Annotated in this window: 52 protein-coding genes, 2 tRNA genes, 1 other RNA gene and 1 pseudogene (2 of these 56 cut by a window edge); 31 read left to right on the top strand and 25 right to left on the bottom strand. The window is 69.6% G+C overall.

The window, feature by feature from the left end:
* The 3 genes in view from AFR_RS42210 to AFR_RS42200 are tightly spaced (at most 32 nt apart) and all read right to left on the bottom strand, a layout consistent with a single transcriptional unit that may run on beyond the window.
* Positions 1 to 210, bottom strand: the start of a protein-coding gene (locus tag AFR_RS42210; RefSeq protein ID WP_023562984.1) for a DUF2334 domain-containing protein. The gene continues 1,428 nt to the left of window position 1, outside the view; the window shows 210 of its 1,638 coding nt (coding positions 1-210); its start codon is at positions 208 to 210; the stop codon falls past the left edge of the window.
* A complete protein-coding gene (wecB, locus tag AFR_RS42205) occupies positions 210 to 1,406 on the bottom strand; it encodes a non-hydrolyzing UDP-N-acetylglucosamine 2-epimerase (protein ID WP_023562983.1) in 1,197 nt (398 codons plus the stop codon). Before wecB ends, AFR_RS42210 begins: the two co-directional genes overlap by 1 nt.
* 32 nt (positions 1,407 to 1,438) lie before the next feature.
* Positions 1,439 to 2,785, bottom strand: a complete 1,347-nt coding sequence (locus AFR_RS42200; protein WP_023562982.1) for a glycosyltransferase — start codon at positions 2,783 to 2,785, stop codon at positions 1,439 to 1,441.
* 435 nt (positions 2,786 to 3,220) lie between these two features.
* Between AFR_RS42200 and AFR_RS42195 the strand changes: the two genes are divergently transcribed.
* Genes AFR_RS42195 through AFR_RS42185 form a run of 3 tightly spaced genes read left to right on the top strand, consistent with a single transcriptional unit; the run spans position 3,221 to position 10,760 of the window.
* A complete protein-coding gene (locus AFR_RS42195) occupies positions 3,221 to 3,832 on the top strand; it encodes an OB-fold-containig protein (RefSeq protein ID WP_238547209.1) in 612 nt (203 codons plus the stop codon).
* A gap of 20 nt (positions 3,833 to 3,852) precedes the next feature.
* Positions 3,853 to 5,892: a flotillin family protein gene (locus tag AFR_RS42190; protein ID WP_023562980.1), complete on the top strand. Its 2,040-nt coding sequence runs from the start codon at positions 3,853 to 3,855 to the stop codon at positions 5,890 to 5,892.
* Positions 5,889 to 10,760 carry a DNA repair ATPase gene (locus tag AFR_RS42185; protein ID WP_023562979.1) on the top strand — a complete coding sequence of 1,624 codons (4,872 nt, stop codon included), beginning with the start codon at positions 5,889 to 5,891 and terminating at the stop codon, positions 10,758 to 10,760. Before AFR_RS42190 ends, AFR_RS42185 begins: the two co-directional genes overlap by 4 nt.
* A gap of 605 nt (positions 10,761 to 11,365) precedes the next feature.
* Here the strand turns inward: AFR_RS42185 and AFR_RS42180 are convergent.
* From AFR_RS42180 to AFR_RS42145, 8 genes are all read right to left on the bottom strand, one after another.
* Complete coding sequence (locus AFR_RS42180; protein WP_023562978.1) at positions 11,366 to 12,094, bottom strand: hypothetical protein; 729 nt, start codon at positions 12,092 to 12,094, stop codon at positions 11,366 to 11,368.
* Positions 12,095 to 12,189: 95 nt separating this feature from the next.
* Positions 12,190 to 12,822, bottom strand: coding sequence for a GTP-binding protein (locus tag AFR_RS42175; protein WP_041841577.1), 633 nt, complete (start codon positions 12,820 to 12,822; stop codon positions 12,190 to 12,192).
* Positions 12,800 to 13,267 (bottom strand): DUF742 domain-containing protein, encoded by a 468-nt coding sequence (locus AFR_RS42170; RefSeq protein ID WP_023562976.1) that lies wholly within the window; start codon positions 13,265 to 13,267, stop codon positions 12,800 to 12,802. Before AFR_RS42170 ends, AFR_RS42175 begins: the two co-directional genes overlap by 23 nt.
* Entirely contained in the window at positions 13,264 to 13,734 is a 471-nt protein-coding gene (locus AFR_RS42165) for a roadblock/LC7 domain-containing protein (RefSeq protein WP_023562975.1), read from the bottom strand. The genes AFR_RS42170 and AFR_RS42165 overlap by 4 nt, the downstream gene beginning before the upstream one ends.
* Positions 13,731 to 16,508 (bottom strand): sensor histidine kinase, encoded by a 2,778-nt coding sequence (locus tag AFR_RS42160; protein ID WP_023562974.1) that lies wholly within the window; start codon positions 16,506 to 16,508, stop codon positions 13,731 to 13,733. The genes AFR_RS42165 and AFR_RS42160 overlap by 4 nt, the downstream gene beginning before the upstream one ends.
* On the bottom strand, positions 16,495 to 17,571 hold the full coding sequence (locus AFR_RS42155) for a hypothetical protein (protein WP_238547208.1): 1,077 nt from the start codon (positions 17,569 to 17,571) through the stop codon (positions 16,495 to 16,497). The genes AFR_RS42160 and AFR_RS42155 overlap by 14 nt, the downstream gene beginning before the upstream one ends.
* Before the next feature lie 561 nt (positions 17,572 to 18,132).
* The gene (locus tag AFR_RS42150) at positions 18,133 to 19,803 is read right to left on the bottom strand and encodes a DUF885 domain-containing protein (protein WP_023562972.1); all 1,671 of its coding nucleotides are present in this window, start codon (positions 19,801 to 19,803) and stop codon (positions 18,133 to 18,135) included.
* A 9-nt stretch (positions 19,804 to 19,812) separates the two neighbouring features.
* On the bottom strand, positions 19,813 to 20,889 hold the full coding sequence (locus tag AFR_RS42145) for a PHP domain-containing protein (RefSeq protein WP_023562971.1): 1,077 nt from the start codon (positions 20,887 to 20,889) through the stop codon (positions 19,813 to 19,815).
* A 72-nt stretch (positions 20,890 to 20,961) separates the two neighbouring features.
* Between AFR_RS42145 and mtnA the strand changes: the two genes are divergently transcribed.
* Positions 20,962 to 21,924 (top strand): S-methyl-5-thioribose-1-phosphate isomerase, encoded by a 963-nt coding sequence (gene mtnA, locus AFR_RS42140; RefSeq protein ID WP_023562970.1) that lies wholly within the window; start codon positions 20,962 to 20,964, stop codon positions 21,922 to 21,924.
* Here mtnA and AFR_RS42135 read toward each other — a convergent pair.
* Together AFR_RS42135 and AFR_RS42130 are read right to left on the bottom strand one after the other, a co-directional pair.
* Positions 21,921 to 22,493 carry a DinB family protein gene (locus tag AFR_RS42135; protein WP_023562969.1) on the bottom strand — a complete coding sequence of 191 codons (573 nt, stop codon included), beginning with the start codon at positions 22,491 to 22,493 and terminating at the stop codon, positions 21,921 to 21,923. The genes mtnA and AFR_RS42135 overlap by 4 nt on opposite strands.
* A 58-nt stretch (positions 22,494 to 22,551) precedes the next feature.
* Entirely contained in the window at positions 22,552 to 23,544 is a 993-nt protein-coding gene (locus AFR_RS42130) for a prephenate dehydrogenase/arogenate dehydrogenase family protein (protein WP_023562968.1), read from the bottom strand.
* 104 nt (positions 23,545 to 23,648) lie between these two features.
* Between AFR_RS42130 and AFR_RS42125 the strand changes: the two genes are divergently transcribed.
* The gene (locus AFR_RS42125) at positions 23,649 to 24,791 is read left to right on the top strand and encodes an NHL repeat-containing protein (RefSeq protein ID WP_023562967.1); all 1,143 of its coding nucleotides are present in this window, start codon (positions 23,649 to 23,651) and stop codon (positions 24,789 to 24,791) included.
* A gap of 61 nt (positions 24,792 to 24,852) precedes the next feature.
* Here AFR_RS42125 and AFR_RS42120 read toward each other — a convergent pair whose 3' ends face one another.
* Entirely contained in the window at positions 24,853 to 25,629 is a 777-nt protein-coding gene (locus tag AFR_RS42120) for a M23 family metallopeptidase (protein ID WP_023562966.1), read from the bottom strand.
* A 66-nt stretch (positions 25,630 to 25,695) separates the two neighbouring features.
* On the opposite strand from AFR_RS42120, the gene AFR_RS42115 reads away from it, so the two are divergent.
* The 4 genes from AFR_RS42115 (at position 25,696) to tadA (ending at position 27,439) form a co-directional block, all read left to right on the top strand.
* Positions 25,696 to 26,094 carry a hypothetical protein gene (locus AFR_RS42115; RefSeq protein ID WP_052359926.1) on the top strand — a complete coding sequence of 133 codons (399 nt, stop codon included), beginning with the start codon at positions 25,696 to 25,698 and terminating at the stop codon, positions 26,092 to 26,094.
* A gap of 103 nt (positions 26,095 to 26,197) precedes the next feature.
* Positions 26,198 to 26,365, top strand: a complete 168-nt coding sequence (locus tag AFR_RS47215; protein ID WP_169739465.1) for a hypothetical protein — start codon at positions 26,198 to 26,200, stop codon at positions 26,363 to 26,365.
* Positions 26,366 to 26,465: 100 nt separating this feature from the next.
* Positions 26,466 to 26,990 carry a tRNA adenosine deaminase-associated protein gene (locus AFR_RS42110; protein WP_023562963.1) on the top strand — a complete coding sequence of 175 codons (525 nt, stop codon included), beginning with the start codon at positions 26,466 to 26,468 and terminating at the stop codon, positions 26,988 to 26,990.
* Positions 26,990 to 27,439: a tRNA adenosine(34) deaminase TadA gene (gene tadA / locus AFR_RS42105; protein ID WP_023562962.1), complete on the top strand. Its 450-nt coding sequence runs from the start codon at positions 26,990 to 26,992 to the stop codon at positions 27,437 to 27,439. The genes AFR_RS42110 and tadA overlap by 1 nt, the downstream gene beginning before the upstream one ends.
* On the opposite strand, the gene deoD is transcribed toward tadA, so the two are convergent.
* Positions 27,432 to 28,139 (bottom strand): purine-nucleoside phosphorylase, encoded by a 708-nt coding sequence (gene deoD, locus AFR_RS42100; protein ID WP_023562961.1) that lies wholly within the window; start codon positions 28,137 to 28,139, stop codon positions 27,432 to 27,434. The genes tadA and deoD overlap by 8 nt on opposite strands.
* 108 nt (positions 28,140 to 28,247) lie before the next feature.
* Here deoD and AFR_RS42095 point away from each other — a divergent pair.
* Positions 28,248 to 28,337, top strand: a tRNA-Ser gene (locus AFR_RS42095).
* A gap of 117 nt (positions 28,338 to 28,454) precedes the next feature.
* Here AFR_RS42095 and AFR_RS42090 read toward each other — a convergent pair.
* On the bottom strand, positions 28,455 to 28,775 hold the full coding sequence (locus tag AFR_RS42090; RefSeq protein WP_023562960.1) for a hypothetical protein: 321 nt from the start codon (positions 28,773 to 28,775) through the stop codon (positions 28,455 to 28,457).
* Positions 28,776 to 28,819: 44 nt separating this feature from the next.
* Between AFR_RS42090 and AFR_RS45695 the strand changes: the two genes are divergently transcribed.
* Positions 28,820 to 29,245, top strand: a complete 426-nt coding sequence (locus AFR_RS45695; protein WP_084298300.1) for a ribosomal maturation YjgA family protein — start codon at positions 28,820 to 28,822, stop codon at positions 29,243 to 29,245.
* Here AFR_RS45695 and AFR_RS42080 read toward each other — a convergent pair.
* The gene (locus AFR_RS42080) at positions 29,175 to 29,567 is read right to left on the bottom strand and encodes a glutaredoxin domain-containing protein (RefSeq protein ID WP_052359593.1); all 393 of its coding nucleotides are present in this window, start codon (positions 29,565 to 29,567) and stop codon (positions 29,175 to 29,177) included. The two genes, AFR_RS45695 and AFR_RS42080, sit on opposite strands and share 71 nt — an antisense overlap.
* A 57-nt stretch (positions 29,568 to 29,624) precedes the next feature.
* On the opposite strand from AFR_RS42080, the gene AFR_RS42075 reads away from it, so the two are divergent.
* The 8 genes from AFR_RS42075 (at position 29,625) to AFR_RS48300 (ending at position 35,186) form a co-directional block, all read left to right on the top strand.
* Positions 29,625 to 30,851, top strand: a complete 1,227-nt coding sequence (locus AFR_RS42075) for an ArsB/NhaD family transporter (protein WP_023562957.1) — start codon at positions 29,625 to 29,627, stop codon at positions 30,849 to 30,851.
* Complete coding sequence (locus AFR_RS42070) at positions 30,848 to 31,321, top strand: universal stress protein (RefSeq protein ID WP_023562956.1); 474 nt, start codon at positions 30,848 to 30,850, stop codon at positions 31,319 to 31,321. Before AFR_RS42075 ends, AFR_RS42070 begins: the two co-directional genes overlap by 4 nt.
* Before the next feature lie 228 nt (positions 31,322 to 31,549).
* Complete coding sequence (locus tag AFR_RS42065; protein ID WP_023562955.1) at positions 31,550 to 31,759, top strand: hypothetical protein; 210 nt, start codon at positions 31,550 to 31,552, stop codon at positions 31,757 to 31,759.
* Between the two features lie 109 nt (positions 31,760 to 31,868).
* On the top strand, positions 31,869 to 32,393 hold the full coding sequence (locus tag AFR_RS42060) for a DUF6886 family protein (RefSeq protein ID WP_023562954.1): 525 nt from the start codon (positions 31,869 to 31,871) through the stop codon (positions 32,391 to 32,393).
* A 96-nt stretch (positions 32,394 to 32,489) separates the two neighbouring features.
* A complete protein-coding gene (locus tag AFR_RS42055; protein WP_238547207.1) occupies positions 32,490 to 32,819 on the top strand; it encodes an STAS domain-containing protein in 330 nt (109 codons plus the stop codon).
* A 44-nt stretch (positions 32,820 to 32,863) separates the two neighbouring features.
* A complete protein-coding gene (locus tag AFR_RS42050) occupies positions 32,864 to 33,466 on the top strand; it encodes an ArsR/SmtB family transcription factor (protein WP_023562952.1) in 603 nt (200 codons plus the stop codon).
* Positions 33,463 to 34,665 carry an MFS transporter gene (locus AFR_RS42045; protein ID WP_023562951.1) on the top strand — a complete coding sequence of 401 codons (1,203 nt, stop codon included), beginning with the start codon at positions 33,463 to 33,465 and terminating at the stop codon, positions 34,663 to 34,665. Before AFR_RS42050 ends, AFR_RS42045 begins: the two co-directional genes overlap by 4 nt.
* Entirely contained in the window at positions 34,662 to 35,186 is a 525-nt protein-coding gene (locus tag AFR_RS48300; protein WP_023562950.1) for a hypothetical protein, read from the top strand. Before AFR_RS42045 ends, AFR_RS48300 begins: the two co-directional genes overlap by 4 nt.
* A 7-nt stretch (positions 35,187 to 35,193) precedes the next feature.
* Here AFR_RS48300 and AFR_RS42035 read toward each other — a convergent pair whose 3' ends face one another.
* A complete protein-coding gene (locus tag AFR_RS42035; RefSeq protein WP_023562949.1) occupies positions 35,194 to 35,424 on the bottom strand; it encodes a hypothetical protein in 231 nt (76 codons plus the stop codon).
* 83 nt (positions 35,425 to 35,507) lie between these two features.
* Here AFR_RS42035 and AFR_RS42030 point away from each other — a divergent pair, with 83 nt between their 5' ends.
* Entirely contained in the window at positions 35,508 to 36,353 is an 846-nt protein-coding gene (locus AFR_RS42030) for a hypothetical protein (protein WP_023562948.1), read from the top strand.
* Positions 36,354 to 36,411: 58 nt separating this feature from the next.
* On the opposite strand, the gene AFR_RS42025 is transcribed toward AFR_RS42030, so the two are convergent.
* Positions 36,412 to 36,499 (bottom strand) — tRNA-Ser (locus tag AFR_RS42025).
* Positions 36,500 to 36,579: 80 nt separating this feature from the next.
* Here AFR_RS42025 and ffs point away from each other — a divergent pair.
* The 9 genes and pseudogenes from ffs to AFR_RS41985 all read left to right on the top strand — a co-directional run bounded on the left by ffs (position 36,580) and on the right by AFR_RS41985 (position 47,790).
* An RNA gene (ffs, locus tag AFR_RS44685) (signal recognition particle sRNA small type) lies at positions 36,580 to 36,675 on the top strand.
* Positions 36,676 to 36,762: 87 nt separating this feature from the next.
* Positions 36,763 to 39,339: pseudogene (locus AFR_RS42020) on the top strand (DNA polymerase III subunit gamma and tau); the annotation flags it as partial.
* Between the two features lie 1,067 nt (positions 39,340 to 40,406).
* Positions 40,407 to 40,715 (top strand): YbaB/EbfC family nucleoid-associated protein, encoded by a 309-nt coding sequence (locus AFR_RS42015; RefSeq protein WP_041841576.1) that lies wholly within the window; start codon positions 40,407 to 40,409, stop codon positions 40,713 to 40,715.
* Positions 40,716 to 40,719: 4 nt separating this feature from the next.
* On the top strand, positions 40,720 to 41,313 hold the full coding sequence (gene recR, locus AFR_RS42010; RefSeq protein WP_023562945.1) for a recombination mediator RecR: 594 nt from the start codon (positions 40,720 to 40,722) through the stop codon (positions 41,311 to 41,313).
* A 359-nt stretch (positions 41,314 to 41,672) separates the two neighbouring features.
* Positions 41,673 to 42,680 carry an ABC transporter permease gene (locus AFR_RS42005; RefSeq protein ID WP_023562944.1) on the top strand — a complete coding sequence of 336 codons (1,008 nt, stop codon included), beginning with the start codon at positions 41,673 to 41,675 and terminating at the stop codon, positions 42,678 to 42,680.
* A gap of 81 nt (positions 42,681 to 42,761) precedes the next feature.
* Entirely contained in the window at positions 42,762 to 44,537 is a 1,776-nt protein-coding gene (locus AFR_RS42000) for an ABC transporter substrate-binding protein (protein ID WP_023562943.1), read from the top strand.
* 119 nt (positions 44,538 to 44,656) lie between these two features.
* Positions 44,657 to 45,658 carry an ABC transporter permease gene (locus AFR_RS41995; RefSeq protein ID WP_041841575.1) on the top strand — a complete coding sequence of 334 codons (1,002 nt, stop codon included), beginning with the start codon at positions 44,657 to 44,659 and terminating at the stop codon, positions 45,656 to 45,658.
* A gap of 12 nt (positions 45,659 to 45,670) precedes the next feature.
* Positions 45,671 to 46,735 (top strand): ABC transporter ATP-binding protein, encoded by a 1,065-nt coding sequence (locus AFR_RS41990; protein WP_023562941.1) that lies wholly within the window; start codon positions 45,671 to 45,673, stop codon positions 46,733 to 46,735.
* Positions 46,736 to 46,752: 17 nt separating this feature from the next.
* Entirely contained in the window at positions 46,753 to 47,790 is a 1,038-nt protein-coding gene (locus AFR_RS41985) for an ABC transporter ATP-binding protein (protein WP_023562940.1), read from the top strand.
* A gap of 692 nt (positions 47,791 to 48,482) precedes the next feature.
* On the opposite strand, the gene AFR_RS41980 is transcribed toward AFR_RS41985, so the two are convergent.
* From AFR_RS41980 to AFR_RS41960, 5 genes are all read right to left on the bottom strand, one after another.
* Entirely contained in the window at positions 48,483 to 50,072 is a 1,590-nt protein-coding gene (locus tag AFR_RS41980) for a beta-N-acetylhexosaminidase (protein ID WP_238547206.1), read from the bottom strand.
* A 58-nt stretch (positions 50,073 to 50,130) separates the two neighbouring features.
* Positions 50,131 to 50,583: a hypothetical protein gene (locus AFR_RS44440; RefSeq protein ID WP_052359925.1), complete on the bottom strand. Its 453-nt coding sequence runs from the start codon at positions 50,581 to 50,583 to the stop codon at positions 50,131 to 50,133.
* Entirely contained in the window at positions 50,583 to 51,245 is a 663-nt protein-coding gene (locus tag AFR_RS41970) for an HNH endonuclease family protein (protein WP_023562937.1), read from the bottom strand. The genes AFR_RS44440 and AFR_RS41970 overlap by 1 nt, the downstream gene beginning before the upstream one ends.
* A gap of 106 nt (positions 51,246 to 51,351) precedes the next feature.
* Positions 51,352 to 53,091: a 2-isopropylmalate synthase gene (gene leuA, locus AFR_RS41965; protein WP_041841573.1), complete on the bottom strand. Its 1,740-nt coding sequence runs from the start codon at positions 53,089 to 53,091 to the stop codon at positions 51,352 to 51,354.
* Between the two features lie 204 nt (positions 53,092 to 53,295).
* On the bottom strand, positions 53,296 to 54,105 hold the full coding sequence (locus AFR_RS41960) for a hypothetical protein (protein WP_023562935.1): 810 nt from the start codon (positions 54,103 to 54,105) through the stop codon (positions 53,296 to 53,298).
* A gap of 223 nt (positions 54,106 to 54,328) precedes the next feature.
* On the opposite strand from AFR_RS41960, the gene AFR_RS41955 reads away from it, so the two are divergent.
* Positions 54,329 to 55,594 carry an aspartate kinase gene (locus tag AFR_RS41955; RefSeq protein WP_023562934.1) on the top strand — a complete coding sequence of 422 codons (1,266 nt, stop codon included), beginning with the start codon at positions 54,329 to 54,331 and terminating at the stop codon, positions 55,592 to 55,594.
* 7 nt (positions 55,595 to 55,601) lie between these two features.
* Positions 55,602 to 56,672 (top strand): aspartate-semialdehyde dehydrogenase, encoded by a 1,071-nt coding sequence (locus AFR_RS41950; protein WP_023562933.1) that lies wholly within the window; start codon positions 55,602 to 55,604, stop codon positions 56,670 to 56,672.
* 105 nt (positions 56,673 to 56,777) lie between these two features.
* Here AFR_RS41950 and AFR_RS41945 read toward each other — a convergent pair whose 3' ends face one another.
* Positions 56,778 to 57,223, bottom strand: the 3' portion of a protein-coding gene (locus AFR_RS41945) for a DUF4352 domain-containing protein (protein ID WP_023562932.1). The gene runs 292 nt beyond the window's last position; 446 of the gene's 738 nt are visible here — the last part of the coding sequence; its start codon lies off the right edge, out of view; it ends in the stop codon at positions 56,778 to 56,780.

Below are 57,223 nucleotides of genomic sequence, written 5' to 3'. Positions count from 1 at the left end.
GCCGTAGTCGCTGGTGGTGTCGTACAGGACGAGGGTCTTGGCCGTGCCACCGCCGGGAGCGGCCTTGCCGGACTTCGCCGCGATCGTCGAGGCGGCCGTGGTCTTGACGGCGGCATCGGCGTTCACGACGCCGAGGCCGAGGGCGGCCGTGGCGGTGACGGCGACGCCGGCACCGAGGAGGGCGCGGCGGGTCAGCTTGGAGGTACGCATCAGAAGGACGCTCCGAACGTGGCGGTGGGGGCGGAGGACTCGAGGGTGGGCATCGGGGCGGGCTGGTCGGCCAGGCCCAGCAGGGCGGCGGTGGCCTGGGCGGTACGCCGGGCGGCAAGGCCGTCGCCGTAGGGGTTTCCCCCCGCGGTCATCGCGTCACGGCGGACCTGGCTGTCGAGCAGCACGGCCGCCTCCTTGACGATCAGGTCGGTGTTGGAACCGACCAGCCGGGCGCAGCCGGCGTGCAGCGACTCGACGCGCTCGGTGACGTCCCGCAGCACCAGGGCCGGTACGCCGAACGACGGCGCCTCCTCCTGGATGCCACCGGAGTCGGTGAGGACGAGGTAGGCCTCGGACAGCAGGCGGGACAGGTCGGGGTACGGCAGCGGGTCGGTGACCGTGACCCGCTCGAGCCCGCCGAGACCCGCCTCGACCTGGGCGCGGACGGCCGGGTTGGGGTGGCTCGGGAGGATCACGTCGATGTCGGGGTACCGCTCGACGAGCTCCCGGACCGCGGCCAGGATGCGGTCCAGCGGCGCGCCCCACGACTCGCGGCGGTGTGCGGTGACGACCACCAGCCGGCGACCGGCCGCGGCGGCGCGGGCCGCGGCAACCTGCGGGTTCTCGAACGGCAGGCGGCGACCGGCGACGGCGAGGGTGGCGTCGACGACGGTGTTGCCGGTGATCAGCACGTCGCCGGTGGCGATGTTCTCGTCGAGCAGGTTCATCGCGGCCAGCGGGGTCGGCGCCAGGTGCAGCGCGGCGACCTGCGCGACCAGGCGGCGGTTGGCCTCCTCGGGGAACGGCGAGTCGAGGTCACCCGAGCGCAGCCCGGCCTCGAGGTGCACGACCGGGATCCGGCGCCAGAACGCGGCGAGCGCGCCGGCCAGGCTGGTCGTGGTGTCGCCCTGCACGATGACGGCGGCGGGGGTCCGCTCGGTCCACAGCGCGTCCAGCTGCCGGATCATCGCCGTCAGCAGCTCGGCCTGGCTGCCGCTGCCCCGCTCGACCTGCAGCGTGACGTCCGGGGTGAGGTCGAAGGCGGCGAGCGCCTGGGTGACCATCGTCGGGTGCTGGCCGCTGGCGACCAGGACCGGCGCGACGAGCCCGGCGTCGCGCATCGCCAGGGCGACGGGAGCGAGCTTGACGGCCTCGGGGCGGGTACCGCCGATCAGGTGGATCTCGGGGAGCGACATGGGGGAGCCTTCTTGTTCGGAGGGGGAAACCTTCAGGCGGCGAGTGCGACTTGCAGGTGCTGCGGCAGCGGCTCTTCGGCGAGCCGTTCGGTCTTGGCCCAGGCCTGGCGGCCGCTGGCCTGCCGTCCGATGGCGCGGTAGGTCGCGACCAGACCGAGGAGCAGGAAGATCGGGTACGCGGCCGCGGCGGTGAGCAGCCGGCCGAGGGACTCGTCGTGGAGCCGGTACCGGTGCACCAGCGCCCAGACGAAGCCGGGGAAGAACGTGACGGCGAACCAGGTACCGCCGCTGACGCCCAGCGCACCCCAGGTGTGCAGGTAGGGCACCGGGTGGCCGATCAGCAGACCCGCCGTCGCGACGGTGACCGCGACCAGGAGGACAACCGTGACCACGGCGTTGATCCAGGGGGAGATCAGGTAGTGCATGACCTCGAGCAGCGAGGTGGTGCTGATCCGCTTGGAGGCCATCAGCTGCCGCAGGTACCGGACACACTGGATGTTGCCCTGGGCCCAGCGGGTGCGCTGCCGGGTGAGCCGGCGCAGGTCGACGACGGCCTGCTGGGTCACGGAGGCGCGTGAGGTGTACCGGATGCCGACGCCGTCGAGGTGCATCCGCAGCCCGAGCTCGAGGTCTTCGACGAGGCAGGCGGACCAGGGTGCGTCACCGAGGGCGAGCAGCGCGGAGAGCCGGGTGAACTGCCCGTTGCCACCGAGGCCGACGGTGTCGATCGTGTCCCGCAGGGTCTGGCAGGCGTTGACGATCGCGCCGAACTCCAGGTCCTGCACCGCGCCGAGGAGCTTGTTGCGGTTGCGGATCCGGACCTGCACCTGAACCGCGCCGATCTTGGTGTCACGCATCATCCGGGACACCTCGAGCAGGATGTTGTGGCTGCCCTGCCCGTCGCCGTCGATGATGCCGATGACCACCTTGTCCGGGCTGATGCCGGCCTCGGCGGTGCGCTCGGCGATGTAGCGGTAGGCGGCGTTGAGCGCCTCACCCTTGCCCTTGCGGGCGTTCGGCAGCTCGCGGCGCAGGACCTGGAGCCGGGGGTGGTCGATCGCGGCGAGCACCTCGGGTGTGCGGTCGTCCGAGCCGTCGTCCACGACGAGCACCCGGGCGAGTGTGCCGCCGGGGCCGCTGAGGCGCAGCGCGGCGTTGACCGTGTTGCCGACGACCACTTCCTCGTTCAGGGCCGGCACGATGATCCAGAAGTGCTGCGGTGTGCCGTCGCCGTGCTCGAGGGCCTTGCCGACAACAACGCTGCGGTGTGACGCGACGTAGCGGACGGCAAAACTCACCAGGGCCAGCGTCGAGACAGGCCAGGCCAGCATGATCGCGTATCCGACGACCACCAGGTACCAGCTGTGGGCTGCCGTCATCACTCGCCTCCCTTCGTCACTGCTCGTGTTGTCGACCGCGGTTACAGCGCCGCGCTCTTGGACGTAATAGGACATTAAGACGTCACCCAGCGTGATTCAAGACCGCCGACCGGACTGCCGAGCCGAACTGACCATTCGGCCTAACCCAGACATCTCAGGCATCGCATACCCGGCGCAATCCGGCAAAACACGCGGTCACCGGGCGTCAGGACACCGACCCCAGGCCGGGACATCTCGTACGCGCAAGCGAGGATTTGATGACGCTCGGTAGCGACGACCGTTTGAGCCGTCAGTCGTCGCCCTGGGTCATCTGCAGTGACGCAGCGTCACAAATTGGGCTGTCCCCGCTGTGAACAAGCTGAAGAGGGGACGCCGCGAATTGACGCGGGCTGTCATCATCGACGTCACCGCAAGGGAACAGACGGTTGCGGTGACATGGGGAAACGGGGCGGATACATGGGCGGGTTCTTCGAGGCTGCACTCAGCTTCCCCGCCGTCATCTTCACCCCGCTCCTCGTGGTCGTCATCGGGTACTGGCTCGTGGTCATCGTCGGCGGCGCCGATCCGGACGGCGACGGTGACGGTGGCGACGCAGGCGGTTTCCTCGGCTTCCTCGGACTCGGCGGCGTGCCCGCCTCGGTGGTTCTCTCCCTGCTGATCGCGGTCGCCTGGTTCGCCGCGCTGGCCGGCGGGGAGCTGCTCGGGGCGATCCCGGCCGCGCTCGTCCTGGCCGGCGCCCTGGTCGCCGCCTGGGTGATCACCCGGCTCGGCGTGATGCTGCTCCGGCGGCTCATGCCTCAGGGCTCCGAGCCTTCCCGCGCCGACTTCGTCGGCCTCACCGGCATCATCCGCACCGGCCGGGTCACCGCGACCTTCGGCCAGGCGGAGGTGCACTCGCGCGACGGTTCCTCCGCCATCGTCCAGGTCCGTCAGGCCGGCACCGACGACCTGCGCGCCGGCAGCATCGCCCTGCTCTACGACGTGGATCCCGACGGCGAATTCTTCTGGGTCGTCCCGGCCGACATCGCCACGAGCCCTGACCAGTAACGACATCAAAGGACTCACCCATGGACGTGATCTCCACCGGATTCGGTGTGCTCATCGCCGTCGTGCTTCTCATCCTGCTCGGCGTCGTCTTCTTCCTCAGCCGCATGTTCCGCAAGGTGGAGCAGGGCAAGGCGCTCATCGTGTCGAAGGTGCGCCGGGTCGACGTCACCTTCACCGGTGCCGTCGTGCTGCCCGTGCTGCACAAGGCCGAGATCATGGACATCTCGGTGAAGACCATCGAGATCGCGCGGACCGGCCGTGAGGGCCTGATCTGCCGCGACAACATCCGCGCCGACATCCGGATCACGTTCTTCGTGCGGGTCAACAAGACCACCGAGGACGTCATCAAGGTCGCGCAGGCGATCGGCACCACCCGGGCCAGCAGCGAGACCACGCTGCAGGAGCTGTTCAGTGCGAAGTTCTCCGAGGCGCTCAAGACGGTCGGCAAGCAGCTCGACTTCGTCGACCTCTACACCAAGCGCAACGAGTTCCGGGACCAGATCATCGAGGTCATCGGCACCGACCTCAACGGCTACAGCCTCGAGGACGCGGCCATCGACTTCCTCGAGCAGACGCCGATGATCTCGCTCGACCCCAAGAACATCCTGGACGCCCAGGGCATCCGGAAGATCACCGAGCTGACCGCGATCGAGGCGGTCCGCACCAACGACTTCCGCCGCAACGAGGAGAAGGAGCTGACCCGGCAAAACGTCGACGCCCGGGAAGCCATCCTCGAGCTGGAACGCCGGCAGGCCGACGCGGAGATCAAGCAGCGCCGCGAGATCGAGACCATCCGCGCCCGCGAGGAGGCCGAGATCGCCCTGGCCCACGCCGAGGAGCGCCTCCGCTCCGAGGGTGCAAACCTGCGGACGGCCCAGCAGCTGGGTGTGCAGCAGGAGAACAAGAACAGGGAGATCGCGGTCGCGGAGAAGAACCGCGAGCGGGTCATCGCGATCGAGACCGAGCGCATCGAGAAGGACCGCATGCTCGAGGTCATCGGCCGCGAGCGCGAGACCGAGCTCTCCACGATCGCCAAGAACAAGGAGGTCGAGGGTGAGAAGCGCGCGATCGCCGAGGTGATCCGCGAGCGCATCGCCGTCGAGAAGACCGTCGCCGAGCAGGAGGAGAACATCAAGCGCCTCCGCGTCGTCGAGGAGGCCGAGCGCACCCGCCAGGCCATCATCATCGCGGCCGAGGCCGAGGCCCAGGAGCACCTGGTCAAGGACATCAAGGCCGCCGAGGCCGCGGAGACCGCCGCGAAGTTCAAGGCCCGCGAGGAACTGCTGCTGGCCGAGGCCCGTCAGCAGACCGCCGAGCTGGACGCCCGCGCCAAGATCCGTCTGGCCGAGGGCACGCAGGCCGAGGCGGCCGCCGCCGGCCTGGCCGACGTGCAGGTCCGGGAGCGCAACGCCGAGGTGGTCGAGAAGACCGGCCGCGCCGAGGCCGCCGTCGAGCGCGAGCGCGCCCTGGTTGCCGCCGAGGCGATCCGCGAGAAGCTGAAGGGCGAGGCCGAGGGTCTCACCGAGAAGGCCGCCGCGATGGGCGCCCTGGACGACGCGACCCGCGAGCACGAGGAGTACCGCCTCCGGCTCGAGATGGAGAAGGAGATCCGGCTCGCCGGCATCAACGTCCACAAGGAGATCGCCGAGTCGCAGGCCATGGTGGTCGCGGCCGGTCTCGAAAAGGCGAACATCGACATTGTCGGCGGGGACTCTGTCTTCTTCGACAAGCTGCTCGGCTCGATCACCATGGGCAAGAGCCTCGACGGCTTCGTCGAGCACTCGACCGTCGCCCAGGGTCTCGGCTCGCGCTACCTGGACGGCTCGGCGAACATCGCCGACGACCTGGGCCGCCTGCTCGGCTCGGTGTCGACCGGCGACGTCGCCAACCTGACGCTTGCCGCGTTCCTCACCCAGCAGATCAAGGCCGGTGGCGCCGACTCGGGCAAGCTGCGTGAGCTCCTCGCCGCGGCGAAGAAGCTCGGCGTCGCCGACACCAAGGTCTCGGCCCTGACCGGTACGCCGGTACCGGCCAACGGCACGGTGGTGGCCCAGCAGTGACGGCCGTCCTCGACACCGGCGCCCTGGACGCCGGCACCTACGAGGTGCTGCGCGGCCGGCTGGGCACCCAGGCCAAGGAGCTGGCCGAACGCGCGGAGACGCTGAACGCCCGCCGGGTGGAGACCTTCGGCGGGCAGCAGATGCGGCTGCTCGGCACCGAGCGCATCCGCACCGAGAACAACTGCGTGCCCCGGGACATCGTGCAGGTCGGCGGCACGATGCTGTTCGGGTACAACGTTTTCATCGGGCTGAAGACGGAGACGGCGATCTCGGACGTCTTCTCCGTGCACGGGTTCGGCCGTGACGGTGAGGCGTTCCGCTTCGACTCCGGCGCGGCGCTGCCCGGGCTGCTCGACGACCCGGTCTTCGAACGCGACTTCGCGGAGCTGTACCGCTACTACCGCGAGACGCACCTGCTGCAGCTGCGCCGGCTGGAAGGGCTGCTCCTGGCCGTCTTCCAGACCGGCGCCCGCCCGGACGACCTCAAGGTGCTGCGTTGGAAGGTCGGCACCGACGGCTCGGTGTCCTACGTCGACAACCGCGGCGAGCGTGACCACGTGTTCCCGCCGTCGCACGACTTCGAGTGGCGGCTGACGACCCGCGAGCAGCACGTCCTGGGCCGGCACCCGCACGTGTCCATCGAGGACGAGGTCTTCGTGGAGACGGTCGGCGGCACGCTCACCATCAAGGTCGAGAACAACACCGAGGACGGCGAGGGCGTCTTCTCCGAGCCCGTCGACGAGCCGCTGCAGAGCCTGGCCGACGCGGAGATCTCGTACGCCCGGATCGGCCCGCTGATCCTGCTGCGTGTCCTGCCGTACAAGGAAACTCAGCACCGCTATCTGGTCTTCAACACGCGGACCCGGGACGTGCAGCGCCTCGACGGGATCGGTCAGGCCTGTCAGCGGCTGCCCGAGGACCAGGGTGTCATCTTCCCCGGCGGCTACTACCTGGCCACGGGTCTGGCCAAGACGTTCGACGCGGATGTCGACGAGCTCGAGTTCGAGCGGGTGGTGCGGTCGGTCAACGGCGAGGACGTGCTCTACGTCTTCCACGCCCGCGCGGCCGGGCGTTACCTGCTGCTTCCGTACAACGTCATCCGTAAGGAGGTCGCGACGCCGATCACCTGCCACGGCTACTCGTTCTTCGACGACGGCACGCTGATCGCCTTCCGGCACCTGTCGGACGAGCCGTCGCGGGTGCACCCGATGCAGGTGTGGCAGACGCCCTACGTCTCGGACACGTACGCCGCGGCGCAGCCCGTCGGCACCGGGCCGCTCGACCGAGTCGGCAACGCCGACCTGGTCCGGGGCATCGCCGACGCGTTGTCCGTGGCCCGGATGGTCGACGAGATGACCCCGTCCACGGCGGTCTTCGAGGCGATCATCGCCGCCTGCACCCGGCTCTTCGACCACTACCACTGGCTCGGCGAACGCGAGCTGGGCGATCTGCGCACCCCGCTCTCCGAGGTACGCGCCACCGCCGAGCAGGTGCTGGACGAGTACGAGTCCGTGCAGGCCCTCACCGCGCAGGCCGCGGCGGCCGTCGACGAGGCCGACGCCGCGACGACGTCTCTCATCCGCCGGGCCCGCGGTGAGGTGCCGACCACCACCGACGCCTGGATCCGGCAGCTCGCCACACTGCGCCAGGCCCAGGGCCGCGTCGTGACCCTGCGCGAGGTGCGGTACGTCGACCTGTCCCGCCTCGACGGCCTGGAGCACGAGCTCGCCGCCGAGGTGGACTCCACCGCACGGCGGGCCGTCGAGTTCCTGCAGCGTGAGGACGCGTTCGCGGGTTACCAACAGTCGGTGGAGCAGCTCGTCGCCGACGCGGCCGGGATCGCCACGGTGGCCGAGGCGGCGCCGGTCGGCGAGCGGCTGACCGAGCAGGCCGATGGTCTCCAGGTGGTCACCGACGTGGTGGGCGGCCTCGACATCGCCGACGCCACCGTGCGGATCGCGATCCTGGAACGGATCGGCGAGGTGCTCGGCGGGGTCAACCGCGCCCGGGCCACCCTCGACTCGCGCCGGCGCGAGCTCGCCGCGGTCGAGGGACGGGCCGCGTTCGCCGCCGAGTTCGCCCTGCTCGGCCAGTCGGTGACCGCCGGACTGTCCGCCGCGGACACCCCGGAACACAGCGACGAGCAGGTCGCCAAGCTGATGCTGCAGGTCGAGGCGCTGGAGTCGCGGTTCGGCGACTTCGACGACTTCGTGGACCAGCTCAGCGCGAAGCGGTCCGAGGTCTACGAGGCCTTCGCCGCCCGTCGCCAGGCCCTGCTGGACGACCGTGCCCGGCGTGCGGACCGGCTGGTCGACTCGGCGCAGCGCACCCTGGCCAGCGTGCAGCGCCGGGTGGCCGGGCTGGCCACGCTCGACGAGGTCAACACCTACTTCGCCACCGATCCGATGGTCGGCAAGCTGCGGTCGGTCGCGGGCGAGCTGCGTACCCTCGGGGACACCGTCCGGGCCGAAGAGCTGGACGGGCGGGTCAAGGCGGCCCGGCAGGAGGCCGGCCGGTCCCTGCGCGACCGGCTCGACCTGTACGGCGAGGGTGGCAACACCATCCGCCTGGGCCGTCACACGTTCGCGGTGAACACCCAGGCCATCGACCTGACGCTGGTGCCGGACGGGCCCGACCTGGCGTTCGCCATCACCGGCACCGACTACCGGTCGCCGGTCCGCGACGAGTCGTTCCTGGCCACCAGGCCGTTCTGGAACCAGACCGTCGTCTCCGAGACTTCGGCGGTCTACCGCGGTGAACACCTCGCCGCGGCGCTGCTGGCCGACGACCCGGCCGGGGTCACGACGGCCGCCGCTGACGGCACCCTGCTCACCGTCGTCCGCCGCGCCGCCGAGGCCCGGTACGACGAGGGTTACGAGCGGGGTGTGCACGACGCCGACGCCGCCCTGATCCTCGATGCGCTGGTGCGGCTGAGCGTCGCGGCCGGTCTGCTGCGTTATCCCGGTGCGGTCCGGGCCGAGGCGCAGCTGTTCTGGGCGTTCGGTGAGGGCGACAAGCAGGCGTGGGCGCGTCGCGCGGCGTCGCTGATCCGCGCGCGGGAGATGTTCGGCTCGGCCGGCGCAGCCCTGCCCGAGCTGTGTGCCGAGCTGAGCGCGGCCGCCGGTGCAGACGCGCTGGTCGGCGAATATCTCGTCGAGGAGTTGGCGAGCACACCGGCCGGATTTGTGACCAGCGCCGGCGCCCGCACGCTGGTCGAGCGGTTCCACCGGGCGCTGGGCAGCGGTCCGGCCGCGGCCGCCCGGGACTACGCGGACGACCTGCGGGCGCTAGCCGACGACCTCGGCTCGCGGCGCCAGCTCGTGACCGCGTGGCTGACGGCGTTCCTGGCCGCACAGCCGGACGCCGGAGCCACCGACGACCTCGCCGAGGCCGTCGCCCTCGAACTCACCGGGACGGCGCTGACCAGGCACGACTCGGCTGCCGCGCTGGCCACGACCGTCGAGGGCCTCCTCGGTACGCATCCCCGCATCGCCGACCGCAAACTCGAGGTGCGGCTCGACGAGGTGCTCACCCGCACACGGGAGTTCCGGGCCACGGCGGTTCCGGCGTACCGGGCGTACCAGAAGCAGCGGACCGCGCTGGCCGCAGCCGAACGTGAGCGGCTGCGGCTGGACGAGTTCAAGCCGGGCGTGATGAGCGCCTTCGTCCGCAACCGGCTGCTGGACGAGGTCTACCTGCCGCTGATCGGCGACAACCTCGCCCGCCAGCTCGGTGCGGCCGGCGACGCCAAGCGCACCGACCAGTCCGGCCTGCTCCTGCTGATCTCCCCGCCCGGCTACGGCAAGACGACGCTGATGGAATACGTCGCCAACCGCCTCGGCCTGGTCCTCGTCAAGGTCAACGGCCCGGCACTCGGTCACGACGTGACCTCGCTGGACCCCGCCGAAGCCCCCAACGCGACGGCACGGCAGGAGATCGAGAAGATCTCGTTCGCGCTCGAGATGGGCAACAACGTCCTGCTCTACCTGGACGACATCCAGCACACGTCACCGGAGCTGCTGCAGAAGTTCATCTCGCTCTGTGACGCCCAGCGCCGCATGGAAGGCGTCTGGGAAGGCCGCACCCGCACGTACGACATGCGGGGCAAACGGTTCGCCGTGTGCATGGCCGGTAACCCGTACACCGAGAGCGGTCAGCGTTTCCGTATCCCCGACATGCTGGCGAACCGTGCCGACGTGTGGAACCTCGGTGACGTGCTCTCCGGCCGTGACGACATCTTCGAAATGTCGTACCTGGAGAACGCCCTCACGTCGAACACCGTGCTGGCGCCGCTCTCGTCCCGGGACCGCGCGGACCTGCCGCTGCTCGTCCGGCTCGCCGAAGGTGACGAGTCGGTGCGGCCGGACCGGCTCAGTCACGCGTACTCCGCCACCGAGCTGGAACAGATCCTGTCGGTGCTGCGCAAGATGCGCCGCGTCCAGCGGGTCGTGCTGCGCAACAACCAGGCGTACATCGCGTCGGCCGGGCAGTCGGACTCCGGGCGCGTCGAGCCGCCGTTCAAGCTCCAGGGCTCGTACCGCAACATGAACAAACTGGCCGAACGCATCGTCTCGGTGATGAACGACGCCGAGCTCGAAACGGTCATCGACGACCACTACCGCGGCGAGGCGCAGACCCTGACGACGGGCGCCGAGGCCAACCTGCTGAAACTGGCGGAGCTGCGGGGCCGGCTGACGCCCGAGCAGGCCGAACGCTGGGCCGACGTCAAGGCCGCCTTCCTGCGCGACCAGGCCCTGGGTGGCGCCGCCGACGACCCTATGGCCCGCGCAGTGGGCGCGGTCGGTCTCCTCGCCGACCGCGTAGGCGACGTCGAGAAGGCCATCACCAAGTTCTCCGACAAGGGCTGAGAGGTTCCTGGAGGTGGTCGTGAGGACCTTCAACTACACCCAGACCCGGGGGTCTGCAGAACACCGCGGAGAGGCCCCCACACCACTGAAATCGGGCCCGCAAAACATCGCGTAGCCCCAACTTCCTTTGCAGCTGGCCCACAACGCACCGTAAAGCCCCAACATCCTTGAAGTCGGGCCTACAGAACACCGGGAAGGCCCAACTTCGAGGAAGTCGGGCCTACAGAACACCGCGGTGGCCCAACTTCGAGGAAGTTGGTCCCACAAAGCGCCGCGGAGGCCCAACTTCGAGGAAGTCGGGCCTACAGAACACCGCGAAGGCCCAACTTCGAGGAAGTTGGGCCTGCAGAGCGCCGCGGTGGCCCAACTTCGAGGAAGTTGGGCCTGCAGAGCGCCGCGGTGGCCCAACTTCGAGGAAGTTGGGCCTGCAGAGCGCTGCGAAGGCCCAACTTCAAGGAAGTTGCGTGCCCCCGTTAACGCCCGCGACGCACGGCAGGCAGTGCGGAGGGAGCCGCGCGGAGTGCGCATGCGTGAAGTGCAGATCGCGAGATGGTCGAGCGAATCAGCGCCTGCCGTTATCACTACGGCAGTTGAGGCGTAGGCGCTCAGTCCTGGGAGCGGAGCAGGGACGGGTTGTCGCGGAGGAGGGCGGCGAGGCGCTTGGCGGCCATCTCCGTCTCCTCGGTGTCGACCCGCAGGGGGATCGGCTCCGGCAGGGGCGCGGGCATGCCCCGCTGCTCCGGGTAGGCCTGCTCGGCGGCGCGCTGGGCGGCGCTCGGCTCCTCCGGGGCGCGGTGCTGCTCGGCGTGGATGCGGCGGGTCGTCTGCGGCGGGACCTCCGGCGGCGGGGTCGCGGCGAACGGGTGCGGCGCGAAGGTCTCCTCGGCGCGGGGTGCCGGTGGCTCGTCGTAGCGGTCGTAACCGCCGTCCGGCGAGGGGTAGTGGAGCCGGCGGGTCTCCTGGCCCGACTCCTGCGGCTGCTCGAAGCTGTAACCCGGCGGCGGAGCGTACGGTTCCGGCTCGTCCAGGTCGATGTCGAAGTCCGCGTGGCGCGGTGACGTCGGTGACGCCTCGGCCACCCGGTCGGCGACGGCGTTGTCCGCGCTGACCTGCACGATGCCGTCCTCGACGACAAAGTGCAGCAGCATCGGGTCGCCGGCGCCCTCGACGCCGACGGTCACGCCGAGCTCAGGGTTGCGGCCGACGACAGCCGCGATCGCCTCGACGAGCTCCGTCACGGCCGGCGGGGTGCCATTGGCCTCCCCCGCGGCGCGGCGGCGCAGCTCGTCGCGGCGCGCAAGCTTGTCCAGCGCGTCGTCCAGTCCGCCTCGCACGTCACCGTCCTCCCGTCACAAGCAGTCGCCCGGTATTACTGTGCCCGTTCGGAGGCCGATTTGGGAACCGGGTACGGAGCGACTCGGCGCACACCTTACGACGATCTCATTTTCATGGCCTTGTCGAGGGCCTGGTCCAGCACGACGAGCAGCGCATCGCGGACCGAGCCCCGGAAGCGGGCGTCGAACTGCAGGATCGGCACGTCCTCGCGGACGGCCAGAGCCCAGCGCACCTCGTCCAGGTTGTAACCGAGCTGTCCGTTGAAGGTGTTGACACCGACGACGAACGGAAGCCCGGCACGCTCAAAGTAGTCCACCGCGGGATAACAGTCATCGATCCGGGTCGTATCGACCACCACGAGTGCCCCGAGGGCGCCCCGGACCAGGTCGTCCCACATGAACGCAAAACGGCTCTGACCGGGCGTCCCGAAGAGGTAGAGCTTCAGCGTCTGGTCGATCGTGACGCAGCCGAAGTCCATGGCGATGGTGGTCGTCGTCTTGCTGGACGCCTGGCCGGGGTCGTCCACGCCGACGCCCTCCATCGTCATCTCCGCCTCGGTGGTCAGCGGGGCGATCTCCGAGATGGCGCCGACGGTCGTCGTCTTGCCGACGCCGAAGCCCCCGGCCACGATGATCTTGACCGGCACCGGAGGTGCGGTCTTCTGCGGCGCGCTGGGTACGCGCGCTGTGCCGACGACTCGCCGGTCATGAAATGGATCGAAGTCCACGGATCACTCGCATGATGGTCTCGGGGTCGGGGAAGTCGTTCTCCAACACGTGAACGTCAAGATGTCCGGCGGCCCTCAGGTCGCCGACGAGAATCCGGGTGACGCCGAGGTGCATCCGGAGCCGGGCGGAGATCTCCGCGACCGACAGCGGGTCACCGCAGAGGTGCACGATCGCCCGCTGCTCGGGCGACAGGCGCGCGGACAACGCGCCGGGATGCGAGCTGACCTGTGTCTCGAGCCCGATGTTCTGGTCGAGACCGGAGACGCGGCCGGACGTGATGACAAACGGCCGCAGTGACGTGGTCTGCTCGCCGGGCGGCCCCGGGGGCGGCGCAGCCGGTGGTGGCGGCTGATATCGCCCTCCGGGGCTGGTGTTGCGCAGAAACGGCCGGACACCTGGCGCCGCCGGGTGTTCCGGGTCGTCGGGGTCGGCCGGATGTCTCACTGCTGGACGGCGTTCTTCAATTCAGCGATGAGGCGCGGACTGAGGGCGCCACCGGCGCGCGTGGCGAAGAGCGTCATCTCGTACGCCAGGGTGCCGAGGTTGGCCGTCCGGTCGGCGATGACACCGAGCACGGAGCCGGCGCTGATCGCGGTCACCAGCAGGTACCCGTCGGCCATGTCGATGATGACGCGGTTGAGGCTGCCCAGGTTGTACCAGCTGGCGGCGCCGCCGGAGAGGCTGGTCAGACCCGAGACGACCGCCGCGAGGCGCTCGGCGTTGGGCCGGTCCTTGATCGCGGACATGGCCATCAGCAGACCGTCGGAGGAGACGGCGATCGCTTCGACAACTCCCGCGGTGCCGGACGTGAACGAGTCCAGCAGCCAGTTGAAGGTCTTCGCCTCCGCGCTCAGCTGAGACTGCGCGTAGTCGCGACCGTTGCCGGTGTCGGTGGAGTAGGGGGAAGTCATCGCGGTTGTCCCTCTGGTAGTGGCTGCGTTTCACTCAAGGCGCGGGCGACGCCGAACTCGAACTGCTCCATCGAGGCCCGGGCGGCTTCCGGGTCGAGGGGCTGGGCCGGCGAGGCCACCGGTACCGGGTTCATCGGGGGATCGGTGACCGGCAGGGTGGCACCCGGAACCCGGCGCGTCAGCGGCGGATGTCCGGCGGCGGGCGGCGAGGACATGTCCTGCTCGATGACGTCCCACTGGGCGCGGGACACCCCCGCCTCGAAGGCGTCGAACGCCTCCCGTGCGGCCAGCGCGTCGTCCGAGGTGGGCGGCGTCGCGGGCAGCTTGGGTCCGGTCTCGACCGGAAGCTGGTTGCCCGGCACGCGGCGGCGCAGCGGGCCGGAAGGAGAGCCGTTGCGCGTCTCCGGGCTCGTACGCTGCTGCGGCACCGGATTGGGCGGCACAGGCGCCTCGAACCGCTGCGGCTGCGGCGGACGCTGGTACGCCTCCGGCGCGGTCCGCTGGTGCGGGATCTGGATGGCGTCCGGGGGCGCCGACATGACGATGGGTCCTTCGACGACCATCGGCGGCTCGGGTTCGGTGTACCGGCCGGCCGACGGCAGCTCGGGGGCCGCCGGGAAGCGCCCGGCCACCGGCGTACCGGTGTCGTAAGCAGCTGGGACCTCGTAGGCCGGCTGCTGCTCGTGGTAGCTGCTCGGGCCCGCTTCCAGTGCCGGCGTTCCGGCGCGGACGGGTGCGAACGCGTTCCAGGACCGGCCGGCCTCGAGGGTCTTCGTGGCCCGGTGCAGGACGTTCGCGTCGAACGGCTGGGCGCTGCCCGGCACCGACCGGCCGGACGTGCCGGCGATCAGCGGCGTGAACTCGGTGTGGTGGCTGGGCACGGTCGCGTGGATCGGACCGGCGGGCATGCCCGGCAGCGGCTCGCGGGGTGCCACCAGGTGGGCCGGGCCCAGGTCGATCCAGGCCGTGACACCACCTTCGGGAGTGTCCGTGAGGGTGACCTCGATGCCGTGCCGCCGGGCGAGGCGGCCGACCACGAAGAGGCCGAGCACCTCACTGGGCGCGAGGTCGAGGCGCTCGCGGCGGGTCAGCCGGGCGTTCTCCTCGGCGAGGCGCTCGGGCGCCAGTCCGAGGCCCTGGTCGATGATCGCGAGGCGGGCGCCGCCACGCAGCTCCGCGGCGGTGACCGTGACGCGGGTATGCGGCGGGGAGAACGACGTCGCGTTCTCCATCAGCTCGGCGAGCAGCAGGGTCAGGTCGGCCAGGACGGCCGGCACGACCACGATCTCCTCGGGCACGTCGACGTCGACGCGGGTGTAGTCCTCGATCTCACCGAGGGCGAGGCGGACGACGTCGGACAGCGCCAGCGGCGCCATGTGGTCGTTCGCACCGACGGCACCGGAGAGCACGACCAGGCTGGACGCGTTCCGGCGGAGACGGCTGGACATGTGGTCGAGGCGGTACAGCTCCCGCAGGCGGTCACTGTCGGTCTCGCGGCGTTCCAGGTTGTCGATCAGGGCCAGCTGGCGGCCGACGAGGTTCTGGGTGCGCCGGCCGACGTGACCGAACATCTGGGCGACGTTGCGGCGGCCGAGGACCTGGCGTTCCACCAGCCGGGCCGCGGTGGTCTGCACCCGGTCGAAGGCGCGGGCGAGGTCACCGATCTCGTCGCGGGCCTGCACGTCGACGGGGTCGAGGCGGATCGGCCGGGCGTGTTCGGCGTCGTCGTCGGCCACTCTTTCGAGCTCGGCCTCGGCGGCACGGGCGATGCGGTCGGCGGAGAACGTCAGGCGGCGCAGCGGGCGGGCGACCGCCCGGGCCATCAGCAGCGACAACGCGATCACCAGCAGCAGCAGGACCAGCGCGCCACCACCGACGTAACCGGCGGTGCGCAGGGCGCTGTCGCGGTTCCGGGTCACGGCGACGTCCACGTCCGCGGCGACCCGCTTCTCCACGAAGCCACCGAGCACGATGACGGACCGCAGGGACGGGAACAGCGTCTGGATGTTGAGCAGCTTGACGGCCGATTCCGGGTTGGTCGCCGCCTCGGTCAGGAAGCGGTTGCCGACGCGGGACGCGAACGCCTCCTGGGCACCCAGGTAGAGCTTGTACTGGGTGTCCGTGAAGTACGGCTGCGCGTTGATGATGATCAGCTGGAGCTGCACCAGCGTGGAGTAGAAGAGACCGACCAGGCCGGCGTTCTTGGTGACCACGGCGCTGGTCAGGTAACCCGACGCCTGGCTGATCATGTCGTCACTGCGTAGGGCCTGCTCGAGGGCGTAGATCTGCCGGCCCGACGAGGTGGTCAGGTCGGCGTTCTGGGCCAGCGCGAGAGCGTTGATGATCGGCGTGATCACCGCGGTGAACTCGGTGACGATCAGGTCGGGCCGGATGGTCCGGTTGATGACGCCGGCCCGGGTGCTGTCGAGCTTCTTGAGGTCGTCGACCGCGGCGCGGAGACCAGCAGAGATCGGCTGGTCGAGGTGCTTCAGGCCGGTGATGCGGTCGGTCGCCCGGGCGCTCTGCACGACGAGCTCCGGCGCCTGGACCAGGCCGAAGAGGTAGCCGACGGAGAGCAGACGCTCCTCCTGGAGCTCCTGCACCGCCGAACCGACCTGCGTAGCCAGCTCGACCGCGTCGGACGTCTTCTGGGCGTCGCGGGCGGCGTCGACGCGGTTGACGACGATCGGCACCGCGAGGGCGATGACACCGATCAGGGGCACGAGGACCAGCAGCGTGAGCTTGCCGAGGATGCGGAACCTACCGAAGAGCACCGGATCGCTCCCGCCGTGTCGGGTTGGCCTCGCCGTACGCCGGCGCCGGGGCGCCGAGGTCACGCCGGCCGGGGTCGGAGCCGGTGGGGCCCACGGTCATGTCCCGGGTGCTCTCGCCCGGCCGGGTGCCGGTGCTGCGGCGCCGGCGGCCGGTCAGCGGCACGATCACCGCGGCGATCGTGAGCAGGACCGCAGCGCCGGCCGCGGCCAGCGCCACCAGCGTCTGGGTGTCGAGGTCGTCGAGCCGGTCGTCGAGCAGGGCCGTCATCTCGCGGGAGACGATGCCGGACAGGTTCGACAGCGAGACCTGCAGCTGGCTCTGCGCCGTGGCCATGGTCGCGGTGTTCGGCACGCCACCGAGGTTGGCGCCACGGGTCAGCGACTCGACCCCGCGGCGGAACGAGTCCAGGCCGCTCACGAGGTTGCCACTGAGCGTCGTGCTGTTGGTGTCGTCGACCGCGGACTGGAGGTTGTCGGTGAGGCTGTTGACCGCGAGGTTGACCGACTGCACGGCGGCGCCGAACTGCGGGCCGAGCACCGACTGCAGCTGCGCGTTGCCCTTGGCGACCAGCTGGCTGAGGTCGCCCATGCGGCTGACCTGCACGACCGCGGCCGGCAGGTCGATCGCGACGGCCTGCTGGAGGTGCGAGATGTCGTTGTCGGGGTCGCGCACGAGCTCGGAGTTGTTGCGCACGGCGCTGTAGAGGGCGAGCGAGAGGTCGGTGACCTCGACGTGCGCCTGGAAGACGATCAGTGGGCTGCCCGTCACCTTCGGCAGCTGTTCGATCTTCTGCCGCAGACCGGTCCAGCGTTCGCGCGTGCTCAGGTCCTCACCGAGGCGCTGGTCGACGGCGGCGACGCCGTTGACCGCGGCCGTCAGCGAGCCCGGCGCGGCCGAGACACCCGCCAGCGCCGAGGACTGCGCCTCGGCCAGCGCGCTGACCAGGGGGGCCAGGGCGGAGATGTACTCCACGCCCTGCTTCTCGCGCTTCGCGCTGTCCCGCTCGTCGGAGATGGTGCCCCAGACGCGGGCGAAAAGGATCGCCGCCGGGACGAGTATCAAGACCGTCAAAACAGCCGTGAGCGCAGGACGCGTACGGGTTCGCCGGTTGTCCACCGAGACTGACATTGCCAATTCCTCCGCCATGCATCCGCGATAGACCGTTTTGGCGGCTACCCTCCGTAGCCGAGCGGGCGCACCGATCCGGGTCAATCTATCCGAGAAATAATCATGCGACCCCTTTCCAAGGGTCAGAGTTGTCTCGGCTGATCGGGGGATACGCCTAGCGGCCGGAGTGGTTGTACGAGGTCGGCGAGACCGGCCCCCAGCAGCGCCGGAACGCAAAGTTTCGTATTACTCACGAGTATTGGGCGGCAAGCGCGGCCAGCGCTTCTCCGAGCCGAATTGGCGGCCTTCGGTGTCACTGAGAGCGTTCCACAATGGAATAGTGCGGCGCCGTCCCGCATCATCACCGTTTGGTAACGAACACATTACGTAGCGCTAAAATGACACGCAGAGTAATGAGACGGACACGCTGTCCGTCTCGCGATGCGGACGAATTCATGAGACAGCCCGCCCGGCGGAGGGCCGGGCGGGCTGTTCTGACCAGGGCGGATCGAGCGCTCAGAGGCGGTCGAGGGCCTTACGGAGCGGATCGAGACCCAGGGCTCCAAGATCGAGCGCGGTGCGGTGGAACGTCTTGAGGTCAAAATCGGCACCCTGACGGGCCCGGGCGTCGTCCCGGGCCTGCAACCAGATGCGCTCGCCGATCTTGTAGGACGGTGCCTGCCCCGGCCAGCCGAGGTACCGCTTCCACTCGAAGCGCAGCACCTCCTCGTCCATCCGGGTGTGCGCCCGCAGGAACTCCCAGCCCAGCTCGGGCGTCCAGCGCTCACCGGGGTGGAAGCCGAACGGGTTGTCGCGGGGAATCTCCAGCTCCAGGTGCATGCCGATGTCCACGATCACCCGGCTGGCCCGCAGCGCCTGACCGTCGAGCATCCCGAGCCGGTCGCCCGGGTCGGCGAGATAACCGAGGTCGTCCATCAGGCGCTCGGCGTACAGGGCCCAGCCCTCGCTGTGGCCCGAGCAGAAGCAGAGCAGCCGCTGCCAGCGGTTGAGCAGCTCGGCGCGGTAGATCGTCTGCCCGATCTGCAGGTGATGGCCGGGCACACCCTCGTGATAGACGGTGGTCACCTCACGCCAGGTGGAGAACTCCGTCTGCCCCTCGGGAACAGCCCACCACATCCGGCCCGGGCGGCTGAAGTCCTCGCTCGGTGCGGTGTAGTAGATGGCGCCGTCGCTGGTCGGCGAGAGGCAGCACTCGATGGCGCGGACGGGGTCCGGGATGTCGAAGTGGGTGCCGTTGAGCTCGGACACCGCCTTGTCGGCCAGCGCCTGCATCCAGTCGCGAAATGCCTCTTTACCCGGGATGCGCCGGGCGGGGTCGGCGTCGAGCACCGCCACCGCCTGGTCGACGCTCGCGCCCGGGCCGGCGATCTCCGCGGCGACGATGCGCATCTCCCGCTCGAGCCGGGCCAGCTCCTCGAAACCCCACGCGTACGTCTCGGCCTGGTCGACGCGGGCACCGAGGAAGTACTGCGAGGCGCGGGAGTACAGCTCCTCACCCGCGGCCTGCTTCTCGCGGCCGAGCGGGGCCAGCTCCGTACGCAGGAAGTCACCGAAGCCCGCGGTCGCGGCGGTCGCGGCAGCGGCATTGCGCTGCAGCTCCGTCGCGAGGGCTCCGTCGGCGGTGAGCCCGTCGGCGAGGCGGTGGAAGAAGTTGTCACGGTTCGGATCGGTCCAGGCCGCGCACTGCTCGGCGACCTCGACCATCTGCACGCTCGCGCTGACGTTGCCCTTGGCGGCCTGGTCGAGCAGCGTCCGCCGGTATTGGTCGAGAGCGTGCGGGAAGGCCGCGAGGCGGGCCGAGATGTTGGCGACCGCCTGCTCGCCCTGCGTCGGCATGAGGTCGAAGACCATGCGCAGCTCGTGCACCGGGCTGGAGATCACGTTGAGACCGCTGGCCACGTCACCGGCGTCGAGCCGGGCGAGCTCGAGGCCGAGGCGTTCCATCATCGCGTCCTTGGCGACGTTCTCGCGCTCGGTCTCCGGCTCGACCGGATCCAGCTCCGCCAGGGTGCGCCGGGTCAGCTCGGCGTGCGCCTCGAAACCCTCCGGCGACAGGTCGTCGAGTTTGTCGTCGTGGTCGGGCACCCCGATGAAGGTGGCGCCGGCCGGATTGAGCGGCGTCCACTCGTCGACGTACCGGTTCGCGAGGTCATCAATCTGTCCCACGGGCCGACACTACTGCTCCTGATTCCCCGGCGCGTGCCCAGCGGTCCACTCCAGCAGGCGGTCGGCCGGCCAGGCATTCACCACCCGATCCACCGGTACGCCGCAGAGCGCCGCCCGCTCGCACCCGAAGCGCTGCCAGTCGAGCTGGCCCGGGGCGTGCGCGTCGGTGTCGATGCTGAAGAGGCAGCCGGCCTCGACGGCCACGGTGAGCATCCGTTTCGGCGGGTCGAGACGGTCCGGCCGAGAGTTGATCTCCACTGCCTTGCCGTGCTCGGCACACGCGGCCAGCACCTTCTTCACGTCGAAGTCGCTCGGCGGCCGGGTGCGGCCGGCGCGGTGTCCCTTGTCGCCGGCGCCGCTCGCGGAGACCTTCCGCCCGGTGAGGTGCCCGAGGATGTCGAGGTGCGGGTTGGCGATCGCGGCCAGCATCCGCCGGGTCATCTTGGCCGAGTCGTCGCGCAGGTTGCTGTGCACCGAGCCGACCACCACGTCCAGCCGGGCCAGCAGCTCGTCCTCCTGGTCGAGCGAGCCGTCCGCGAGGATGTCGACCTCGATGCCGGTGAGGATGCGGAAGCCCTCGGGCAGGGCGTCGTTCACTTTGGCCACATGGTCGAGTTGCTTGCGCAGGCGTGCGGCAGTCAGGCCGTTGGCGACCGTCAGCCGGGGTGAGTGGTCGGTGAGCACCAGATATTCGTGGCCCAGCTCGACGGCGGCGAGGGCCATCTCCTCGATCGGCGAACCACCGTCCGACCAGTCCGAATGCGCGTGGCAGTCACCGCGCAGGGCCTCGCGCAGAGCGGCCGCCGCACCCTGGAGGTCGGTGCCTTCCGTGGACTCGACGCGACGCAGGTAGGCCGGCTCCTCGCCGTTCAGCGACTCGGTCACGCAGCGCGCGGTGACGTCGCCGACACCCTGGAGCTTGGCCAGGGTGCCCGCCTCCACACGCTCCCGCAACTCCGCCGCGGGCAGGGCGGCGACGGTCGCGGCCGCGGACCGGAACGCCTTCACGCGGTACGTCGCCTCGTTTGCGCGTTCCAGCAGGAAGGCGATGCGCCGCAGGTCAGCGACCGGATCACGGGATGCCATGCCGTCAGACTAGATCGATTCCGGCACCGCGGGGAACGAGGTTGCCGGGCCGTGCCGGATTAAGGTCGGCGCATGCGGACGATCGACTGGGCTGACGGTGCCATCGAGATCATCGACCAGACGGCGTTGCCGGGTGAGCTGAGGATTCTGAAGCTCACCGAGGTGGCCGACCTGGTCGCGGCGATCCGGTCCCTGGCTGTCCGGGGTGCACCCGCGCTCGGTGTGGCCGGCGCGTTCGGTGTGGCGCTGGCCGCCCGGCAGTTCACCGGCGACGAGCGAGGGCTGGCCGACGCGGTGCACGCCGTGGAACACGCCCGTCCCACGGCCGTGAACCTCGCCCGCGGAGCTCGCCGGGTCGCGGCCCTGATCCCGGCCGGTCCGGAGGCGGTGCTGGCCGAGGCGTGCGCCGTGCGCGACGAGGAGATCGCGGCCTCGGCCGCGATGGCCATCCTCGGCGCCGACCTGATGGTCGAGCTGTGCGGCGAACGCCCCCGGCTGCTGACCCACTGCAACACCGGCGGGCTTGCGGCCGTGACCGGGGGTACGGCGCTCGGCGTGGTCACCGAGCTGCACCGCCGGGGCGCGCTCGCGGGTGTGATCGCCAGTGAGACCCGGCCGCTGCTGCAGGGTGCGCGGCTGACCGCCTGGGAGCTCGGCGAGGCGGGGATCGACTTCCGCGTGGCGGTCGACTCGGCCGGGCCGTTCCTGCTGGCCCGGGGTGAGGCCGACGCCGTGATCCTGGGCGCCGACCGGATCTGCGCGAACGGCGACGTGATCAACAAGATCGGCAGTTACGCCCACGCCCTCGGCGCGCGCCGGGCCGGACTGCCGTTTGTCGTGGTCGCCCCCGAGTCGACAGTGGACCTGGAGACACCGGACGGCGACGCGGTCGAGATCGAGGACCGGGGCGCGGCCGAGATCACCGGCTATTCGCACGCGGTGAACCCGGCCTTCGACGTGACACCGCACGACCTGGTCACCGCGATCGTGACGGACCAGCGGGTGATCCGCCTCGACCGCGGCGAGAAGCTCTAGACGGCGGGCTTCCAGGGCTTCATCCACGGCGACTCGGGCCAGCCCTCGGCCGCGGCCATCAGCGGGTACGCCGTACCGCCGTCGACGGCCTCGCGGATGATGTCGGCGTGCCCGGCGTGCCGGGCCGTCTCCTGGATCAGGTGCAGCAGTACCCAGCGCACCGACCAGTTGTCCAGGTCCTTCGGGTTCCACGGCATCGAGTGGTCGACCGGCACGTCCTGGCCGAGGTCGGCGATCTCCGCGATGGTCTTCTCCGTCCGGGCGGCCACCCGGTCGTAGTCGGCGAAGACGTCGTCGATCGTCTCGCCGTCCTCGAGCACGAAGTTCTTGGCGTAGGCGTTGTAGTCCACCTCGCGGGGCTCGCGGCGGACCGTGTCGATCCAGCCCTCCTCGGTCGACGAGCAGTGCTTGATCAGTCCGCCGACCGTGAGCTCGCTGGCCGTCGGCGCCGCGCGGAGCTGCTCCGGACTGAGCCCGTACGCCGTGAGCCTGAGCACGTACCGCATCTGGGTGAGGTACGCGAGCAGACCGTCCCGCTCGTTGGCGATGGCACCGACCTGACCAGGCATGACCTGTCTCCTGTCCCTGTTTGCTGAAGCTGTACGCCCAGCCTAGGGAAGATTGCGGTCAGTTCCCGGCCGTAATTCCGCTGATGCTGTCCCCATCGACCGCCGTGACCCAGCCGCCAGCCCGGCCCAGCGCCAGCAGCGCCCCAGCGTCCACCGGCAGCTCGACCGGTGAGCCGGGTACGGGCGGCCAGGCCTGCCGCAGCTCGGTGGCGGGCCGGAGCCGTTCGGTGAGCGTGGTGATCGCCTCCGCCCCGTGCAGGTCCTTGTCGTAGCGCTCCAGATCGCCGATGACCCCGGCCAGCACCTCGCGCACGGCATCGGCGTTGCCGCCGCACATCGCCGCGATCAACTCGGGCCGGGTGCCCGCCACGCGGGTGCCGTCGCGGAACGAGCCGGCCCCGAGCGTGGCCGCCAGCGGGTTGCCCTCCAGCAGGGCGGCCAGCGCGGCCGCGAGCAGGTGCGGCACGTGGCTGATCTGGGCCACCGCACGGTCGTGCTCGGCGGCGGTGACCGGCACGATGCGAACCCCGAGCGGCAGGAACAGTGCGGCCAGGCTGAGCCAGTCGGCCACGTCGGTGGTCCCGGGTTCCAGGCACAGGACCCACGCGCAGCCGTCGAAGAGGGACGGGTCGGAGGCGCGGAAACTCGACGACTCCTTGCCCGCCATCGGGTGCCCGCCGACAAACCGGTGGCCCTTCAGCAGGTCGCGGACCGGGCCCTTGACCGAGGTGACGTCGGTGATCAGTCCTGGGTGGCCCTCCAGCTCCGCCAGCACGTCCGGAAGGGCCGGCAACGGCACGGCCAGCACCACCACCTCGGCACCCGCGGCGGCCTCGGCCACGGAGTCGGCCACGTGCCAGGCGCCCTTGACCGCGATGGTCCGCGTCTCCGGATCGGCCACCCGCGGTGCATCCGCGGCCTTGGCCAGCGCCCGCGCCGCCTCACGCGTCTCCGCCTCGAGGTCGTACCCGGTGACGGTGTGCCCATGAGCGGCCAGCGCCCGGAGCAGGGAGCCGCCGATGAGACCGAGACCGATGACTGCGACCTTCACGCCGGAGACTCTTGCACACCCGACCGGGATCAGCCGTACGGACGTGTCGCTTTTGGTCCGTTTCGCCACTAGGTCGTCATGATCACGGCGTTTACGTTGATCACATGACGTACGGGGGCAAATTCGGCACGGTCATCGGGATCGTGGCCACGATGGTTGCGGTCCTCGCGACCCCGGCACAGGCGGCGCCCTCCGAGACGCCGGACGCGGTGCCGGGATTCAACGGAACGGTGCTGACGGTCGCCTACTCCGGCACGACGGTCTACATCGGCGGCGACTTCACCTCCGCGATCGTCAAGGGCAAACTCGTGAAGCGAACCCGCCTCGCCGCCGTCAACGCCGTGACCGGTGAACTGCTGCCCTGGGCGCCCACCGCGGACGGCCGGGTCAAGGCGCTGGCGGTCAGCGGCTCGTCCGTCTACATCGGCGGCGACTTCGGCAGCGTCAGCGGGCAGAAACGCGACAGCCTGGCCCGGCTCGACGCCCGCAGCGGCGCGCTGTCCAGCACCTTCAAGCACACGATCGACGGCCGCCCCTACGCCCTGACCGCGGGCAATGGCCGGCTCTACCTGGGTGGATCGATCACCAGGGTCAACGGCTCCACGCGTACGCGGCTGGCCGCATTTGACCTGGCCACCGGCATGCTGGACAGCAAGTGGAAGCCCACGGCCGACGATCAGGTCGAAGCAGTGACCTTCGGCGGCGGACGGGTCTACGCCGGCGGAAAGTTCCACAAGGTCAACGGCACCAGCGGTTACGACCGTCTGGTGGCGCTCGACCCCACCGCCGCGAAGATCGTCACGGGCTTCAAGCCCAGACCGCCGGTCATCACCTTCGCCATCGCGGTCACCAGCGGCGGCGTCTACACCGCGAGCGGCGGCCAGGGCGGCACGGCCAACGCCTACAGCCTCGCCGGGGTCAAACGCTGGTCGTCGGCCTTCGACGGGGACGCGCAGGCGATCGGCGTGCTGGGAGACACCGTTTACGTCGGAGGGCACTTCGACGAGGCCTGCCGCACGGCCCGGACGGGCGCGCAGGGCAGTTGCCTCGACGGCGCCGACGACCGCGTGAAACTCGCGGCGCTGGCAGTCAACGACGGCCACCTGCGCGACTGGACCGCCGACGGCAACGGTGTCGAAGGTGTGCTCGCGCTGGCGGTCAGCACCAGCCTCGGCGCGATCGCCGCCGGTGGCGCTTTCACCACGATCGACGGGCAGGCACAGAAGCGGTTCGCGCAGTTCAGCTGAGACTTTCCTCGCACCGCGGGGCCGCATTCCTTTGGGCGGGGGATGCGGCCCCGTCCCGTCGTCAGGCCTTGCAGTTGTGGGCCTTTTTCCAGGACGCGACCTTGGCGGCCGGGCTCTTGTTGCCGTTCTTGCGCCACGAGGTCAGGTAGGTGGCCGGCCAGACCACGCCGCGGCGGACCTTCCAGTCGCCGGTCTTGGCGCACGGCGGGGAGATGCCGTAGTGCAGGTGGCAGACGTTGTTGGCATTGCCGGTGCGGCCGACCTTGCCGACCTGCTGGCCCGCCTTGACCCGGACACCCGCCTTGATCCCGGACTGGATCTTGCTCAGGTGCGAGCCGTAGTAACGCACACCGTCGTCGCCGAGGATCGAGACAGAGAGGCCGCCGTTCTTCGGGCCGTCCGGCGCACCCTTGACGTACTCGTCCTTGCGGCTCACCTCGAGCACCACGCCGCTGGTCGTCGCGACCGCGGGCTTACCGCAGTCGGCGAAGATGTCGGTCGCCGGATATTTCGAGTGCGTCGGGTGGAACGCCACGTTCGACGCCTTCACCGGGAACACGTACTTCACGCTCACCGGGGCGGACTTGGGCTTCTGGGCCGGCGTCGACTTCTTCGGTGTCGCCGACGCGGTCACCGTGCCCGCCGGAGCCTTCTCCGGGGAGGTGGTGCTGGGCACCGGCTCGGCCGCCGTCTGCGACGGCACCACGAACTCCGGTGTCGCAGCCGCGGTCGGCGAGTCGCCGGGCGTGCCGCAAGCGGCGAGGGAGAACGCCGCGACGGTCAGGACCGAGAGGGTACGCAGGGAAAGCACCGAGCCATCCTGGCAGAAGTCATCCATCGGCGCTGACCCGCCGAGGCTGGATAGGCTGAGGTGGCTCGGGTCGCGTACCGGATGGAGAGCGAGATGGCGGAACAGCACGGGTCCTGGCCCGGCACGGCGCAACCGCCCGCCGGCTGGCTGCCGGGGCGGTCGCAACTGCCCGCTGGTCTGCCACCGGGGCCGCCGCCGCGGCCGGTCTACCGCGAGCCGAACCCGATCACCGTCGCCCCGCTGCTCTCGGGCCTGGGCGCGACCCTGGTGTGGTTCGCCCTCTTCGGGGCCATCGGCCGGGACCTCCTCACCTATGCCTGGTGGACGGTCGCCGCCGCGATCTCCGCCTGGATCGTGGCGACAGTGCTCGCGGTGCTCGGCGACCGCGGTGTGGCCACCGGCGTCGCCCTCGCGAGTGGCATCGGACTGTCGATCGCGACCGGGTTTGTGGCTGTGCGGTGGATCACGACAAGCGACTGGCCGCTGTGGTGAATGTCCAGCTCTGAGCCGTGTTGTCATCGACGAAGTGTGCCCCTGTGGTGGCGGAGAGCACTTGGCCTTGACGAACGCCGAACGGCAAAGCACGCTCGGATTCATGGCCCACGTACCGCAGCGGCTCGACCCCGATCGTCGCCGTCGCCGACTTGAGCTCCTGGCCGCCCTGGCCGATGCGAAGTCCGCCCGCGAGCACAGCCAGCCCCAGCGTCTGCGCGGCGCCCGGCTCCGCGAGCTCATCGCGAACCGCCGCCGCCTGGAGAACTGAGTTCTTGCGGCTTTGACCTCCTTCGGGGCGTGGCGCTGCACTTGCGCCGCGTCAACGGATACCGTCAGGCGCTGAGAACAGAAGTTCCGTGGGGGGATTCGTGTCGACTTTCGCTGCCGCCGTCGCCCGGGGCAAGAACGGCTGGACGGCGTCCGAGCTGGAGCTCACCGGCGCCGCCGATCTCGACGAGGTGGTGGACCGCCTCCGCGACGCCGAGCCGGACGCCGACCTGTCGCTGCTCTTCGTCGAGGCCGACGACCAGTACCTGGTCATCCTGCGCCTCGACGAGGGTGAGGATCTGCGGGTGTTCGGTTCCGACTCGGCGTTCGCCGACGAGTCACGGTTCGGCGCGCTGCTGCTCGCCGACATCGAGACACCGGCACTCGAGATCGACGACCTGGCCGCGCCCCGGCCGGCCGCGGACGACGACGAGGACGACCGGCCCGCCGCCGACCCCGACGCCGACCCGATCGGTGACGTCGAGATCCTGACCGACCTCGGCGTGAGCTCGCACCGCCTGCTCACCCTGTGCGGTCTCGAGGGCATGCTCCCGGCCGACGTGACCGCGGAGATCTGCCAGAAACTCGGCTGCGGCGACGAGCTGGAAGAGCTGCGCGAGATCTGATGCTCCGCCCCCTGCACGAGCAGTGGATGCGGCGGGCCCTGTCCGTCGCGTCCGCCTCGCCGGAGGACGTGCCGGTCGGTGCGGTCGTCTACGCCGCGGACGGCACCGAGCTCGCCGCCGCGGGCAACGAACGTGAACTCACCGGCGACCCGACCGCCCACGCCGAAGTCATCGCCCTGCGCCGCGCCGCCGCCCGCACCGGCAGCTGGCGCCTCGACGGCTGCACCCTCGTGGTGACCCTGGAGCCGTGCACGATGTGCGCCGGCGCCCTGGTGCTCGCCCGGGTGTCCCGGCTCGTCTTCGGCGCCTGGGAGCCCAAGACGGGTGCCGTGGGCTCCCTCTGGGACGTGGTCCGGGACCGCCGCCTGAACCACCGCCCCGAGGTCTACGCGGGCATCCTGGAGACCGAATGCGCCGCGCTGTTGCGGGACTTCTTCCGCCCTAGCTGATCGCCGTGTCCAGGCCGATCTGCACCATGTCCGAGAAACCCTGCTCCCGCTGGGCGGAATCCATCTTGTCGCCCCGCTTGATGTGGTCGCTGACGGTCAGGATCGTCAGCGCCTTGGCCCGGAACCGCGCCGCGATCGTGTAGATGGCCGCGGACTCCATCTCGACCGCGAGCACGCCGTAATCGGCGAGCGTGTCGAAGAGATCCGGCCGGTCCGTGTAGAACGCGTCAGCGGCCAGCACCGACCCCACCCGCATCGCAACACCCCGCCGCTCCGCGACATCCACCGCGGTCCGCAGCAGCGAGAAGTCAGCAACGGGCGCGTAGTCGATGAGCCCGTCGAACCGCGCCCGGTTCATGTTCGAATCCGTCGCCGACCCGATCGCCGCAATGACATCCCCGAGCTGAAGCTCCTCGGCGATCGCCCCGCACGACCCGATCCGGATCACGGACTTCACGCCGTACTCGTTGATCAGCTCATGCGTGTAGATCGACGCCGACGGCATCCCCATGCCCGACCCCTGCACCGAGACGCGCACACCCTGCCAGGTGCCGGTGAACCCCAGCATCCCCCGGACCTGCGTGTAACAGACCGGATCGGTCAGGAACGTCTCGGCGATCCACTTCGCCCGCATGGGATCCCCAGGAAGCAGAACCCGCTCGGCGATGTCGCCCGGCTGCGCGCCGATGTGCACACTCATGCCCAGGATCCTGCCATTCGGACCGCACCCAGGCCCCACGACCTCCACCTTTGCCCGGTACGCCGACCCGCCCGCAAGCCCCGCCAGGCGTCCGGTAATCTACTTCGCGGTGGTGTGTCCGAGCGGCCTAAGGAGCACGCCTCGAAAGCGTGTGAGGGTGCAAGCCCTCCAAGGGTTCAAATCCCTTCACCACCGCCAGCACGAAACAGAACGCCCGATCAGCCCGCGAGGGCCGGCCGGGCGTTCTGTCGTCGAGGCCTGAGAAAGGCGAGAAGGGTCATCCTGGTCCGATCCCGCCGCACGAGCTGGCCGGCATCAGGTGCGACGGCCCCGCAGGACGTCGGTGACGATGGTGCGGAGCAGGGGCAGGCTGTCGTTGATCTGGTGACCGCCTCGGGCGTGGGCCTCGGTGGCGTTGATGCGGGACACCCTCGCGAAGAGTGGCAGCGCGGACAGCAGAGCGATGCAGAAGACGATGATCAGCGTGGCTGCGAGCACGCCGAGGAGCTGGACCTGCACGTCGAGGGACATCAGCGCGAGAGTCGCCGACGCGAGCAGGAACGCGCCGATCGTGATGCGCAGGGATCGGATCTTGGCGGGGTAGTGGTCCCAGCCGCGGAGGTCCTCCGGTGACATATCGATGATGGTATTGGTGGCGGCGGATCCTTAACATCGGCGGCATGGTGAGGGCGCGGGCCGCAGCGCTCGGGTTTGTTGTTCTGATTCTTGCGGTGGCGCTGGGGATCCGGGCTGTCAGTGACGGGTGGGTGGAGCAGCGGTCCGGGACCGTGCTCTACGCCTCGATGATCTACGCCGGGGCTTTTGTGATCTGGCCGCGGCTCAAGCCGGTGGCCGCCGGTGCCGTGGCTGTCGGGTTTTGCTGGGCGGTGGAGTTCTTTCAGCTCACCGGCGTTCCCGCAGCCCTGTCCGAGCGCAGCCTGGCCGCGCGGCTGGTGCTCGGTATGCAGTTCGACTGGGCCGACATCGCCTGGTACCCGGTCGGCGTCGTGCCTCTCGTCCTGCTGCATCTGTGGGTCAGGCGGCGGCGAGCTCGCGGCGGAGCCAGAGCGGATCCGGGTTCACGTGCGGCACTCCCGCGAGGATGACTGTCGGGACCGTCTCGTTGCCGTTCGCGACTGCCCGGACGGCCGCTGCGGCGTCCGGGTCGCTCCAGATGTCGATCCAGTGGGCTTTGCGGCCGGTGCGGCCGAGGGTGGCTCGCAGGCGCATGCAGAAGGGGCAGCCCGGGCGCCAGTAGATGATCGCGGGGGCGTCGGCGGGGGCCGGGGTCGAGCGGGGGAAGACCAGTGGTGACGCGAGTGCGGCCAGGGCCACGAAGATCACAAAAGTGGGTAGTGAGCGGCTGACGATTGCGGCTGCCGCGCCGGCGAGGAGGAAGGCGCCGGCGAGGGTCCATCGACGAAGCATGATGGCGACGCTACGCGACTCTGCGGGGGGCTTCGACAGGCCGTAGGGTGCGGTTTCGTGTCTACCGCCGTCTCGTTGCTGCTGCTCGTCGCGGTGCTGGGCTTTGCCGTTGTGCGGCCCCGTGGTTTGCCCGAGGCGGTCGGTGCTGTGCCCGCCGCGTTGATCGCCGTGGTGGCCGGGCTCGTGCCGTGGCGGGATGCGCTGCACGAGCTGGCGAGTCTGGGACCCACGGTCGGGTTTCTCGCGGCGGTGCTGCTGCTCGCGTACCTGGCGGACGAGGCCGGGGTCTTCCGGTTTGCCGGGTCGGTCGCCGCGCGGTGGAGCCGGGGGTCGCCGCGGCGGCTGCTCGGGCTGGTGTTTGTCATCGCGTCCGCGGTCACCGCCGCCCTGAGCCTCGACGCGACGGTGGTGCTGCTGACACCGGTGGTGTTCGCGACGGCGTCCGCGCTGGCCGTGCGGCCCAAACCGCACGTCTACGCCTGCAACCACCTGGCGAACTCCGCGTCGCTGCTGCTGCCGGTGTCCAACCTGACGAACCTGCTGGCGATGTCCGCCGCCGGGCTCTCGTTCCTCAGTTTTGCCGGGCTGATGGCGCTGCCGTGGCTGGCCGTCATCGGGGTCGAGTACCTGATCCTGCGGCGGTTCTTCGCCGACGACCTCGGGACGCCGCCGCACCGGCCGGACGTCGAGGCCGTCCGGGCGCCGCGTTACGCCCTGACCGTTCTGGGGCTCACGCTTGCCGGCTTCGCCGCCGCGTCGCCGATCGGGGTACATCCGGCGTGGGTCGCGCTGGCCGGTGCGCTCGCTCTGGCCGTACGGCTCAGAATCGGCGTGCCCACCCTCGTACGGAAAGCAAATCCGGGGTTCTGTGTTTTTGTCTTTGCACTCGGGATCGTGGTGCTCGGGGTGAGCCGTGGCGGCTTCGGGACCCTGGTCGACCGGGTGGCGCCGCAGCACGCCGATCTGCTCGGGCTGCTGGCGATGGCCGGGCTCGCGGCCGTGCTGGCGAATGTCCTCAACAACCTGCCGGCGACGCTGATGCTGCTGCCGTTCGCCGCGCACTCGCCGGGTCTGGTGCTCGCCGTGCTGCTCGGGGCCAACATCGGGCCGAACCTCACCTACGTCGGTTCGCTGGCGACGCTGCTGTGGCGGCAGATCCTCCACAAGAGTGGTCACCCGCCCGTGACAGGTGAATTTCTCCGGCTGGGTGCACTCACCGTGCCGGCCTGTCTGGTGGTCGGGGTGGCGTCACTGTGGGTGAGTCTGCGAGTGTCGGGTCTGTGAAGGTTCTGGTGTGGGTCGAGGAGGGCACATGGCCGGCGTGTGTCGATGCCGCGCGTGACCTCAGTGACGACATCACCCTGCTGCACGTCGTCGACGAGGCAACGGTGGCCGCGATGAGTGGCCCGGTAGGTCTGCTGGGGCGTTCGGGTGGGGGCGGCGACCCGGAGTTTCTGCTGGCCGAGGCCGAGCGGACCTTGATCGACGAGGCCGTCGCCCGGCTCGGCCGGGAGGTGCCCCGCGAGGTACGCCGAGGGCGCCCGGAGCGCGAGGTCGTGGCCGCGTGCGCGGATGTGGATCTCCTGGTGCTGGCCCGGAACGGCGACCGCAGCCGGCTCGGCCCGCGCAGTCTGGCCCACCACACCCGCTTTGTCGTCGATCACGCACCGTGCCAGGTTTTGCTGGTCTGGCCGGAGGCGACACCGGGTCTCGGGACGATCCCGCCGCCCCCGCACCATGATCGAACTCGCTGATCAGGTGACGCATACGTGTCGGCACCGTTTCGTCCCTGGCGGAGCAGCGTTGTTACCTGCAAAGATTACTCAAAGTGACAGTAAACACGCCGCCCTAATATGTCGCGTCTTTGCAAGGCGTAGCGCAGAAATCCACCGGATCGGACAACCCGTCCTAACCTGGCGGCGAGAAAGTTTCACAAGACGGCCTCGCGCAGAGGTGTCTATGTCTGCCCTAAGGTTGGTCAGGTGAGAGTTGAGCATCACTGGTGGAATGGTGACATCCGGCTCGCGCGCCGGGATGTCTACGTCCGCACCGACGGAGAAGTCTGGGAGGTCGAAGCTCAGATGGGCGGGCCTCAGGGCAAATCCAAGGTGCAGCAGTGTCCGGGAAAGGCGTCCGCGCTGATCCTGGCCGACGCGTGGCGCGGTCCACGCTGGCAGTGGCGCAAGCTGTAGAAGCGCCAGGAGCCGGGGCTGCGCCGCACGCTTGAACATCTCGGCCAGCCACATATTTCGATCGGGCCGGACCCCACGGGGTCCGGCCCGATCTGCTATCAATCCCCTCATGCGTCCTGCCGCCGGTCAGGTCCTGCACTTCTCCGAGGACCCCAGCATCACGACCTTCGCGCCACACGTCGCGGCCACGGCGCAGCAGCCCGAGGCGTACGTGTGGGGGCTCGACGCGGTGCAGGCGCCCGCGTACTGGTTTCCGCGTGACTGCCCGCGGGTGCTGGCCTGGCCCGGTCCCGAGACCTCGGCCGAGGACAGCCGCCGGCTGGGTGACGAGCGCGTGCATGCGATCGAGTACGCCTGGCTGCCCGCACTGCAGTCGGTGCGCCTGTGGGCGTACAGGTTCGACGCCGGGGCGTTCGAGCCGTTCGGTACGCCGTACCCGCATGCGATGGTGGCGACGACGACGGTGACTCCGCTCGGGCCGGCCGAACCTGTCGGTGACCTGCTGGCCCTGCACGAGGCAGCCGGTATCCAGCTGCGCCTGGTCGCGAATCTGTGGGCGTTCATGGACGAGGTTGCCGGGAGCTCGTTGCGGTTCAGTGGGATACGGCTGCGGAACGCCGCTGCGCGAAAGTGAAAGATCGGACGAACTGTCCGCCATCGTCTTTTCGGTTAGTTCTAGCCTGTGAATCCACCTAACCGGGACGAAAGTGATGCTGGAATGCAGGCCACTGTGACTGACACCCGCTCTGATGTCGCCGTGCTGCGCCTGAGTGGTGAGCTCGACGCCGACACCTCCGCCAAACTGCACGACCTGCTCGCGGAGCTGCTGGAACGCCCGGTCCCCAAGATCGTCGTGGACCTCAGTGATCTGAAGTTCTGCGACTCCGTGGGTCTCAGTGCCTTCATCACCGCCAAACAGGTCATCACCGCGCGGGGTGGGTGGCTGAGCTTCGCGGGTGCCAATCAGTTCCTGGTCGGTCTGCTGGAGACAGTGGGTCTGAGCAGGTACTTCGCCATCTTCCCCGAGGTCGACGACGCGATCGCCGCCGGTCAGATGTAGCTCGCGGGGTTGCTTCAAAAAATGTGAGAGATTACTTTCGAGAGATGTCTCTCACGAATCCGTTCGGCGATCTGCAGGTCACCGACCCCCAGGCGATGCGGGCGCTCGCCCACCCCGTGCGCCTGGCGATCCTGTCGTTCCTGCAGCGCAACGGGCCTGCGACGGCGACCGTTCTGTCGCCGCACGTCGGCGCGACGCCGTCGGTGACGAGCTGGCACCTGCGGCACCTGGCCGGCTTCGGCCTGGTCACCGACGCCGACCCGGACGAGGTGCCCGGCGACCGCCGGCAGCGGTGGTGGAAGGCGAAAGCGCGCGGTTTCTCGGTGTCCGCCGGCGAGGATCCGGAGTCGACGGCCGCAGCCCGGGTTCTCGGCAATCAGCTCGCCGCGGTGGCCCAGCAGCAGGTCAGCGACTGGGTGACCGACGTGGCGCCCGGGCTGCCGGGCGAGTGGGCCAGGGCGTCCGGCATCTCCAACACGAGCGTCCCGCTGACGAGCGAGGAACTGACCCGCCTCAGCGCACAGATCGACGAGCTGATCGCGCCGTACGTCCACCGCGCCGAGGCGGACGCACCCGCCGGTGCTCGAGTGGTCCGCATCCTGCGCCACTACCTGCCCTCGGCCTCGGACCTCGGGGACAACTCGTGACCCGCTTCGGGAAACTCTGGGCCGGACAGACGATCTCGCAGTTCGGGGACCGCATCAGCGAACTTGCCCTCCCGATCATCGCCGTCCTCAGCCTCGCCGCCACGCCCGCCCAGGTCGGCCTGCTCACGGCCGCCGTCTGGCTGCCGAACCTGCTCTCGCTGCTCGTCGGCTCCTGGGTCGACCGGCAGGCCCACCGCCGGCGCCTGCTCGTCGCCGCCGACGTGCTCCGCGCAGCCGTCCTGCTCAGCCTCCCGATCGCGCACTGGCTCGACGTCATCACCCTCGCCCAGCTCTTCATCGTGGCGCTGCTCTCGGGCGCCGGGCAGGTGCTGTTCTCGGCCGCGTACCCGTCGTTCTTCGTGGCCCTGGTCGACCGCAGCGGATACGTCGACGCCAACAGCAAACTCAGCATGAGCAGATCGGCCTCGCACGTCGCCGGACCGGCCGTCGGCGGCTTCCTCATCCAGGTCCTGACCGCGCCCGTCGCCATGCTCGTCGACGCCGTGTCGTTCCTCTTCTCGGCCCTGCTGATCAGCCGCATCCCGGTCTCACCGGTACGCGTCGAGCCGCGCCGATCGCTGCTCGTGGACGCCCGCGACGGCCTGACCTACGTCCTGACCCACAGCTACCTGCGCGCCGGACTGGCCTGCGTGACGACGGTCAACTTCTTCGGCTTCGTCGCGCAGGCGCTGGTCGTCCTCTTCGCCACCCGTACGCTCGGCCTGCCTGTCGGTGTCCTCGGCCTCGCGATGGGCCTGGGCGCGCTCGGTGGCCTGGCGGGTGCGGCCCTGGCGCCACGGCTGTCCCGCCGCTTCGGCCTGGGCCGGATGCTGCTGCTCGGCGCCGTCCTCTTCCCGGCCCCGACCGCGGCGATCGCCCTCGCCGGAGGTCCCGTCTGGACTGCGGCAACGGTGCTCGGCCTGGCGGAAGCCGTGGCCGGATTCGGCGTGATGCTGCTCGACATCAACCTGAACTCGATCCAGGCCGCGGTCATGGCCGACGACATGCGCAGCCGCGTCGCTGGAGTGTTCGGCACGATCAACTACGGCGTACGGCCGCTGGGTGCGGTGGTCGGCGGGCTGCTGGGTGGCACGATCGGACTGCGACCGACACTGATCGTCGCGGCGGCCGGAGGGATGCTCGGGGCGCTCTGGCTGATTCCTTCGCCGCTTCCCCGCGTACAGGAGGTGGAAGTGTGATCGGGACCGCCGAAGACGTGGCCTGGATCGCCGGACGGACCACGCAGGGATTTTCGGTCACCACCGCAATCCCGCCGGTGTTCGAGGCCTACGCGACGCTCTACCCGCCGGACGGTGTCAGCCTCATCGCCCACGAGCGGGCCGTCGTCGCCACACTGGTGCAGCAGACACCGGAGCAGCCGTGGTGGCTCGGATACCTCGACACGGGCGCCCACGACGTCGTTTTTCCCTCAGCCCCGCGCGTGAAGCTGTACTGGGACTGGTCCTATGTGCTCGTCCAGGCCGGCCCCGAGCAGGCGCTGACCTGGCGAACCGGTCACATGCGCGGCGAAGGCACCCTGCCCGACCTGTTCTTCCCCGCCGACCGGTCCTGGCTCGTCTCCGCGCTCTGGGACGACGCCTGGACCGACCTCGGCGGCCCCGCCGACCTGATCGCCGCCCTGCAGCGTGATCCGGCGGCCGGTGCCCGCCCGGTCGGTCCCGGCGACGATGCTCTCCCGCCGGGACTCACCCGGGAGTGAGTGCGGCCTACTCGGCCTCGTCCTCCTGGTGGGTGGGCGAGGCCGTCAGGAGCTCCAGCTCCCAGCGCGGCTCCTCGGCCACCAGATAGGACGTCACGCGTACGCCCAGACCCAGCTGGTCCGCCGCCCGCAGGTGCTCGACCAGCTCGTCGATGCTCGCGAGGTAGTGGGTCGCGATGAGCTCGGGAGCAGGCTCGACCGCGGTCTCGTCATCGAACTTGATTTCGGTATCGGTCACGGCCCACAGCGTAGAGCAGGCACTTTCCCCGAGCCGCTACAGTCTGGCCCGCCCAGACAACAGAATCACGGGGAGCTATGTCCATGGAGAACAGCGGAGCGCAGTGGCCGGACCCGGCCCAGCCGATCGGGCCACCCGCCACGCCACCACCCTGGCAGGCGCCGCCCGTCCCACCCCCGGCGCCGAAGTCACACACCAAACTCATCGCCGTGATCGCCACCGTCGGTCTGCTCGCCGTCGCGTGCGCCGGATCCGTGGCGTTCGGAGCGATCAAGGCGCTGCGTGACACCCCCGCGACGCCTACGGCTCCCGCGGCTCCTCGCGCCCTTTCGGAGGCCGGTCCGTCCGCTTCGAGCGTCCCCACCAGCGCCGCTCCGGCGCGCCCGGTCGGCGTGACCGGCAAGGTCCCGGCCGGCTCCAAGGCCAGTTCCCTCAAGGTACGCAAGTCCGAAGACCTCGAACGCGTCTGCGACCGCTGGTACTACCCGAAGTCGCCGAAGTACACGACCGCCGTGGCACCCCACCCGATCGTCGTCAGCGTCCGCGACCGCAAGGACCTCGACTTCCGTACGACAAAGTCCTACCTGGGCATTCCCTACGACGCCCCGGAAGCGATCAAGGCGGCCTGGGAGGGCAAGAACCCCGCCAAGGTCCAGCTGGTGGCCTGCGTCGACCTGGTGACCATCGGCTCGAAGGTCAAGAGCTGCAAGATCGACAAGCCGAAGAAGTCGTCCATCCCCATGAAGGAAGGCACCTACCGCCTGTCCCTCTACGAGGCGGCGACCCGGCGCAAGATCTTCGAGACCAAGCTGGTCGGCGAGGACGAGACCTGCCCGATCTTCATCATCATCGGCAACGACCGCTCGGTCTACAGCGGCCTCGAGGACCGCCAACTGGTCGACGCCCTGCAGCGGTACGTCGAGCAGTAGACCACCCGCCGACGAACGAAGGCCGGACCCGCAGGGGTCCGGCCTTCATTGTTGTTGCTGGCGGAGGATACGAGATTCGAACTCGTGAGGGGTTTCCCCCAACACGCTTTCCAAGCGTGCGCCCTAGGCCACTAGGCGAATCCTCCGTGCGCCAGGATACAGACCCGTCCCGGCGGCGTTCTGCGGGAGGGCCGCGCGGCGCGTCGGCGGCGCCAGGTAGTCTATCCGCAGCCCCTCGTGCGGCGTCATCTTGTGAACCTCCCCAGGGCCGGAAGGCAGCAAGGATAAGCGAGCTCTGACGGGTGCACGGGGGGTCCTTACTTTCCCCCGCACCCACCAACGCGGGACGCGGTTTGTTCTTGTCACACCCTCGACGGAGAATGGCGCGGTCGTCCAGGAGGTGGCAGGAGTGGCACTAGCCCTCTACCGCAAGTACCGGCCGCGGACCTTCGCCGAGGTCATCGGGCAGGAGCACGTCACCGAGCCGCTGTCGCAGGCGCTGCGCAGTGGCCGGCTCCACCATGCCTATCTCTTCTCCGGGCCCCGCGGCTGTGGCAAGACATCCAGCGCACGGATCCTCGCCCGCTCGCTCAACTGTGAGCAGGGTCCCACGCCCGAGCCCTGCGGGGTCTGCGCGTCGTGCAAATCACTCGCCAACGACGGCGCCGGGTCGATCGACGTCATCGAGATCGACGCGGCCAGCCACGGCGGTGTCGACGACGCCCGTGACCTGCGCGAAAAGGCGTTCTTCGCCCCCGCCAGCAGCCGCTACAAGATCTACGTCATCGACGAGGCGCACATGGTCTCGTCGGCCGGCTTCAACGCGCTGCTCAAACTCGTCGAAGAGCCCCCGGACTACGTCAAGTTCATCTTCGCGACCACCGAGCCCGAGAAGGTCCTCGGGACGATCCGGTCGCGGACGCATCACTACCCGTTCCGGCTGATCCCGCCGGCGGTGCTCCGGCCGTACCTGCAGCAGCTCACCGAGGCCGAGGGCATCCACGTCGACCCGGCGGTGTTCCCGCTGGTCGTGAAGGCCGGTGCGGGCAGCGCCCGCGACACGCTCTCCGTGCTCGACCAGCTCATCTCCGGCGCCGGCCCCGAAGGCGTCAGCTACCCGCGGGCCGTGACGCTGCTCGGTGTCACGGATGTCGCGCTGATCGATGACATGTGCGACGCCCTGGCGGCGGGCGACGGCGCTGCGGCCTACCAGACGATCGACCGCGTGGCCGAGGCCGGCCACGACCCCCGGCGCTTCGCCTCCGACCTGCTCGAACGCTTCCGCGACCTGATCATCCTCCAGCAGATCCCGGACGCCGTGACCAAGGGCCTGATCGACGGCCCGGCCGACCAGCTGGAGCAGATGGGCGCCCAGGCAACCCGCCTCGGGCCGGCCACGCTCTCCCGCTGCGCCGACATCGTGCACAACGGCCTGGTCGAAATGCGTGGCACGACAGCGCCGCGGCTGCTCCTCGAGCTGATCACGGCGCGGATGCTGCTGCCGGGTGCTGACGATTCGAGCAACGCGCTGCTGCAGCGGCTGGAGCGGATGGAGCGGCGGCTCACGCTGAGTCCTGGCGAGGAGCTTCCGCCTGCGGAATCCGGGCCGCAGGCTGCTCCGATTTCGGCTGCACCTGCTGGTGGCGGCGGGATTTCAGCTGCGTCTGCTGGTGGCGGCGGGATTTCGGCTGCTCGCGCGGCGGCTGCGGCTGCGGCTGCTGGGCGACGTGCCCCGGCGGGCGGATCGGCTGCGCAATCCGGTCTTACCGCGCAATCCGGCTCAGGAGATGCGGCCGCGGCACCCTCCGCGCCTGCGGAGGCGGTCACGGGCTCGGGCTCGGGCTCGGGACAGCCTGAAGCGGCGGGCGTGGCATCTCCCGGCTCCGTCACGGCGGAGACCACAGCCGCGCGGCCGGTGTCCGGCGGCGGGGCAGGTGGCCTTGCGTCCGCGGCCGGTCCGGTTTCAGCCGTGCCTGATCCGTCGGCCGGCTCGGCCGGGTCGGTTTCGGCACTGCCCGGTGCTGGTGAAGCTTCGGTTCAGTCGGCCGCTCCGGTTTCGGCGATGCCCGGCTCTGCTTCTCCGGTCTCGTCCGCGCCCTTTGCTCCGGCCTCAGCTCCACCAGCTGCCCCGGAGTCCTATCCGGGAGCTGCCGGCGCGGTTTCCGCTCCGCCTGAGAACGGTGTTCGCCGGGCCGAGCCCGCAGGTGTCATGCCGGATGCGCCCTTCGAGCCAGGCCTGGAAACCGCCGTGCCGGGGCAGCTCACCGCCGCCTCCATCCGCGAGGTCTGGCCGGAAATCATGGTCGCGGTCGGTCGCAAGAGCAAAAAGATCGCTGCCCTCGCCCAGGGCGCAACTGTTCGCGACCTCGAAGGTCAGACGGTCGTCCTGACGTTCCGCTTCCCGGCGCACGCCAAGATGGTCGCCGCGGAGCCCGCGCTGCTGTCCGACGCGCTCTACGAGGCGCTCGGCGGCCGCTGGCAGATCCGCTGCGACGTGGCCGGTGACAGCGGGCCTTCCCCGGGTTCCACGTCCCGGGCTGGTACGGCGTCTCGCGCCCCTCAGCCGAGTCCGGCATCGGGCCCGGCGGCCTCGGCCTCCGGCATTCCGCAGCCCAGCGCCCCGGCTTCGGCACCGGGCGGAACAGCTTCGGCTTCGGCACCCGGTGGGACCGCTCCGGCTTCGGCGCCTGGCGGAACAGCTCCGGCTTCGGCCGCTGGCGGGACCGCGCCGGCTTCGGCGCCTGGCGGGACCGCTCAGGCATCAGCGCCCGGCGGAACAGCTCCGGCTTCGGCGCCTGGTGGGGCCGCTTCGGCTTCGGCCGCTGGCGGGACCGCTCAGGCATCGGCACCCGGCGGGACCGCTCCAGCGTCAGCGCCCGGGACCAGGCCGGCGTCGGGCGTGCCTTCGGCGCCGGTTTCGGGCTACCCCGATGAGGGCCTGACCGGCTCCCCGGAGGCTGGAGCATCGGGTTCGGCGTTGGGCGCTCCCTACGGCGGGGCGGCCGATCCGGCGTCCAGCGCTGCCCACGGCATGCCTGCATCCCCGGCAAGTGGATCTTCCGGCCCTTCAGCGGGCGCTGGTGGATCTTTCGGGGCGGGTGCCGGGTCCGGGCGGGGCGGGGCTTCAAGTCCGGCGCAGCGTGCTCCTCAGGGCGGCGCCTTAAGTCCCGCGCAGCGTGACTCTCAAGATCGACAGGGAGCCCGCTCGTCGGGTGGGCGGCAGAGCGCGACCGCGCCCAGCGCATCCGCTGCCGGCGACGACGGTGACGGGTGGCCTGAGCCGGCACGGCCGGGAGGCCTGGCCACAGCGGTAGTCACCCCGCCCGTCGTCGAGGAGGAAGAGGCGTGGCCCGAGACGGCCAGGCCGGGTGGCGTCGCACCCCGCGACAGCGACCCGAGTGTCGGCCAGAGCAGCCCGGTCACCACTCCCGACCTCACCGGCCCGGCCGGAGGCCGCGGTTTCGGCGGTCCGGCAACACCGGCCCCCGCCTCAGCTCAGCAGGCCCCGACCGCACCGGCGCCGACCACCCCTGCCCCGACCGCGCCGGCCCGGACCGCACCGGCCCCGACTCCGCCGGCCGCGCCGCCGGCGGCACCGGCGACCGCGCCTCCGGCTGCCGGCGGACGTCGGACGTCCAGCGGTCTGGCCGCAGCCCGTGCAGCAGCAGCCGGCGCAGGTCGCGGCACGAACGCCGCTGCACCTGCCAAGACCGGCGCCTGGTCGGACGGCTCGCCGACCGAGGAAGCGCCTTACGACCCGGAGTACGACGGTCCGGTCCGGCCGGGGAACGGCAGTGCGCCGGCGGCCAAGGGCGGGCAGAAGTTCGACGGTTTCGACCCCGGTGACGAGCCGCTCGACGACGTGATCGACGAGAAGACCGCGCGGCAGAGCAGCGAACAGCAGGCCGTGCAGCTTCTCCGGGACGCGCTCGGTGCGGAGAAGATCAGCGAGTCCTGACCCGGTTCCGTGCGGCTCGTGTGACGCGCGGGACAATAGACGCGACTATCCCCTTCTTAAGGAGCTTTGCGATGCGCCCCGGTGGACAGCCGAACATGCAGCAGATCATGAAGCAGGCGCAGAAGATGCAGCAGCAGGTCGCGCAGGCGCAGGCCGAGCTGGCTGAGGCCGAGGTCACGGGTACGGCCGGCGGTGGGCTGGTCACCGTGGTCGTGACGGGGCTGGGCGAGTTCAAGTCCGTCAAGATCGACCCGAAGGCGGTCGACCCGGAGGACGTGGAGACGCTGGAGGACCTGGTGCTCGCGGCGATCCACAACGGTTCCGAGGCGGTGCGTGAGCTGACCGAGCAGAAGATGGGTCCGGCCACCGGCGGTCTCGGCGGCCTCTCCCTCCCGGGGTTCTGAGCCTGTGTACGAGGGCGCCATCCAGGACCTCATCGACGAGCTGGGCCGGCTTCCGGGAGTCGGCCCGAAGAGTGCCCAGCGGATCGCTTTCCACGTCCTGTCCGCCGATCCCGCCGACGTGACCCGGCTGGCCAACTCCTTGCGCCGTGTGAAGGAGCTGGTCCGCTTCTGCACGACCTGTTTCAACGTCGCCGAGTCGGAGCAGTGCCGCGTCTGCCGTGACACGCGTCGCAGCAACGAGGTCATCTGTGTCGTGGAGGAGCCCAAGGACGTCGTGGCGATCGAGCGGACGGGCGAGTTCCGCGGTCGCTATCACGTCCTGGGTGGCGCCATCAATCCGCTCGAGGGTGTCGGCCCCGACAATCTGCGGATCCGCGAGCTGTTGATCAGGCTCGGTGCGGGTGAGGTGAAGGAGCTGATCCTGGCCACCGACCCGAACACCGAGGGCGAGGCCACCGCCACCTACCTGGCGATCATGGTCAAGCCGATGGGTATCGCCGTCACGCGGCTCGCGAGCGGGCTGCCGGTCGGCGGCGATCTGGAGTACGCCGACGAGATCACACTCGGTCGTGCGTTCGAGGGACGTCGCGCCGTGTAATGAAATGCCCTGCTTTGCGCCACTCTCAAGCTATGTAGCCGGTAGTTTTCCGTCTTGGTGGATACCAGGTCACGGTCACATCACGGGGGAGACACGGAAGCAGGCGCGTGCCGGTCCCGACCTTGACCAAGTCCCCGCCGTAGGTGAATGTTCCTAACGATGGCGGCACACCCGCTGTCGCGTGCCTTCCTGGTTCCGGTCGGACCTGACCGGTTTCGGGGAGGAACGGCACTCGAGGCTTGCGTTAACCGATCGGTTGCCGGGCGCTGCGGGGCCATCGTTCCGGTTCACGGGCTCTTGCCCGGTGCCGGGGCAATGGAAACCTGTGGTCGGCGGCCGGGGAAAGGACCGGCGAACGGATGTCGATCGGCCCAGAGGCGTCGATTACCGACGAGACGTCGGCGCCCACCGACGACCCCGCCGATGTGCGGAGCCCCGACGAGAAGGCGATCGCCGGGCGTTCCCTGCGGCAGATCGCCTGGAAGCGCCTCAAGCGGGACAAGGTCGCGATGGCCGGCGGAGTCGTCGTCATCGTGCTCATCCTGATCGCGATTCTCGCGCCGGTGCTGACCAAGCTCTTCGGTCACCCCATCGACGAGTACCACATCGACAAGATCGATCCGACGATCAGCACCCCGCTCGGGTCGTTCGGCGGCATCAGCCGGGAGTTCCTGCTGGGTGTCGAGCCGACCTCCGGCCGGGACGTCTTCAGCCGGATCCTCTACGGCGCGCAGACCTCGCTCTCGGTCGCCTTCCTCTCGGCCTTCGTGGCCACGCTCTTCGGCGTCTTCTTCGGCCTGGCCGCCGGTTACCTGGGCGGCTGGGTCGACGCGGTGATCAGCCGGGTCATGGACTTCCTGCTCGCGTTCCCGCAGCTGCTCTTCGCGATCGCGCTGGTCTCCGTGCTGCCCGACCAGATGCTCGGGCTCGGTGACCGCTGGTCGCGGGTCTTCATCCTGGTCGGCGTCATCGGCTTCTTCGGCTGGCCCTACATCGGCCGGATCGTGCGCGGTCAGACGCTGTCGCTGCGGGAGCGGGAGTTCGTCGAGGCGTCCAAGAGCATCGGCGCCCGCTCGCCGCGGATCCTCTTCCGCGAGCTGCTTCCGAACCTCGCCGCGCCGATCCTCGTCTACACGACGCTGATCATCCCGACGAACATCCTCACCGAGGCCTCGCTGAGCTTCCTCGGCGTCGGCATCCCGCCGCCGTGGCCGTCCTGGGGCGGCATGCTCTCGGACGCGGTCAGCTACTACACGTCCGACCCGATGTACATGATCGTTCCGGGCGTCATGATCTTCATTACCGTGCTGGCCTTCAACCTCTTCGGTGACGGTCTGCGCGATGCGCTCGACCCCAAGGCCCGCTGAGGCGCAAGCAGCAACGGGCGTGGGTGCTCCATCGCACGGTTCTCGGGGCTGAGGCTCCGTCTTTAGGAGGTAGGAGAACAGGTGGTCAGCAAGACGAGGGTGGTGGCGGCCGCAGGGGTCGCCGTCGCGTTGGGCTTCACCGCCGCGTGTGGTGGCGGTTCCGACAGCGACAGCAACGGAGGCGGGACCTCCGGTGGCAAGAGTGCGTACAACGCGGCGATCACGTCGGTGGTCAACCCGAGCACGGCCAAGGGCGGCACGCTCAACCTGATGACGGCTCAGGACGCCGACTCGTGGGACCCCGCTCGTGGGTACTACGCGTTCGTGTGGGACATGAACCGCTTCTACACGCGCAAGCTCGTCGACTACGCCGCTGTCCCGGGCAAGGAGGGCCTCAAGCTGGTCCCCGACCTGGCGACCGCGGACGCGGAGATCAGCGCGGACAAGAAGACGTACACCTACAAGCTGAAGCCGGGCCTCAAGTTCGACGACGGCGCGGCGATCACGTCCAAGGACATCAAGTACGGCATCGAGCGCATCTTCGCGCAGGATGTCGTCCCGGGTGGCCCGACGTACCTGATCGACCAGCTGGACCAGGGTCAGAACTACCCCGGCCCGTACAAGGACACCGACCCGAACAAGCTGGGCCTGAAGACTGTCGAGACGCCCGACGACTCGACCATCATCTTCAAGCTCAAGGCGCCGTTCGCCGACTTCCCGTACCTGCTGGCGATGCCGGGCGCAGGCCCGGTTCCGCAGAAGCGGGACACCGGCGCGCAGTACGGCGCCAAGCCGGCCTCCTCGGGTCCGTACATGATCACGGACTACCAGCCGGCCAAGAGCCTCAAGCTCGAGCGCAACCCGAACTGGGACGCCAGCACCGACACGATCCGCAAGGCTCTGCCGGACGCCATCAACGTCACGATCACCACGAACGCTGACGACATGGACCAGCGTCTGGAGGCCGGCACGGCGGACCTCGACATCGGCCAGACCGGTGTCCAGGCGGCCGCTCGCGCCCGGATCCTGCAGGACCCGGCCAAGAAGGCCAACTCGGACACCCCCGCCACCGGCTTCATCCGGTACGCGGGCATCGTCCAGAAGGTCGCGCCGTTCGAGAACATCGAGTGCCGCAAGGCCGTCATCTACGCGTCGGACCCGACGTCGCTGCAGGCAGCGCGTGGTGGCCCGGTCGCCGGCGGTGACATCGGCACGAGCATGCTGCCCCCGAACATCGCGGGCTCGGACCCGTCGTACGACCCGTACGGCCGGGCGCAGGGCAAGCCGCAGGTCGACAAGGCCAAGCAGGCGCTCGCCGCCTGTGGCAAGCCGACCGGTTTCGACACCACGATCGCGGTCCGGAACAACAAGCCGGCCGAGGTCAAGACCGCCGAGGCGCTGCAGGCCGCTCTGAAGACGGTCGGCATCAACGCCAAGATCGACCAGTACGACGGTGCTCAGGTCGCGTCGGTCACCGGCTCGCCCGACAACGTGCACAAGAAGGGCTACGGCATCATCATCGGCGGCTGGGCCGCTGACTGGCCCTCCGGCACGGGTTACCTGCAGGCGCTCGCCGACAGCCGGTACATCCAGAAGAACGGCAACTACAACCTGCCCGAGATCAACGACCCGGCGATCGACGGGCTGTTCGACCAGGCTGCCACGGAGACCGACCTCTCCAAGGCGGACGCCATCTACAAGCAGCTCAACACCAAGGTCATGGAAGGCGCTTACTACCTTCCGTTCGTGTTCGACAAGGCGCTCAACTACCGCAACCCGCGGCTGACGAACGTCTACATCCACGACACGTTCGGCATGGTGGACTTCCAGTCCCTCGGCGTCAGCGACGGCAAGTAGTACCAACCTCGCCCGGAACGCAGTAACGGGTAGATCGAAGGGCAGGTGAAGGCCGCCCGCAGGGGGCGGGCGCCGGTTCCGCAAAGGACCGGCGCCCGCCTGCTGTTCGGCCGATAGTCGTGTTGGCTTATCTCATCCGGCGGATCTTCAACGCCGTTCTCACCCTGCTGGTGGTCACGCTGGTCACCTTCGGCATCTTCTTCATGGTGCCCAAGCTCACCGGCAGTGACCCGGCGCTGCTCTACATCGGTAAGACCGCCGACGCGGTGTCGCTCGAGGGCATCCGTACGAAGCTGGGCCTCGCCGACCCGATCATCGTGCAGTACGGGAAGTTCCTGAAGGGACTGGCCGTCGGCCGCGACTACTCCAACGGCAACGACGTCACCCACTGCGACGCCCCCTGCCTGGGCTACTCCTTCAAGACCGACCAGGAGGTGACGCCCCTGCTGCTGAGTGACATCCCGGTGACACTCTCGCTGGCGATCGGCGCCGCCGTCCTCTGGGTTCTCATCGGCGTGGCGACGGGTGTGCTTTCCGCCTTGCGAAGAGGCACGTTCCTGGACAGAGCCGCGATGACGGGAGCCTTGGCCGGTGTCTCCCTGCCCATCTACTTCACCGGCCTGCTCGCCTCCGCCATCTTCATCTACTGGCTCGGCTGGCTCCCGAATGCGCTCTACACGCCGTTCCTCGAAAATCCGCTGCTCTGGGCGCAAGGCCTGATCCTGCCCTGGATCACCCTGGCGTTCCTGTTCGCGGCCACGTACGCCCGGCTCACCCGCGCGAACATGCTCGAGACGCTCGGCGAGGACTACATCCGTACGGCACGGGCCAAGGGCCTGCGCGAGCGTACGGTGATCGGTAAGCATGCGCTGCGATCCGGGCTGACGCCGCTGGTCACGGTTTTCGGGTTGGACTTCGGTGCGCTGCTCGGCGGCGCGGTCCTCACCGAGGCCGTCTTCAACCTGCGGGGCCTCGGCTTCCAGGCGCTCCAGGGCATCCGGCAGAACGACCTGCCGATCATCCTGGGTGTCACGCTGATCGCCGCGTTCTTCATCGTTTTCATCAACTTGATCGTCGACCTGCTCTACGGCGTCATCGACCCGCGCGTGCGGCTGGGCTGAGGAGGGAACCACATGTCGACCGACTCGCTCGCCGGCCTCACCATGCCGGGTGACCGCATCACGCGACCGTTCCTCGAGGTCAAGGACCTCACGGTCCGGTTCGAGACCGACGACGGTGTTGTGCAGGCCGTCTCCGACTCGTCGTTCTCGGTCGAGCGGGGCAAGACGCTCGGGATCGTCGGCGAGTCCGGCTCCGGCAAGAGCGTCACCTCGCTGGCCGTCCTCGGCCTGCACCGCACCCGCAGCAACGCGAAGGTCGGCGGCCAGATCTGGCTGGACGACCAGGAGCTCGTCACCGCCTCGGACGAAGAGGTCCGCAAGCTCCGCGGCGGCAAGATGGCGATGATCTTCCAGGACCCGCTGAGCGCGATGCACCCGTACTTCACGGTCGGTGCGCAGATCGTCGAGGCGTACCGGGTGCACCACGGTGTCGGGAAGAAGGAAGCCCGGGTCCGGGCGATCGACATGCTCAAGCGTGTCGGCATCCCGCAGCCCGAGAAGCGCTACAGCGACTACGCGCACCAGTTCTCCGGCGGCATGCGCCAGCGCGCGATGATTGCGATGGCCCTGGTCAACAACCCGCAGCTGCTGATCGCCGACGAGCCGACCACCGCGCTCGACGTGACCGTGCAGGCGCAGATCCTGGACCTCATCCGGGACCTCCAGGAGGAGTTCGGCTCCGCGGTCATCATGATCACGCACGACCTGGGTGTGGTGGCCGAACTCGCCGACGACGTCCTGGTCATGTACGGCGGCAAAATCATCGAACGCGGCCCCGCGGCGCAGGTGTTCCACAGCCCCCAGCACCCGTACACCTGGGGTCTGCTCGGATCCATGCCCCGCCTCGACCGTGACGTGCGCGAGCGGCTCAACCCGGTCAAGGGTTCACCGCCGAGCCTGATCAACCTGCCGGGCGGCTGCGCGTTCCACCCCCGCTGCCCCTACGCCGGCCGCAACGGGAACAGATCCTTCAACGAGGTTCCCGTGCTGCGCGGTGGTGTCCACGCGGTGGCCTGTCACCTGCCGGCCGAATCCCGCCGGGAGATCTTCGAGCAGGAAGTGGCTCCGAACCTGTGAGCGGGAGTGAGAAAGTCATGAGCGAAAACCTGCTCGAGGTCTCGGGCCTGCAGAAGCATTTCCCGATCACCCGGGGCCTGTTCAAGCGCCAGGTCGGCGCGGTGCGCGCGGTCGACGGCATCGACCTGTCCGTGCGCAACGGCGAAACCCTGGGCCTGGTCGGCGAATCGGGCTGCGGCAAGTCGACGGCCGGCCGGCTGTTCACCCGCATCCTCGAACCCACCGGCGGCAAAATCGTCTTCGAAGGCCAGGACATCAGCCACCTGTCCGCCGAAAAGATGCGCCCCCTCCGCCGCGACGTCCAGATGATCTTCCAGGACCCGTACTCGTCGCTGAACCCCCGCCACACGGTCGGCTCGATCATCGCGGCGCCGCTGCAGATCCAGAACATCCCGACCCCGAACGGCGTCAAGAAAGCCGTCCAGGAGCTCCTCGAACTCGTCGGCCTCAGCCCCGAGCACTACAACCGCTACCCGCACGAATTCTCCGGCGGCCAGCGCCAGCGCATCGGCATCGCCCGCGCCCTCGCCCTGCGCCCCAAGCTGATCATCGCGGACGAGCCGGTCTCGGCCCTGGACGTGTCGATCCAGGCCCAGGTCGTCAACCTCCTCGACGACCTCCAGCGCGAATTCGACCTGACCTACGTCTTCATCGCCCACGACCTGTCGGTGGTCCGGCACATCTCCGACCGCGTCGCAGTCATGTACCTCGGCAAGGTCGTCGAGATCGCCGACCGCAACCAGCTCTACAAGAACCCCCGCCACCCGTACACGGTCGCCCTGATGTCGGCCGTCCCCGTCCCGGACCCGTCCCGCCGCGACCGCGCCCAGCGCGAACGCGTCCTCCTCACCGGCGACGTCCCCAGCCCGATCAACCCGCCGTCGGGTTGCCGCTTCCGCACCCGCTGCTGGAAAGCCCAGGACATCTGCGCCCAGGAAGAACCACCACTGGTCGCCCGCCTCGACGACCCGGAATCCCACCTGACGGCCTGCCACTTCCCGGTCGCCGAAGAAGAGGTGGTTGTGGGGCGCGCGCCCGCAAAAACAACCGCCTGACCAAGGCAAGTTTCTGAATGTCGTAGCTGCGTAGGTGTCGCTCTCGCCGGGCCGGGCGGGATTTTCTGGTCGGCCCGTGAGGGTGTTCGGCGTGGCCAAGGTCAGTTCTGGGGCCGGCGTCGGGTTCACGAAGGCCCAACTTCATTGAAGTTGGGCCTGGGCTGCTTCCTGGCGTTGTGTCGCAGCTGCGTGGGTGGCGCTCCCGCTGCGGCCGGGCGGGGTTTTGTGGTCGGCCCGTGAGGGGAGTGCTCGGCCTGGTCAAGGTCAGTTCTGGGGCCAGCGTCTCGGGTTCACGAAGGCCCAACTTCATTGAAGTTGGGCCTGGGCGGCTCCCGGGCGTTGTGTCGCAGCTGCGTGGGGGCCGCTCCCGCCGCGGCCGGGCGGGGTTTGGTGGTTGGTCCGTGAGCGTGCGTTCGGGCGGATCAGGGTCAAGTTCTGGATGTCGTGGCTGGGTGGGTGGCGCTGACCGTCGCTCCCGCCGAGGCCGGGCGCGAGGAGCCAGGCGCCTGGCGGCGCCTGAACGGCTCCCCGCGCCCTTCATTCTGAGTGAGTGGGGACCCGACCCCGGGCAACCCGAGTGAGCCACGATCTGGCTGCCGCGGAGTGCCCGGGCAAACTGAGCGAACCACGGTCTGGCTGCCGCGGAGGATGCCGGGTGAGTGGCGAACTTGCCCTTGCTGGCGTGTCCGTGGTTATTGCCAGGTGATCTGGGGGCTGGGGTAGAAGTTGACGTCTCGGAGGGTCCAGCGGGGGCCGTAGGCGCCGAGGCGGGAGGCGAAGGACGGCCAGTCGTGGGTAGTGGCGGGTGACCAGCCGAGTTCGGCGATGGCCGGCAGGCGGGGGAAGGCCATGAACTCGATGTCGTCGATGCTGCGGAGCGTCTCGGACCACAGTGGTGCTTCGACGCCGAGGATCGCGGACTCCGGGATGCCGGTGACGTGGGTGCCCGGGTCCCAGCCGTACGCGGTCTGGACCTCGATGTAGCCCGCCCAGGAGAGGCCCAGTGGGGTGTTGCGGTCGTACTTCATGTCGAGGTAGGCCTTGTTTGCCGGCGACATGATGACCTTGGTGCCCCGGGTGACGGCGGCCGCCACGGTGGGGTTGGTGGTGGCGGTGTCCCAGTATTGCGCCACGGCGTTGGATGAGGCCGGGGACTTGGCGATCTCGTTCCAGCCGTACGCGGTCTTGCCGTACTTGGTGACCAGCGGGAGGACACGCTGCTGGAAGGTCAGGTAGTCGGCGTCCGTGGTCGCGTGGGCCTCGTCGCCGCCGATGTGGAGGTAGGGGCCCGGGGTGATCGCGGCGAGTTCGCGGATCACGTCCTCGACGAACCGGTAGGTGGTCTCGGACGAGATGCAGAGTGAGCTGTAACCCACCTCGGTGTCGGTGCGGGGCGGAGGCGCGACGCCGTCGCAGGTCAGCTCCGGGTACGCCACCTGGGCCGCGTTGACGTGGCCGGGCATGTCGATCTCGGGAACGATCGTCACGTAGCGGGCGGCCGCGTACCGGACCAGGTCACGGTAGTCGGCCTTGGTCAGGAAGCCGGGTCCTACGCCGTCGACGCCCGTGCCGGGGCCGCCGCCGACGGTGGTCAGCTTGGGCCAGCTGTCGATCTGGATGCGCCAGCCCTGATCGTCGGCCAGGTGCAGGTGCAGGTGGTTGATTTTGAAGCGGCTGATCTCGTCGATGTACGCCTTGATCTCGGCCGGGGTGTGGAAGTGCCGGGCCTCGTCCATGAACGCGCCGCGGTACGCAAAGCGGGGAAAGTCCACGATGCTGCCACCGGCCACGTTCCACGACCGGCGTACGAAGGTCGGTGAGTCGATCTCCTTGGGCAGCAGCTGCAGCAGTGTCTGCGTGCCGGCGAAGAGACCGGCCGGCTTGTTCGCCCGGATCGTGACGGCCCGGGCGTCGACCTGGAGGCGGTAGCCCTCGTCGCCGAGCCGGGACTCGTTCGCCCCGAGGAGCAGCGAGATCGTGGGCAGCACGCGGGGCGTGATCGCGACGACCGGCAGCGGATAGCCGGTGGACGGGCGCAGGGCGCGGGCCAGCTGCTCACCCACGGCCTTGGCCGCGGCCGAGCCGGATTGGGTACGGATCACCGTGAGTGGCCCGAGCCGGAAGCTGCCGGAGGCCGGACTGACCTCCGCCGGAGCCGGGATGACGCTGGTCAGCGCCGGGGAGCCGGACGGAGGAGCAGCCGAAGCGGCGGTCGGTGCGACGACAACCGGCAACCCGAGGGCTGCCGCCAGGAACATGCGGGACACGACAGGTCTGGGCACGACCTCGACGCTACATAGCCCCGCATCGATATGTAAAGGTTGCTGCCCAATGGGCGGTTCAGCCCTCCGGGCGGTTCAGGATGCCGACCGCCACCGCGTGGACCGCTTCGACGTCGGCCGGGTCCTTGAGGATGGCCTTCGCGCCCGTCACGGCGTACCACTCGTCGGCGTCCTTGTATTGGACGCTGACCGTGACCTGGTCGCCGGAGAGCTCGGTCCGCAGAGTCAGGTCGCCGGTGACAACGCCGACCTCGTCGGTCATGACGCCACCCTGACCAGCAACGATGTCAGTTGTCTTCCCCGCCGACGCGGCAGAAGCAGCGGGCGCAGGCGCCGCTTCCGCGGGCGCGGGCGCCTCGGCGGGCGCGGCGGGCGCGGAAGCGCCGGGCGAACCCGCCGCCGCTGCAGCCAGCGTCGCGGCCTCGCCCGGCGTGGCGGAATCCGCGGCGGTGGCCGCGGTCGCGGCAGCCGAGGCGGCGCCGGCGGCGGTGGTCGGCTCAGGCGTAGTCATCAGCACTTCTCCAGCATGTCGGTCAGCGCGGCCTTCTCGGCGGTGGTCACCGTGAGCTTCCACTTGCTCTTCACCGTGATCCAGTCCTGAGCGTATTCGCACCACACGGCGCTGCGCTCGGGCTTCCACGTCGACGGGTCCTGGTCACCCTTTGACCTGTTGGAAGAGGCTGAAACCGCCACGAGCTGAGGATCGTCGAGATCGTTGGCGAAGTCCTGGCGCTTCTCGGTGGTCCAGGCGTTTGCGCCGGAGCGCCACGCGTTGGCCAGCGGGACCATGTGGTCGATGTCGACCTTGCCCGGGTCGGTGATCTTGTCGCCGTCGTAGATGCTGGTCCAGGTGCCGGCGACGACGTTGCAGCCGGAGACCTTGACCTTGGTGCCGTCGCGTTTGAGGACGGTGTCGCGGACGTCGCAGTTGCTGCCGGTGGTGTTCCAGTGGGGGAACTTCTCGCGGCTGTACCCACGCATCGAACCGGCTTTGGCGATCTTCAGTTTGCCGAGCTCGGTCTGCGCGTCACGCGCGTCGGCGGTGGAGGTGCCGGAGCCGGGGGCGGATCCGCTGTCCTCCGGGGGGACGACCTCGCAGGCGGTGGCGGTGATCAGAACCAGGAACGCGGCGGCGGCACGGAGGGTCCACTTTGGAGCAGAAAGAGGGGGCACCTGTTCAGCGTATGCGCCTTACGCCCGCTTCGCGCGGGTCGTCATCCGTGCCGGATACGTTCCGCGCGCCGCCCGGGTGAACCCTGACGGCGCGCGGAATATCAACTCAGCGGGCGCGGTTGACGGCGCTCGTCACGGCCTTGATCGAGGCGGTGACGATGTTCGCGTCGAGACCGACACCCCAGACCGACCGGCCGTTGACCTCACACTCGACGTACGCCGCAGCCTGCGCGTCCCCACCCGAGGAGAGCGCGTGCTCGGCGTAGTCCAGCACGCGCACCTGGATGGCCAGCGGCGCGAGGGCCTGCACGTACGCGTCGATCGGGCCGTTGCCGACGCCGACGATCGGCCGGCGGGTGCCGCGGTGCCGGATCTCCGCGTCGATCTCGACCTTGCCGTCCACGGTGGCCGTCGTGTACCGCTCGAAGTCGACGATGCCGAACTGCTGATGGTCGACCAGGTATTCGCCGGCGAAGATGTCCCACATCGCCTGCGGGCCGACCTCGCCGCCGTCGGTGTCGGTGAAGTGCTGCACCACGCCGGAGAACTCGATCTGCAGCCGTCGCGGCAGGTCGAGGTTGTGCTCCTCTTTCATGATGTACGCCACGCCGCCCTTGCCGGACTGCGAGTTGACCCGGATGACGGCCTCGTAGCTGCGGCCGACGTCCTTGGGGTCGATCGGTAGGTAGGGCACGCCCCAGGTGAACTTGTCGACCTCGACACCGGCGTCGGCCGCGTCCGCCTGGAGTGCGGTCAGACCCTTCTTGATGGCGTCCTGGTGGGAGCCCGAGAAGGCCGTGTAGACCAGGTCACCGACGTACGGGTGGCGCTCGTGCACCGGCAGCTGGTTGCAGTATTCGACTGCACGCTTGACCTCGTCGATGTCCGAGAAGTCGATCATCGGGTCGATGCCCTGCGAGAAGATGTTCAGCCCCAGCGTGACCAGGTCGACGTTGCCGGTGCGCTCACCGTTGCCGAACAGGCAGCCCTCCACGCGGTCCGCGCCGGCCAGTACGCCCAGCTCAGCGGCGGCGACGGCGGTGCCGCGGTCGTTGTGCGGGTGCAGGCTGAGGATGATGCTCTCGCGGCGGGGCAGGTGGCGGTGCATCCATTCGATGCTGTCCGCGTACACGTTGGGGGTGGCCATCTCGACGGTGGCGGGGAGGTTGATGATCAGGGGGCGGTCCGGGGTCGGATCGATGACGTCGATGACCGCCGAGCAGATCTCCAGGGCGTATTCCAGCTCGGTGCCCGTGTAGGACTCCGGCGAGTACTCGTAGAAGATCTCGGTGTCCGGGGTGTGGATCTCCGCGTACTTCTGGCAGAGCCGCGCACCGCTCGTGGCGATGTCGGTGATGCCGTCCTTGTCCAGGCCGAACACGACCCGGCGCTGCAGCGTCGAGGTCGAGTTGTAGAAGTGCACGATGGCGCGCTTGGCGCCCCGGATCGACTCGAAGGTGCGGTCGATCAGGTGCTCGCGGCACTGCACCAGGACCTGGATGGTGACGTCGTCCGGGATCAGGTCCTGCTCGATGAGCTGGCGGACGAAGTCGAAGTCGGTCTGGCTGGCGGCCGGGAAACCGACCTCGATCTCCTTGTAGCCCATGGCGACCAGCAGGTTGAACATGCGGCGCTTGCGCTCGGGGGACATCGGGTCGATCAGGGCCTGGTTGCCGTCGCGCAGGTCGACGGCACACCAGCGCGGTGCGGCCTCGATGCGCTTGGCCGGCCACTGCCGATCGGGCAGATCTACAGCAAACTGCTTCTCGTACGGCTGGTAGCGCTCGAACGGCATGGCGCTGGCGCGCTGACGCGCAATGGGGTTTGCAGAAACGTCGGAAGACATGTGAAGGCTCCTGTGAAGGTGGTCAGTTCGAGGACCGACCGGCGCGCGTCAACTCCGCGACGAGGTGCCGGCCTGTGATGGGGCCTCGTCGCGGCAGCGAAGAAGGAGCGCCTGCCACATGTCGAACGTCACCCTACGTGATCGAATCGGCTGCTGGTAACCCTACGCCCGGATCGTGGGAAGCGCGTGGTCAGGCGGCCAGGATCACGCTGACGGGACGGGTGCGACAGGCGTGGACGGGTCGGGGAGCACCGGCGGAGGCGGCGGCGCCGACATGCCCATCGGCTCCCCGCCGGTCACCGGGCCGGGCAGATCGATGGTCGGCGGGGCGGCAGCCGGCGGACTCGCGATCGTCAGCGTGCCGAACTTGACCCGGGCCGCAGTCAGCAGGCCCTCGGGGGAGTAGCAGTAGATGCCCACGTCGACGGGCGCCGACAGCGAGGCCGAGATCGTGTCGACCGAGTAGCAGTCGCCGGACGAGCCCTTGAGCGGCTCAGCGGCGGTGACGGACAGCGCGGACTGGCGGTCGGTGAAGACGGGCAGCCACTGCCGGAACACCCGCTCGATCTTCGGATCAAACTTCTTCGGTACGCGTTTGCCCTTGTCGGCAACGCGTACGCAGGAAGGGGTGACGGGGTTGGTCGCCGACGGGATGGCGCACTGGAAGACCCCGGCCGCCGTCTGCGCGATCGACACGTCAGCTGTCCCGCCGAGCGCACCCGACGGGATGTCCACCCGCCACGAGCCGTCGACGGCGACCGTGGCCAGCACGGAACGCGGCTCGGTGCCTGGCACCTCGAGTGTGTAGAGCGCGGCGAAGCGGTGGTCCTCGGCGGCCGCGGCCCGGGCGGCGAGCGAGACGCGGGCGTCCTCGTCGGGCGCGGCCGGCGCCGAGGGCGAGGGAGTGGCCGGAGGTTGCTCCTCGGGCGCCGAACCACCGCAGGCGGCGAGGCCGGCGGTCAGGACGGCGGCGGCCAGCGCGGGCAGGACACGCGTGGCGGGACGGGAGCGCATCGAGACATTCTCGCTTCTCTTCGCCCGGACCGGTCGTTGCGGGCACTCGAACCCTTTCCCGGCGTGTCGCGGCCCACTGGCCGGATTCTGGGATCGCGTGTCAGCGATCGGGACGCCCGCCGCTAGTCTGGGTGTCGATTGACCTGACCGGCGCCGCCGGCCTGTTGAAGATCTCCAGGCCAGGCGGCGTCGGCACGTGCGGGGTGGAAGGGAGCCGGCTGCCGTGGCGCTGGTTGTGCAGAAGTACGGCGGTTCTTCCGTCGCCGACGCCGAGCGCATCAAGCGGGTGGCGGAACGGATCGTCGATGCCCGCAAGGCCGGGGACGACGTGGTCGTCGTGGTGTCCGCCATGGGCGACACCACCGACAACCTGATGGACCTGGCCAACCAGGTCAGCCCGCTGCCGCCCGGCCGTGAGCTGGACATGCTGCTCACCGCGGGCGAGCGCATCTCGATGGCGCTGCTGGCGATGGCGATCCACAACCTGGGCTACGAGGCGCGGTCCTACACCGGCTCGCAGGCCGGGGTGCTGACCACGTCGGTGCACGGCAAGGCCCGGATCATCGACGTGACACCCGGCCGCCTGCGGACCGCGCTCGACGAGGGCGCGATCGCGATCGTCGCGGGTTTCCAGGGTGTCTCGCAGGATTCCAAGGACATCACCACGCTGGGCCGGGGCGGCTCGGACACCACGGCGGTCGCGCTGGCCGCGGCGCTGCACGCCGATGTCTGCGAGATCTACACCGACGTCGACGGCGTTTTCACCGCCGACCCGCGCGTCGTGCCGAACGCCCGGCACATCAAGCAGATCACGTACGAGGAGATGCTGGAGCTCGCCGCGGGCGGGGCAAAGGTGCTGATGTTGCGATGCGTGGAGTACGCGCGCCGGTTCAAGGTGCCGATCCACGTACGCTCTTCGTACTCGAACAAGCCCGGCACGCTGGTCACCGGATCGATGGAGGACGCGGGAGTGGAACAGGCACTGATCACCGGGGTCGCCCACGACCGCAGTGAAGCCAAGATCACGATCGTCGGTGTGCCCGACGAGCCCGGCTCCGCCGGCCGGATCTTCGAGACCGTCGCCCAGGCCGAGATCAACATCGACATGATCGTGCAGAACGTGTCGACCGAGGGCACCGGCCGCACCGACATCTCGTTCACGCTGCCGAAGGCCGACGGCCCGACCGCGATGGCCGCCCTCGACAAGATCAAGGAGCAGACGCGCTTCAAGAGCCTGCTCTTCGACGACCACGTGGGCAAGGTGTCGCTGATCGGCGCCGGCATGCGCTCGCACCCGGGTGTCGCCGCGTCGTTCTTCGCCTGCATCGGCGAGGCCGGCGTCAACATCGAGATGATCTCCACCTCGGAGATCCGGGTGTCCGTGGTCTGCCGTGACAGCGACCTCGACACCGCGGTCCGCGCCGTGCACGACACCTTCGAGCTGGGCGGCACGGAGACAGCAGTCGTCTACGCCGGCACCGGCCGGTAAGCGACGGATGGCGCAGTCGCAGCCCACGCTTGCCGTCGTCGGAGCCACCGGCTCCGTCGGCACGGTGATGCGTGAGCTGCTCACCTCACGCCGCAACGTCTGGGGCGAGATCCGGCTGATCGCGTCCGCGCGGTCGGCCGGCAAGGAACTCTCCTGCCGCGGCGAGCAGATCATCGTCCGCGAGCTCACCCCGGACGTCTTCGACGGCGTCGACGTGGCGATGTTCGACGTTCCCGACGACGTGTCGACGGCCTGGGCACCGGTGGCCGTCGAGCGCGGCGTCACCGTCGTGGACAACTCGTCGGCGTTCCGCATGGAGCCCGACGTCCCGCTGGTCGTGCCCGAGGTCAACAAGGAAGAGCTGAGCCGCCGCCCCCGCGGCATCGTCGCCAACGCCAACTGCACCACGATGGCCATGATCATGGCGATCGCCCCGCTGCACCACGAGTACGGCCTGCGCGAGCTGGTGCTGGCGTCGTACCAGGCGGTGTCGGGTGCCGGTCAGATCGGCGTGGACACCCTTCACGACCAGCTCACCAAGGTCGCCGGCGACCGATCCCTCGGCTCACGCCCCGGCAACGTGCGGCAGGCGGTCGGCGACGACCTCGGCCCCTTCACCGCGCCCCTCGCCCTGAACGTCGTGCCGTGGTCGGGCGACCTGGCCGCGGACGGCTGGTCGTCGGAAGAGCTCAAACTCCGCAACGAATCCCGCAAGATCCTGCGCCTGCCCGACCTGAAGGTCTCGGCCACCTGCGTCCGCGTCCCGGTCGTCACCGGCCACTCGATCGCGGTCCACGCGGTCTTCGGCTCGGAGGTCGACGCCGAGGGCGCCCGCCAGGTGCTGCGCAACGCCCCCGGCGTCATCCTGGTCGACGACCCCGAAGCGGGCGAATACCCGATGCCGATCGACGCGGTCGGCACCGACCCCTCCTGGGTGGGCCGCATCCGCCGCGCAATGGACGACCCCCGCGCCCTCGACCTCTTCATCACCGGCGACAACATGCGCAAGGGCGCGGCCCTCAACACCGTTCAGATCGCCGAGCTGCTGGCCGCGGAGTTCGCCAAGTCCTCCTCCTGAGTCGGCCGAGGGCCGGCAGCCGTCGGCCTGGACGGGGCCGGCAGCCACCGGTCCCGGACAAGGCCCCGGCCGCCGGCCCTCGAGGAGGACCGGCAGCGCCGGACGTCAGGACAGACTGACCTTTACACCACCCGAGAACGGGCTGTCGTGCAGCTCGAGCGTGGTGAGCTTGGTCGTCTTGGGTACGTCGAAGATCAGCTTGCCTTTGGAGCTGTTCCCCGGGTTGATCTCGTTGAGGAAGGTCGCGGAGTCCTCGTTGGCGTAGATCTCGGCGGCACCGTCGTTCGAGTATTCGGTGCCCTCGGCGTCGAGCGCCTTCTGGGATGAGCCGCTGAAGAGCTGCGCTTCCTTGCCGATGTTCTTGACGGTCACGCTGACCAGGCAGAACTTTCCCTGAGCCTTCTTGTTCAGGTACTGGCTGCCCACCTTGGACTTGGAGCAGTCCAGCTTCGTGACGGTGAACTGGAACTTGCCGTCGCGGACCGGGTCGCCGAGGCCCGGGGTTGCGGGCTTCTTGGCCGGGGGCGCCGACTTCGACGTGGCTTTGGCTG

This window comes from Amorphoplanes friuliensis DSM 7358 (assembly GCF_000494755.1).
Taxonomy (GTDB): Bacteria; Actinomycetota; Actinomycetes; order Mycobacteriales; family Micromonosporaceae; genus Actinoplanes; species Actinoplanes friuliensis.
Note: the sequence above shows the minus strand (reverse complement) of the source record. Positions and strands in the feature narration are given on the sequence as shown.

Bases quoted from the DNA above. Each gene is read 5' to 3' on its own strand.
- AFR_RS44440 (WP_052359925.1), bottom strand. From the start codon at position 50,583: ATGACTACGCCTGAGCCGACCACCGCCGCCGGCGCCGCCTCGGCTGCC.
- AFR_RS42125 (WP_023562967.1), top strand. From the start codon at position 23,649: ATGACGTACGGGGGCAAATTCGGCACGGTCATCGGGATCGTGGCCACG.
- AFR_RS41950 (WP_023562933.1), top strand. From the start codon at position 55,602: ATGGCGCAGTCGCAGCCCACGCTTGCCGTCGTCGGAGCCACCGGCTCC.
- AFR_RS42015 (WP_041841576.1), top strand. From the start codon at position 40,407: ATGCAGCAGATCATGAAGCAGGCGCAGAAGATGCAGCAGCAGGTCGCG.
- mtnA (WP_023562970.1), top strand. From the start codon at position 20,962: ATGCGGACGATCGACTGGGCTGACGGTGCCATCGAGATCATCGACCAG.
- AFR_RS45695 (WP_084298300.1), top strand. From the start codon at position 28,820: ATGGTGAGGGCGCGGGCCGCAGCGCTCGGGTTTGTTGTTCTGATTCTT.
- AFR_RS42120 (WP_023562966.1), bottom strand. From the start codon at position 25,629: ATGGATGACTTCTGCCAGGATGGCTCGGTGCTTTCCCTGCGTACCCTC.
- leuA (WP_041841573.1), bottom strand. From the start codon at position 53,091: ATGTCTTCCGACGTTTCTGCAAACCCCATTGCGCGTCAGCGCGCCAGC.
- AFR_RS42060 (WP_023562954.1), top strand. From the start codon at position 31,869: ATGCGTCCTGCCGCCGGTCAGGTCCTGCACTTCTCCGAGGACCCCAGC.
- AFR_RS42050 (WP_023562952.1), top strand. From the start codon at position 32,864: ATGTCTCTCACGAATCCGTTCGGCGATCTGCAGGTCACCGACCCCCAG.
- AFR_RS42080 (WP_052359593.1), bottom strand. From the start codon at position 29,567: ATGCTTCGTCGATGGACCCTCGCCGGCGCCTTCCTCCTCGCCGGCGCG.
- deoD (WP_023562961.1), bottom strand. From the start codon at position 28,139: ATGAGTGTGCACATCGGCGCGCAGCCGGGCGACATCGCCGAGCGGGTT.
- AFR_RS42200 (WP_023562982.1), bottom strand. From the start codon at position 2,785: ATGACGGCAGCCCACAGCTGGTACCTGGTGGTCGTCGGATACGCGATC.
- AFR_RS42005 (WP_023562944.1), top strand. From the start codon at position 41,673: ATGTCGATCGGCCCAGAGGCGTCGATTACCGACGAGACGTCGGCGCCC.
- AFR_RS42135 (WP_023562969.1), bottom strand. From the start codon at position 22,493: ATGCCTGGTCAGGTCGGTGCCATCGCCAACGAGCGGGACGGTCTGCTC.
- AFR_RS42030 (WP_023562948.1), top strand. From the start codon at position 35,508: ATGGAGAACAGCGGAGCGCAGTGGCCGGACCCGGCCCAGCCGATCGGG.
- AFR_RS41990 (WP_023562941.1), top strand. From the start codon at position 45,671: ATGTCGACCGACTCGCTCGCCGGCCTCACCATGCCGGGTGACCGCATC.
- AFR_RS47215 (WP_169739465.1), top strand. From the start codon at position 26,198: ATGGCCCACGTACCGCAGCGGCTCGACCCCGATCGTCGCCGTCGCCGA.
- AFR_RS41985 (WP_023562940.1), top strand. From the start codon at position 46,753: ATGAGCGAAAACCTGCTCGAGGTCTCGGGCCTGCAGAAGCATTTCCCG.
- AFR_RS42195 (WP_238547209.1), top strand. From the start codon at position 3,221: ATGGGGAAACGGGGCGGATACATGGGCGGGTTCTTCGAGGCTGCACTC.
- AFR_RS42190 (WP_023562980.1), top strand. From the start codon at position 3,853: ATGGACGTGATCTCCACCGGATTCGGTGTGCTCATCGCCGTCGTGCTT.
- tadA (WP_023562962.1), top strand. From the start codon at position 26,990: ATGCTCCGCCCCCTGCACGAGCAGTGGATGCGGCGGGCCCTGTCCGTC.
- AFR_RS42165 (WP_023562975.1), bottom strand. From the start codon at position 13,734: ATGACTTCCCCCTACTCCACCGACACCGGCAACGGTCGCGACTACGCG.
- wecB (WP_023562983.1), bottom strand. From the start codon at position 1,406: ATGTCGCTCCCCGAGATCCACCTGATCGGCGGTACCCGCCCCGAGGCC.
- AFR_RS42090 (WP_023562960.1), bottom strand. From the start codon at position 28,775: ATGTCACCGGAGGACCTCCGCGGCTGGGACCACTACCCCGCCAAGATC.
- AFR_RS41960 (WP_023562935.1), bottom strand. From the start codon at position 54,105: ATGCGCTCCCGTCCCGCCACGCGTGTCCTGCCCGCGCTGGCCGCCGCC.
- AFR_RS42145 (WP_023562971.1), bottom strand. From the start codon at position 20,889: ATGGCATCCCGTGATCCGGTCGCTGACCTGCGGCGCATCGCCTTCCTG.
- AFR_RS42115 (WP_052359926.1), top strand. From the start codon at position 25,696: ATGGCGGAACAGCACGGGTCCTGGCCCGGCACGGCGCAACCGCCCGCC.